This window comes from Paenibacillus sp. ATY16, assembly GCF_003399985.2.
GTDB classification, from domain to species: Bacteria; Bacillota; Bacilli; order Paenibacillales; family Paenibacillaceae; genus Pristimantibacillus; species Pristimantibacillus glycanilyticus.
Genome location: NZ_NMOK02000033.1, coordinates 115,344 through 171,942, shown reverse-complemented (window position 1 = coordinate 171,942; position 56,599 = coordinate 115,344). Strand labels below are relative to the sequence as shown.

The 56,599-nt window shown below is 50.2% G+C and carries 64 protein-coding genes (2 of these 64 only partly in view); 17 read left to right on the top strand and 47 right to left on the bottom strand.

Features of this window, described 5'->3' with window-relative positions; genetic code table 11:
• From CFI03_RS19405 to CFI03_RS19385, 5 genes are all read right to left on the bottom strand, one after another.
• On the bottom strand, positions 1–1,494 hold the 5' portion of the coding sequence (locus CFI03_RS19405) for a galactose-binding domain-containing protein (protein WP_248758750.1). It extends 2,601 nt beyond the left edge of the window; the window shows 1,494 of its 4,095 coding nt (coding positions 1–1,494); it begins with the start codon at positions 1,492–1,494; the stop codon falls past the left edge of the window.
• Positions 1,495–1,845: 351 nt separating this feature from the next.
• The gene (locus CFI03_RS19400) at positions 1,846–2,127 is read right to left on the bottom strand and encodes a lipid-A-disaccharide synthase N-terminal domain-containing protein (protein ID WP_164775392.1); all 282 of its coding nucleotides are present in this window, start codon (positions 2,125–2,127) and stop codon (positions 1,846–1,848) included.
• Between the two features lie 44 nt (positions 2,128–2,171).
• Positions 2,172–2,879 carry a glycosyltransferase family 2 protein gene (locus tag CFI03_RS19395; protein WP_248758749.1) on the bottom strand — a complete coding sequence of 236 codons (708 nt, stop codon included), beginning with the start codon at positions 2,877–2,879 and terminating at the stop codon, positions 2,172–2,174.
• Positions 2,872–3,909, bottom strand: a complete 1,038-nt coding sequence (locus CFI03_RS19390; RefSeq protein ID WP_248758747.1) for a GDP-mannose 4,6-dehydratase — start codon at positions 3,907–3,909, stop codon at positions 2,872–2,874. The genes CFI03_RS19395 and CFI03_RS19390 overlap by 8 nt, the downstream gene beginning before the upstream one ends.
• Positions 3,906–5,264 carry a UDP-glucose dehydrogenase family protein gene (locus CFI03_RS19385; RefSeq protein WP_248758746.1) on the bottom strand — a complete coding sequence of 453 codons (1,359 nt, stop codon included), beginning with the start codon at positions 5,262–5,264 and terminating at the stop codon, positions 3,906–3,908. The genes CFI03_RS19390 and CFI03_RS19385 overlap by 4 nt, the downstream gene beginning before the upstream one ends.
• A 122-nt stretch (positions 5,265–5,386) precedes the next feature.
• Between CFI03_RS19385 and CFI03_RS19380 the strand changes: the two genes are divergently transcribed.
• The gene (locus tag CFI03_RS19380) at positions 5,387–5,836 is read left to right on the top strand and encodes a MarR family winged helix-turn-helix transcriptional regulator (RefSeq protein WP_248758744.1); all 450 of its coding nucleotides are present in this window, start codon (positions 5,387–5,389) and stop codon (positions 5,834–5,836) included.
• Between the two features lie 114 nt (positions 5,837–5,950).
• Here the strand turns inward: CFI03_RS19380 and CFI03_RS31145 are convergent, their stop codons facing one another.
• Positions 5,951–7,075 (bottom strand): nucleotidyltransferase family protein, encoded by a 1,125-nt coding sequence (locus CFI03_RS31145; protein WP_349292485.1) that lies wholly within the window; start codon positions 7,073–7,075, stop codon positions 5,951–5,953.
• Between the two features lie 150 nt (positions 7,076–7,225).
• Here CFI03_RS31145 and CFI03_RS19365 point away from each other — a divergent pair, with 150 nt between their 5' ends.
• Positions 7,226–7,729, top strand: a complete 504-nt coding sequence (locus CFI03_RS19365) for a Crp/Fnr family transcriptional regulator (protein WP_248758739.1) — start codon at positions 7,226–7,228, stop codon at positions 7,727–7,729.
• Positions 7,730–7,743: 14 nt separating this feature from the next.
• On the opposite strand, the gene hmpA is transcribed toward CFI03_RS19365, so the two are convergent.
• Positions 7,744–8,982: an NO-inducible flavohemoprotein gene (gene hmpA, locus CFI03_RS19360; RefSeq protein WP_248758738.1), complete on the bottom strand. Its 1,239-nt coding sequence runs from the start codon at positions 8,980–8,982 to the stop codon at positions 7,744–7,746.
• A 112-nt stretch (positions 8,983–9,094) separates the two neighbouring features.
• Positions 9,095–9,532, bottom strand: coding sequence for a hypothetical protein (locus tag CFI03_RS19355; protein ID WP_248758734.1), 438 nt, complete (start codon positions 9,530–9,532; stop codon positions 9,095–9,097).
• Between the two features lie 205 nt (positions 9,533–9,737).
• Here CFI03_RS19355 and CFI03_RS19350 point away from each other — a divergent pair, with 205 nt between their 5' ends.
• The gene (locus CFI03_RS19350; RefSeq protein WP_248758731.1) at positions 9,738–10,796 is read left to right on the top strand and encodes an AAA family ATPase; all 1,059 of its coding nucleotides are present in this window, start codon (positions 9,738–9,740) and stop codon (positions 10,794–10,796) included.
• Between the two features lie 7 nt (positions 10,797–10,803).
• Positions 10,804–12,615 carry a vWA domain-containing protein gene (locus CFI03_RS19345; protein WP_248758729.1) on the top strand — a complete coding sequence of 604 codons (1,812 nt, stop codon included), beginning with the start codon at positions 10,804–10,806 and terminating at the stop codon, positions 12,613–12,615.
• A 44-nt stretch (positions 12,616–12,659) separates the two neighbouring features.
• On the opposite strand, the gene CFI03_RS19340 is transcribed toward CFI03_RS19345, so the two are convergent.
• Both CFI03_RS19340 and CFI03_RS19335 read right to left on the bottom strand, forming a co-directional pair.
• A complete protein-coding gene (locus CFI03_RS19340) occupies positions 12,660–13,184 on the bottom strand; it encodes a hypothetical protein (RefSeq protein WP_248758727.1) in 525 nt (174 codons plus the stop codon).
• A 22-nt stretch (positions 13,185–13,206) separates the two neighbouring features.
• The gene (locus CFI03_RS19335) at positions 13,207–13,647 is read right to left on the bottom strand and encodes a GNAT family N-acetyltransferase (protein WP_248758725.1); all 441 of its coding nucleotides are present in this window, start codon (positions 13,645–13,647) and stop codon (positions 13,207–13,209) included.
• A 147-nt stretch (positions 13,648–13,794) separates the two neighbouring features.
• Between CFI03_RS19335 and CFI03_RS19330 the strand changes: the two genes are divergently transcribed.
• Together CFI03_RS19330 and CFI03_RS19325 are read left to right on the top strand one after the other, a co-directional pair.
• Complete coding sequence (locus tag CFI03_RS19330) at positions 13,795–14,391, top strand: YdeI/OmpD-associated family protein (protein WP_248758723.1); 597 nt, start codon at positions 13,795–13,797, stop codon at positions 14,389–14,391.
• 3 nt (positions 14,392–14,394) lie between these two features.
• On the top strand, positions 14,395–15,189 hold the full coding sequence (locus tag CFI03_RS19325) for a Nif3-like dinuclear metal center hexameric protein (protein ID WP_248758720.1): 795 nt from the start codon (positions 14,395–14,397) through the stop codon (positions 15,187–15,189).
• A gap of 268 nt (positions 15,190–15,457) precedes the next feature.
• Here the strand turns inward: CFI03_RS19325 and CFI03_RS19320 are convergent, their stop codons facing one another.
• Positions 15,458–15,880, bottom strand: a complete 423-nt coding sequence (locus CFI03_RS19320) for a universal stress protein (RefSeq protein WP_248758718.1) — start codon at positions 15,878–15,880, stop codon at positions 15,458–15,460.
• Positions 15,881–16,085: 205 nt separating this feature from the next.
• On the opposite strand from CFI03_RS19320, the gene CFI03_RS19315 reads away from it, so the two are divergent.
• A complete protein-coding gene (locus tag CFI03_RS19315) occupies positions 16,086–16,550 on the top strand; it encodes a GyrI-like domain-containing protein (RefSeq protein WP_248758717.1) in 465 nt (154 codons plus the stop codon).
• Between the two features lie 59 nt (positions 16,551–16,609).
• Here CFI03_RS19315 and CFI03_RS19310 read toward each other — a convergent pair whose 3' ends face one another.
• The 21 genes from CFI03_RS19310 to CFI03_RS19210 all read right to left on the bottom strand — a co-directional run bounded on the left by CFI03_RS19310 (position 16,610) and on the right by CFI03_RS19210 (position 38,367).
• Positions 16,610–18,229, bottom strand: a complete 1,620-nt coding sequence (locus tag CFI03_RS19310; protein ID WP_201007743.1) for a DUF3502 domain-containing protein — start codon at positions 18,227–18,229, stop codon at positions 16,610–16,612.
• A 73-nt stretch (positions 18,230–18,302) separates the two neighbouring features.
• On the bottom strand, positions 18,303–19,217 hold the full coding sequence (locus CFI03_RS19305) for a carbohydrate ABC transporter permease (RefSeq protein ID WP_201007744.1): 915 nt from the start codon (positions 19,215–19,217) through the stop codon (positions 18,303–18,305).
• A gap of 11 nt (positions 19,218–19,228) precedes the next feature.
• Positions 19,229–20,194, bottom strand: a complete 966-nt coding sequence (locus tag CFI03_RS19300; protein ID WP_201007745.1) for an ABC transporter permease — start codon at positions 20,192–20,194, stop codon at positions 19,229–19,231.
• Positions 20,195–20,246: 52 nt separating this feature from the next.
• On the bottom strand, positions 20,247–23,024 hold the full coding sequence (locus CFI03_RS19295) for a beta-galactosidase (RefSeq protein WP_248758716.1): 2,778 nt from the start codon (positions 23,022–23,024) through the stop codon (positions 20,247–20,249).
• 259 nt (positions 23,025–23,283) lie between these two features.
• Positions 23,284–24,366: a LacI family DNA-binding transcriptional regulator gene (locus CFI03_RS19290; protein ID WP_248758715.1), complete on the bottom strand. Its 1,083-nt coding sequence runs from the start codon at positions 24,364–24,366 to the stop codon at positions 23,284–23,286.
• Positions 24,367–24,553: 187 nt separating this feature from the next.
• Complete coding sequence (gene nadE, locus CFI03_RS19285) at positions 24,554–25,393, bottom strand: ammonia-dependent NAD(+) synthetase (protein ID WP_248758714.1); 840 nt, start codon at positions 25,391–25,393, stop codon at positions 24,554–24,556.
• 22 nt (positions 25,394–25,415) lie between these two features.
• A complete protein-coding gene (gene nadD / locus CFI03_RS19280; RefSeq protein ID WP_248758705.1) occupies positions 25,416–26,042 on the bottom strand; it encodes a nicotinate-nucleotide adenylyltransferase in 627 nt (208 codons plus the stop codon).
• Complete coding sequence (locus CFI03_RS19275) at positions 26,039–27,538, bottom strand: nicotinate phosphoribosyltransferase (RefSeq protein ID WP_248758704.1); 1,500 nt, start codon at positions 27,536–27,538, stop codon at positions 26,039–26,041. The genes nadD and CFI03_RS19275 overlap by 4 nt, the downstream gene beginning before the upstream one ends.
• A 26-nt stretch (positions 27,539–27,564) precedes the next feature.
• The gene (locus tag CFI03_RS19270; protein WP_248758702.1) at positions 27,565–28,491 is read right to left on the bottom strand and encodes a cysteine hydrolase family protein; all 927 of its coding nucleotides are present in this window, start codon (positions 28,489–28,491) and stop codon (positions 27,565–27,567) included.
• Positions 28,492–28,572: 81 nt separating this feature from the next.
• A complete protein-coding gene (locus CFI03_RS19265; RefSeq protein ID WP_248758700.1) occupies positions 28,573–29,364 on the bottom strand; it encodes an NUDIX domain-containing protein in 792 nt (263 codons plus the stop codon).
• Positions 29,365–29,468: 104 nt separating this feature from the next.
• The gene (locus tag CFI03_RS19260) at positions 29,469–30,650 is read right to left on the bottom strand and encodes a GerAB/ArcD/ProY family transporter (protein ID WP_248758698.1); all 1,182 of its coding nucleotides are present in this window, start codon (positions 30,648–30,650) and stop codon (positions 29,469–29,471) included.
• Between the two features lie 28 nt (positions 30,651–30,678).
• The gene (locus CFI03_RS19255) at positions 30,679–30,903 is read right to left on the bottom strand and encodes a hypothetical protein (RefSeq protein ID WP_248758696.1); all 225 of its coding nucleotides are present in this window, start codon (positions 30,901–30,903) and stop codon (positions 30,679–30,681) included.
• A gap of 17 nt (positions 30,904–30,920) precedes the next feature.
• Positions 30,921–32,102 carry a Ger(x)C family spore germination protein gene (locus CFI03_RS19250; protein ID WP_248758694.1) on the bottom strand — a complete coding sequence of 394 codons (1,182 nt, stop codon included), beginning with the start codon at positions 32,100–32,102 and terminating at the stop codon, positions 30,921–30,923.
• 12 nt (positions 32,103–32,114) lie between these two features.
• Positions 32,115–33,665, bottom strand: coding sequence for a spore germination protein (locus CFI03_RS19245; RefSeq protein ID WP_248758692.1), 1,551 nt, complete (start codon positions 33,663–33,665; stop codon positions 32,115–32,117).
• Positions 33,666–33,768: 103 nt separating this feature from the next.
• Positions 33,769–34,392, bottom strand: a complete 624-nt coding sequence (locus CFI03_RS19240) for a hypothetical protein (RefSeq protein ID WP_248758690.1) — start codon at positions 34,390–34,392, stop codon at positions 33,769–33,771.
• On the bottom strand, positions 34,389–34,796 hold the full coding sequence (locus CFI03_RS19235; RefSeq protein WP_248758688.1) for a hypothetical protein: 408 nt from the start codon (positions 34,794–34,796) through the stop codon (positions 34,389–34,391). Before CFI03_RS19235 ends, CFI03_RS19240 begins: the two co-directional genes overlap by 4 nt.
• Positions 34,797–34,911: 115 nt before the next feature.
• Complete coding sequence (locus tag CFI03_RS19230; protein ID WP_127492626.1) at positions 34,912–35,286, bottom strand: VOC family protein; 375 nt, start codon at positions 35,284–35,286, stop codon at positions 34,912–34,914.
• Between the two features lie 81 nt (positions 35,287–35,367).
• Entirely contained in the window at positions 35,368–35,790 is a 423-nt protein-coding gene (locus CFI03_RS19225) for a YciI family protein (RefSeq protein WP_248758686.1), read from the bottom strand.
• The gene (locus CFI03_RS19220) at positions 35,790–37,058 is read right to left on the bottom strand and encodes an RNA polymerase sigma factor (RefSeq protein WP_248758685.1); all 1,269 of its coding nucleotides are present in this window, start codon (positions 37,056–37,058) and stop codon (positions 35,790–35,792) included. Before CFI03_RS19220 ends, CFI03_RS19225 begins: the two co-directional genes overlap by 1 nt.
• Positions 37,055–37,489 (bottom strand): YciI family protein, encoded by a 435-nt coding sequence (locus CFI03_RS19215; RefSeq protein WP_248758683.1) that lies wholly within the window; start codon positions 37,487–37,489, stop codon positions 37,055–37,057. The genes CFI03_RS19220 and CFI03_RS19215 overlap by 4 nt, the downstream gene beginning before the upstream one ends.
• Positions 37,490–37,560: 71 nt before the next feature.
• On the bottom strand, positions 37,561–38,367 hold the full coding sequence (locus CFI03_RS19210; RefSeq protein WP_248758681.1) for an alpha/beta fold hydrolase: 807 nt from the start codon (positions 38,365–38,367) through the stop codon (positions 37,561–37,563).
• 151 nt (positions 38,368–38,518) lie between these two features.
• On the opposite strand from CFI03_RS19210, the gene CFI03_RS19205 reads away from it, so the two are divergent.
• Positions 38,519–38,938: a GNAT family N-acetyltransferase gene (locus CFI03_RS19205; protein ID WP_248758679.1), complete on the top strand. Its 420-nt coding sequence runs from the start codon at positions 38,519–38,521 to the stop codon at positions 38,936–38,938.
• Positions 38,939–38,952: 14 nt separating this feature from the next.
• Here the strand turns inward: CFI03_RS19205 and ybaK are convergent, their stop codons facing one another.
• Positions 38,953–39,426, bottom strand: coding sequence for a Cys-tRNA(Pro) deacylase (gene ybaK / locus CFI03_RS19200; protein ID WP_248758677.1), 474 nt, complete (start codon positions 39,424–39,426; stop codon positions 38,953–38,955).
• Positions 39,427–39,801: 375 nt separating this feature from the next.
• On the opposite strand from ybaK, the gene CFI03_RS19195 reads away from it, so the two are divergent.
• The 3 genes from CFI03_RS19195 to CFI03_RS19185 are packed head-to-tail and all read left to right on the top strand — an operon-like array spanning position 39,802 to position 41,762.
• Positions 39,802–40,530 (top strand): hypothetical protein, encoded by a 729-nt coding sequence (locus tag CFI03_RS19195; protein ID WP_248758676.1) that lies wholly within the window; start codon positions 39,802–39,804, stop codon positions 40,528–40,530.
• Positions 40,531–40,533: 3 nt separating this feature from the next.
• Positions 40,534–41,307 carry a hypothetical protein gene (locus CFI03_RS19190; protein WP_248758675.1) on the top strand — a complete coding sequence of 258 codons (774 nt, stop codon included), beginning with the start codon at positions 40,534–40,536 and terminating at the stop codon, positions 41,305–41,307.
• Positions 41,304–41,762: a hypothetical protein gene (locus CFI03_RS19185; protein WP_248758674.1), complete on the top strand. Its 459-nt coding sequence runs from the start codon at positions 41,304–41,306 to the stop codon at positions 41,760–41,762. The genes CFI03_RS19190 and CFI03_RS19185 overlap by 4 nt, the downstream gene beginning before the upstream one ends.
• 50 nt (positions 41,763–41,812) lie before the next feature.
• Here CFI03_RS19185 and CFI03_RS19180 read toward each other — a convergent pair whose 3' ends face one another.
• On the bottom strand, positions 41,813–43,597 hold the full coding sequence (locus CFI03_RS19180) for an SgrR family transcriptional regulator (protein WP_248758673.1): 1,785 nt from the start codon (positions 43,595–43,597) through the stop codon (positions 41,813–41,815).
• Positions 43,598–43,720: 123 nt separating this feature from the next.
• On the opposite strand from CFI03_RS19180, the gene CFI03_RS19175 reads away from it, so the two are divergent.
• Positions 43,721–43,909, top strand: coding sequence for a hypothetical protein (locus CFI03_RS19175; protein WP_127492604.1), 189 nt, complete (start codon positions 43,721–43,723; stop codon positions 43,907–43,909).
• A 29-nt stretch (positions 43,910–43,938) separates the two neighbouring features.
• On the opposite strand, the gene CFI03_RS19170 is transcribed toward CFI03_RS19175, so the two are convergent.
• Both CFI03_RS19170 and CFI03_RS19165 read right to left on the bottom strand, forming a co-directional pair.
• Positions 43,939–44,646, bottom strand: coding sequence for a phosphatase PAP2 family protein (locus tag CFI03_RS19170; protein WP_248758672.1), 708 nt, complete (start codon positions 44,644–44,646; stop codon positions 43,939–43,941).
• Positions 44,647–44,755: 109 nt separating this feature from the next.
• Positions 44,756–45,151 carry a YhfM domain-containing protein gene (locus CFI03_RS19165; RefSeq protein WP_248758671.1) on the bottom strand — a complete coding sequence of 132 codons (396 nt, stop codon included), beginning with the start codon at positions 45,149–45,151 and terminating at the stop codon, positions 44,756–44,758.
• 180 nt (positions 45,152–45,331) lie between these two features.
• On the opposite strand from CFI03_RS19165, the gene CFI03_RS19160 reads away from it, so the two are divergent.
• The 3 genes from CFI03_RS19160 (at position 45,332) to CFI03_RS19150 (ending at position 46,739) form a co-directional block, all read left to right on the top strand.
• Positions 45,332–45,712, top strand: coding sequence for an ArsR/SmtB family transcription factor (locus CFI03_RS19160; RefSeq protein ID WP_248758670.1), 381 nt, complete (start codon positions 45,332–45,334; stop codon positions 45,710–45,712).
• Positions 45,709–46,224, top strand: a complete 516-nt coding sequence (locus CFI03_RS19155) for an SRPBCC domain-containing protein (RefSeq protein ID WP_201007774.1) — start codon at positions 45,709–45,711, stop codon at positions 46,222–46,224. The genes CFI03_RS19160 and CFI03_RS19155 overlap by 4 nt, the downstream gene beginning before the upstream one ends.
• A gap of 140 nt (positions 46,225–46,364) precedes the next feature.
• Entirely contained in the window at positions 46,365–46,739 is a 375-nt protein-coding gene (locus tag CFI03_RS19150; protein WP_248758649.1) for a hypothetical protein, read from the top strand.
• Between the two features lie 605 nt (positions 46,740–47,344).
• Here CFI03_RS19150 and CFI03_RS19145 read toward each other — a convergent pair.
• Positions 47,345–47,764: an organic hydroperoxide resistance protein gene (locus tag CFI03_RS19145; protein WP_248758647.1), complete on the bottom strand. Its 420-nt coding sequence runs from the start codon at positions 47,762–47,764 to the stop codon at positions 47,345–47,347.
• A gap of 143 nt (positions 47,765–47,907) precedes the next feature.
• On the opposite strand from CFI03_RS19145, the gene CFI03_RS19140 reads away from it, so the two are divergent.
• The gene (locus CFI03_RS19140) at positions 47,908–49,122 is read left to right on the top strand and encodes a low temperature requirement protein A (protein WP_248758645.1); all 1,215 of its coding nucleotides are present in this window, start codon (positions 47,908–47,910) and stop codon (positions 49,120–49,122) included.
• Positions 49,123–49,384: 262 nt separating this feature from the next.
• On the opposite strand, the gene CFI03_RS19135 is transcribed toward CFI03_RS19140, so the two are convergent.
• Positions 49,385–49,792: a hypothetical protein gene (locus CFI03_RS19135; RefSeq protein WP_248758643.1), complete on the bottom strand. Its 408-nt coding sequence runs from the start codon at positions 49,790–49,792 to the stop codon at positions 49,385–49,387.
• Between the two features lie 17 nt (positions 49,793–49,809).
• The gene (locus CFI03_RS31140; RefSeq protein ID WP_283094613.1) at positions 49,810–49,941 is read right to left on the bottom strand and encodes a hypothetical protein; all 132 of its coding nucleotides are present in this window, start codon (positions 49,939–49,941) and stop codon (positions 49,810–49,812) included.
• 196 nt (positions 49,942–50,137) lie between these two features.
• Between CFI03_RS31140 and CFI03_RS19130 the strand changes: the two genes are divergently transcribed.
• Positions 50,138–50,935 carry a hypothetical protein gene (locus CFI03_RS19130; RefSeq protein ID WP_248758636.1) on the top strand — a complete coding sequence of 266 codons (798 nt, stop codon included), beginning with the start codon at positions 50,138–50,140 and terminating at the stop codon, positions 50,933–50,935.
• Positions 50,936–50,994: 59 nt separating this feature from the next.
• Here CFI03_RS19130 and CFI03_RS31350 read toward each other — a convergent pair whose 3' ends face one another.
• The 8 genes from CFI03_RS31350 to CFI03_RS19090 form a co-directional block, all read right to left on the bottom strand.
• Positions 50,995–51,426: a YdeI/OmpD-associated family protein gene (locus CFI03_RS31350; RefSeq protein ID WP_349292487.1), complete on the bottom strand. Its 432-nt coding sequence runs from the start codon at positions 51,424–51,426 to the stop codon at positions 50,995–50,997.
• A gap of 23 nt (positions 51,427–51,449) precedes the next feature.
• Positions 51,450–51,836, bottom strand: coding sequence for a hypothetical protein (locus CFI03_RS19120; protein ID WP_248758635.1), 387 nt, complete (start codon positions 51,834–51,836; stop codon positions 51,450–51,452).
• Positions 51,837–51,979: 143 nt separating this feature from the next.
• Positions 51,980–52,213, bottom strand: coding sequence for a helix-turn-helix domain-containing protein (locus CFI03_RS19115; protein WP_201007781.1), 234 nt, complete (start codon positions 52,211–52,213; stop codon positions 51,980–51,982).
• Between the two features lie 11 nt (positions 52,214–52,224).
• Positions 52,225–52,701, bottom strand: a complete 477-nt coding sequence (locus tag CFI03_RS19110) for a DUF2975 domain-containing protein (protein WP_201007782.1) — start codon at positions 52,699–52,701, stop codon at positions 52,225–52,227.
• A 153-nt stretch (positions 52,702–52,854) separates the two neighbouring features.
• Positions 52,855–53,967 carry a WG repeat-containing protein gene (locus CFI03_RS19105; RefSeq protein ID WP_248758634.1) on the bottom strand — a complete coding sequence of 371 codons (1,113 nt, stop codon included), beginning with the start codon at positions 53,965–53,967 and terminating at the stop codon, positions 52,855–52,857.
• 123 nt (positions 53,968–54,090) lie between these two features.
• Entirely contained in the window at positions 54,091–54,291 is a 201-nt protein-coding gene (locus CFI03_RS19100; protein WP_248758924.1) for a zinc ribbon domain-containing protein, read from the bottom strand.
• Between the two features lie 281 nt (positions 54,292–54,572).
• Entirely contained in the window at positions 54,573–55,997 is a 1,425-nt protein-coding gene (locus CFI03_RS19095; protein ID WP_248758630.1) for an aldehyde dehydrogenase family protein, read from the bottom strand.
• 25 nt (positions 55,998–56,022) lie between these two features.
• A protein-coding gene (locus CFI03_RS19090) for an AraC family transcriptional regulator (RefSeq protein WP_248758626.1) crosses the window boundary here: on the bottom strand, positions 56,023–56,599 show its 3' portion. The gene runs 233 nt beyond the window's last position; the window shows 577 of its 810 coding nt (coding positions 234–810); its start codon lies off the right edge, out of view; its stop codon occupies positions 56,023–56,025.

The following is a 56,599-nucleotide window of genomic DNA, read 5'->3' as shown; positions in this document are numbered from 1 at the left end:
GGTCGTCAGGACGGAGTTGCCGTTGTCGTCGAAAAGCTGCGTAATCAGCGAGGAATAAATCTCAACCGAGCTTGGATCGGCAAAGGTATTGTATACGTAAGGCGAGCCTTTGACGAAGGTCGATTTCATTTTGTCCGTGGCATCGTCGCTTACAACCGCGTCTACCGACCAGTCGCCGTAACCCGTCACGCGCGTTTGCAGCTTGGACGTGTTAATGCTGTTTGACATGACGTACAGATCGGGATTGCCGTCGGCATTTACCGCTCTGCCGTCCGAGGACAGCCAGCCCGCTCCCGGATTGAGGATGCCAAGCCCTTGCTGGAAGTACTTCGACTTGAGCGGCAGCGTTACGAGATAATCGCCGTATGGCTTGATCAGAATCGACTGCCACCAGTCATTCGACGGGATTGGAGTCGAGATGTTCGACGTCTTGTTAGCCGGATATTTCGGCTGCGGCATACGAATATCGCCCGTCAGATAGCTGCCGGAGCCCGATTGCACGGCTGTTGGCGTTGGCAGCGCCGGAATCGAATACGTCGGCTGCGGCTGGCCGGCGATATAATCGTAAACCTCGAATTCGAGAAGAGAATAGCCGAAGCTTGTCGCGCGGCCGATCCCGTTCATCCGAACGTAACGCCCGTTCGTATATAGCGGGATTTCCTGTTTGCCTCCCGCAAAGTGAAGCTCGCGATAGACGGTTGTCCATTGCGTGCCGTTATTCGATACTTGAACGTCGTATGCCCGTCCGGCTGCCGCTTCCCAGTTCAGGACCACCCGGCCGATCTGATGGGCGGAGCCCAGATCGACATAGATCCATTCATTGTCGGTTGCGTTGGACGACCAGCGCGTAGCCGCATTGCCGTCCACCGCATTGGACGCGGCGGTCGAGCCCGGAGGCAAATAGGCGGAATTTTCAGTCGATGATACCGTTACCGGTTTGTTCAGCGCTACGTTAGGGCCGTAATCCACCGGCGGAGCCGTAGAGCCGCCAGTCCCGTATACTTCGAATTCCAGAATGGAATAACCGTAAGCCGCAAGGGCACGCTGCGTGCCTAATACCCGTACGTAGCGGCCGGTTCCCGTTAACGCAAGGTCATCGGTGCCGCCGTCTCCCGTTGTTGTGGAGTAAACGTCGTTCCAGGTCGATTCATCGCTGGATACCTGGATTTTATAAGCTTTCGCATAAGCGCCTTCCCATTGGATTTTCACGCGGTCAATCGTGGCGTTTGCGCCAAGATCGACATAAAGCCATTGCGGATCCACGCCCCACTGGCTTCCCCAGCGCGTGCCGGTTGAACCGTCCACCGCAAGATTCGCCGCGTTGCCTCCTTCCACGGAAGAGGCGTATGCCGTTTTATTTTGGGATAATAAATATGAGCCCGCCGCATGTACTTCACGGATAAATACGGACGATACAAGCGAGACCAGCATGACCGCGCATAGCGTCAAGACCAGCAGCTTTCTCGTCGCCCTTTCCCGATAAACCGTATACATTCGTCTATTTCCTCCCTAATTCGCAATAGTTGTTCATGGCCGTACTTGAGCTCTAGCCAATCGCGTGATTTGCCCCCTTCAGTCCTCCTTCCTCAATCAACGATTACTGGCAACGCTTTCATCGCCATGCACCGATTAGTATAATGCCGCAAGCGATAGGAAGAACATGCCAATATTTAGCGATTCATGCCAAGATATCTTGGGCTTGTCCAATCAATAAAGGTGATGTCCTATCTCGCTTTCCGGAGCAGGTTAAGATCCCTCAGGGACTTTAACCTGCTCCATGCCGCCAATAAAAAAGCACTCAAGGTCCCCAAAGGGCCTTAAGTGCTTCTCCATTCAAAGCTTTTACTACATATCCACCGAATTGCTGTTCGCGGCCTGCACTTCGGACTTGCGGTTTAGCATTATGTTGCGGAAATAGATAAAAACGCTGGGCAATTGGCCCAGCAGAAAGACAGGATCCTTGCGGTATATCGCATAAATAGATAAGACCGCGCTGCCCAGGATGCTGTAGACCCAGAAGGATAGCGGAATGACGGTTTTTTTCGCTTTTTCGCTCGCCAGCCATTGGGTAATGAACCGCATCGTAAACATGATCTGCCCGATAAAGCCAAAAATTATCCATCCCATGTTGCCGGCCGACACATTGCCTATAATCGAATGCCACCACATAATTAATGGCCTTTGATCTGATAGCGAATGACCCGTTTGCGGAGCCAGCCAATAACGATCGCGTCCATAAGCCCCACGAAGGCTCTGTTAAATACGCCGTATTTGGATACGCCATGCTGTCTTTCCTGATGGGATACGGCTACCTCGACAACCTTAAAGCCGTTAATCTTCGCCAGAGTCGGGAGAAAACGATGCTGGCCCTCGTACAAATAATAGCTGTCCGCCACCTCGCGCTTCATCAGCTTCATCGGGCAGCCCGTATCGTAGATCTGATCGCCGGTCAGCCAGTTGCGGACGCCGTTGCCAACTCTGGAGGATACCTTCTTCACGACGGTGTCTCTGCGCCGCACGCGCTTGCCGTTCACGAAATCCATATTCGGTATATAAGGCATCAGCTTGAAAATATCCCGCGGGTCCGTCTGCAGATCCGCGTCGATCAGCGCAACCAGCTCGCCGGCCGAGCCTTTGAGGCCAGCGTAGATCGCAGCGGTCTGACCGCAGTTTTTCTCGAAATGAATCACTCTCACGTTGGAATCCTGCTCCGCCAGCTCATCGAGCAGCATCGCGCTGCGATCCTTGCTGCCGTCATTGACGAGGACGATTTCGTAGCTCTCTACTTTATCTTTAACCGCATTCGTAATCGCCTCGTGCAGCAGCTTAATATTTTCTTCTTCGTTATAGATTGGCGCAACGACCGATAACTTAACCATGTCTATTCCCCCTGTACCATGTAACAAACTTGTGCATTCCTTCAGCAAAATCGGTCTGCGGGTTGTAGCCGAACAGCTGATTCGCCTTGGATACGTCGGCATAGGTCTGCTCCACATCTCCCGGCTGGTTGGGCAATGTACGAATAAGGGCTCTTTTGCCAAACTCCTGTTCCAAGCTGGTAATCAAATCCCGGAGCGTGATGGTTCGGTTCGTGCCCAGATTCACAACCTCATAGATATTTTCCATCCGTTCCACATACGACAAGGCGCCAAGAATACCCGCGATTATATCGCCGATATACGTGTAGTCCCGCCTCGAGGAGCCATCGCCGTACATCGTCAGCTCTTCGTCCTTGTCCAGCATCCCCGCGAATTTGTGAATGGCAAGGTCAGGCCGCTGCCGCTCTCCGTAAACCGTGAAGAAGCGCAGCATAATCGTATCGATATGGTGAAGATGATGATACGTATGTCCCAGTACCTCGCAGGCTTTCTTGGTCGCCGCATAAGGCGAAATACTGTAATCCACGACATCTTCCTCGGAAAATGGCACCTTCCTGTTATTCCCGTACACCGACGAAGAAGAGGCGCAAAGCCATTTGCGCACGCCATGCTTACGCATCACCTCCAGGATATGAAGAGTTCCCTTCACATTCACATCCTCGTACAAAAGCGGATCCTCAATCGACGGCCGAACGCCGGCCATTGCCGCCAGGTGAATAACGGCGTCGATTCTCTCGCTGGCAAATACGGCTTCAAGCTCGTCCATGCTGCGGATATCCGCCACAACCAGCCGGTAACCATCCGATTCGACAACCGCCTGAAGCTTGGCCAAATCGCCATCCTTATCCCCCGAATAGGTGAAAGGAAAATCCGACCTTGTACTATTCAGGATATTCCTGATTTTGGTTTTATAGTCGTAGACGTCATTGAAATTATCGATATTGACGACACGATGGCCTTGAGCCAGCAGCTGCTCGCAAAGATGGGAGCCGATAAAACCCGCTCCTCCGGTTACGCAATACGTCTTCATTGTGCCTCCCGCAATGGATACCCGTGCTCGCTTGCGCCCACCGGGTAGTATTTGAACCATTGAAGGACGGAAGCGTCCCCCGCAAACATATTCCGCATATCAAAAAACGCGTTCCCTCGCATGCCGCGGGCGATTTTCTCCCAATTGGCAGCGCGGAACTGCTCCCATTCGGTCATCAGCACGATCGCGTCCGCCTGCTGCGAGCATTCCGCCTCGCTGCCGCAATATTGGATGCGGCCGTTCAAATCCGTCCAATAAAGCTTCGCCTGCTTCATCCCTTGCGGGCAATAGACCTTAACGGTAGCTCCTCTGACGAGCAGTCCCTGAATAATCTCGTAGCTGGGGGAATAACGGATGTCATCCGTATCCGGCTTGAAGGTAAGCCCCCATACCGCAACGGTTCTTCCTTTCAAGGTCCCGTCAAAGGATAACGCCTCTTCGATCTTGCTCACCATCTTCGCCTTCTGCTTTTCATTGGCTGCTATGGCCGCACGCACGACGTACAGCTCCTCGCCGTTCTTCCTGCCGACATCCACGATTGCCTGCGTATCTTTCGGGAAGCAGCTGCCTCCATAACCGGGGCCTGCCTGCAGGAAATGCGGCGAAATTCTGTCATCCATGCCCATGCCCGTCGCAATGTCCTGAATTTTCGCGCCAACCTTTTCGGATAATAATGCCAATTCGTTAATAAAAGAAATTTTGACCGCCAGAAAGGAGTTTGACGCGTATTTAATCATCTCGGCAGTTTCCCGGTTCGTGAATAGAAACGGGACATCCTGCTCAAGATGAGTAGCGTAAACCTTCTTCAGCATTTGCACCGCCTCGTCGCTCTCCGCGCCGATCACAACCCGGGATGGAGACAACGAATCGCTGACGGCCTTGCCTTGTCTCAGGAATTCCGGATTAGAAGCGACGTGAGCCCGGTACGGGGTGCCTCTGAGCATACCGTCAAGATACATGGCAATGCTTCTGCTTGTTCCAACGGGCATCGTTGATTTGCTGACAATCACTTTATGACCGTTGATATGTTTGCCGATCTGCTGCACCACATCCCAGACATACGATAGGTCCGCGCTGCCGTCTTCCTTGGCGGGCGTTCCCACCGCAATGAACAGTACGTCGCTTGTCTGAACGACTTGCTGCGCGCTTGCCGTAAAGACGAGATTACCGGCGCGAAGGCCGCTTTGGAGCAGCTCTTCGAGCCCTGGCTCGTAGATTGGAGAAATGCCCTGGTTCAGACGCTCGATTTTCTGTTCGTCTACGTCCATGCAGGTAACCCGGAAACCATAACTGGATAGTACAGCACCATGGACAAGCCCAACGTAACCCGTACCCATCACTCCTACGTTAACCATCGTTCCACCCCATTATTTTGGCGTTAAATAATTAGTTTACCAACTTAACTATAATCATAATAATGAGAAGTATGATATATTTCAAGTATAAACAATTAACAACTTAGGAATTGGGAGTAGGTATGAACAAAGACAACCATCAGGAGACCATCCAACGTTTGAGGGAATCATTTACCCGTTTTGCGAAAGCCGAGTGGAGACAAAGATCGGTTAACGGTCTTAACAAGAGCGAGCTTCGCATTTTGTTCTGCATCATGATGAATACCGATGTCGATAATCCTAAAATCAGAGTATCCGAAATCAGCAGCAAGCTGCTTGTCACTACCCCCACCGTCACCCAGCTTCTCAAGAAACTGATTGCCGACGGGCTTGTCGAACGTACCGTAGATCCGGATGACAGGCGTTCCGTGGGAATTGAGCTCACTCCAAAAGGAGAGCAGATTGCGAAGGAAGCGGACGAGCAGCTGAACCAGCATCTCAGCGGCCTGGTCGAGCACCTGGGCGAGGAGCAAACGTTGCTGCTCTCCGACTTATTAACGAAAGCTTACAACTACTTTAACGAAAAAGATTGAAAAAGAGAGGGATATCCCTCTCTTAGTTACATATTATTAAGATTTTTCATAGAGTATGACTTTGATTTACATGGTGAATTTCTGCAAGAGGAATTTTCCGTGTTGTTAATGCCTTTAGGTTACATCCCAAACCCGCTCGATATGCGTGAGCGCAAGGCCATTAAAGCTAAGCTTATAAATATCCGGCATGCTCAGCTGCTGCCAGAATGCAAAGCCGTATTCCGGCTTAAAGGCCTTAATCATTAAGGCCATAAGGTTGCCGTGAGTCCCGATAGCGATTGTATCTCCCTGATAACGACGGAGTACGCTCTGTAGAGCCTGTACCCCTCTATGCTGTGCGGCAAGATTGGATTCGCCACCCGGCCAGGAGAAGGCTTCCTCTTCCCATACCTTCCGGATGGCATAATGAAAATCATCCTGCGGCCGGTCCGCCAATAACCGTTCCCGAAAGTCTTCCTCCACTTGAATAGTAAGACCTCTACGCAACGCTAACGGCTCGACCGTTTGAAGCGCCCGTTTGTACGGACTGGAGATAATCGCCGAAATCCGTTCGTCCGCCAGAAGATCGGCGACTGTTCTTGCCGCTTCCTCTCCCTGAGGAGATAACGGCCGGTACAACTCTTCGTCTGCCTTATAGACGGAGTGCGCATGCCGAACCATGTAAACCTGAGTGAGCGCAGCTTCTATCTTATTCCATCTGCTCTTCCAATTCTTCTGTAGAAGACGCTTCTCATAGATCGCCATAAGCGCTGGCGACTGCTTAAAATGCGGCGTAGGCCGGACAACGAAGCCCAGCAAATCCCGGATTCCGTGAGGTGCCGACAGCGCGACGCCGTTTTGCCCGTCCAAGGTCAGACCAAGAGCGGTAACCGTCTCCGGAAACTTGGACATGGCATCAACGGAAGATGTGTACGGCTCAATATCGTTCACCAGATGCATTCTCGCTTCGTTTTTCACCGACCAAGGCACATCCGGCATGACGTCTCTCAGCTTCTGCTCGAGCGCTTTTTCTTCCGCTTCATCCGTTTGGGAAGGATCATAGTAAATCAGATCCACATCCGGCAGCGCGAACCGCTCCGTATGACCATGCAAATAATCCCATACCTTCGACCTTACGAAGCCCGCGCATACCCACCAGTCCGGCAAGCTCAACGATCCCGCCGTATGCAGCACCTTCATCATCCATTCGTCTTCAAGCACGAGATCTATGATGTCCTGTTCATTCTCCAACTGTCGCAAGCCATCCCTCCTATCGAACGCAAGTTCTCCTATTAGGATACAAGAACTGGAAGGCAATGCAACATGAAAATTCAAACTGTCGTATAATGAAATGAAAAAAGCGAAGCCCGGCTTCAGGCTTCGCTTGTTCATATGGAGGCTTTACCGCTTATGATTTTGCATAAAGGCGAAACGTTATTTCTGCAGGGCCAGTCGGGACCTCTCTTCCATCTGCGCAGCGGACTGCTCAAAATTGTACGCGTTCACCCCGACGGCTCGCAGATTCTCGTCAATATTATCGTGCCGGACGAAATCATCCCGCATCATTCTCTCATAAGTCCGAACCCTTACTTCGGCACCGCTATCGCAATCGTCACAAGCGAAGTGGATATTCTTCCCGCAGCCGCCTGGTATGAGGAGCTGGAGCAGCATCCCGACCGGTATCGTTCAATCGGGCTGCAGCTGCAGGATAAGCTTCGCATGATGCAGCAGCGGATCGATCAGTTGACCGCGATTGCGCCTGCGGACAAGCTGCGAAAGCTTGAAGCTTGGTTCGATCAGTACATTTCTCCGGAGAAGCTGACCGATGTCCTGACCCAGGACGAGATCGGACAGTTTATCGGTCTCCGCCGGGAGACGATCAACCGATTGCTGCGGGCCAAGAAGGAAAGCTGATCGGAAGCAGCCGGTTACTTGGCAACGGGTTCTTTTTCCGCCTCATCCAGGCTGCCCTTTGGTCCAAAAAATTCGTAATGAATATCTGCCGCGGGAACTCCCCATTCGAGAAGCTGGCGGTTGATATGAGCCATAAACGGCGTTGGTCCGCAGAAGTAGTAAACGGCATCCTTGGACGGAATAACTTCCTGCAGCCACGGAAGATCGACATAACCTTCTTTGTGGTAAGTTCCCGCATCCTGCTCCGTTGGCTGCGCATAGCACCAGAAAGCTTTGGCTTGCGCTGCTTGACCGATCTTCTCCTCTACCTGCTGCTTAAGGGCATGGAGTTGCCCGTTTTGCGCCGCATGAATGAATGTGATTGGACGGTCGGAGTTCGTATCCACAAGCGTATTGAGCATGCTGACCATCGGCGTCAAGCCAACCCCGCCGCTGATCAATACCACTGGACGCGTATCCTTCAGATCAAGCGTGAAATCACCGGCCGGTGCGGACAGCCAGAGCACATCGCCTTCCTTCACCTGCTCATGCAGGTAGACCGAGACAACGCCGGCATCCTTGCCTGGCTGCGAATCCTCTCTTTTGACCGAGATCCGGTAATACGGCTTGCCTGGCGCATCCGATAAACTGTACTGACGGATATGAGTGTTCTTCTGATCGGGAATGCTCATCTTTACGCTTACGTATTGACCCGGCTCGAATGCTGCAATCGCTCCGCCGTCCTCCGGCACCAGGTAGAAGGAGGTAATCACATGGCTCTCCTGAACTTTGCGCTCGATACGGAATGCGCGGTAACCCGCCCAGCCTCCCTGCTGCTCTTCGGCTTCCTTGTACATCTCCGCTTCCACGCTGATAAACACATTCGCGATAACGCCGTAAGCTTCGGCCCATGCATTCAGAATCTCGTCGGTTGCGGCATCGCCCAGCACCTCTTTAATGGCCTGCAGCAGGTTTTGGCCGACAATCGGATATTGGTCTGCCGTAATGCCAAGGCTCCGATGTTTGTGCGCGATCTGCTTCACGGCCGGCAGAATGGTTTCAAGTTTATCGATATAGAGGGCAGCGGCATAAACGGTGTTCGCAAGCGCGGTCTGCTGTTTGCCTTGTCTTTGGTTGGCATGGTTAAATACATTCATAAGCTCGGGATGACTGGCAAACAATAATTGATAGAACCTTTTCGTAATAGCCGTCCCATGAACCTCAAGCACCGGTACAGTCGATTTAATAATGGCTATCGTTTTTTCATTCAGCATGAAGCTCTCCCCGCTTTCTTCAACTTGTTATGTTCAAAGTATACGGAAGAATGGCATCCCGTTGGTGTGATTCCAATCACACTAAATCAGAACGATATGTGAAAGGAATCACTCAGGGATAGATCGCCTTTCCGTCTTTGTCTAATCCGATGATGTCCATCGGCGCGTCGACCTGCTTGTCGTAGTAGCTGAACCACAGTCTTACGCCGCTTTCGGTTGTTACGATTTTGGCTGATTTTTCAAGCGATCCGTCCGGTTTCTTCGTGATCACCCGGGCAATATCCGGATTGGTGATAGCACCATAGAAGAAGTACAAATGCAGGTTTTCTTTATTATTCGCGCTCCAGGATAAGCCGGTTTCAGGGTTTAGATTATTTGTTTCCTGTGAAAATGGTGTCCATTTTGCGGCAGCGTCATTTTCCACAAATCCCGTGTTAAGTCCTTCGCCATTGCGATAAAAAACCTGGTAACCGTCCTTCACGACTTCCACATGAACGATCTCGTCAGCCTTCACCTTAGCCTTATCCATGCTGCGCTTAATATCATCCATTAACGAAGAATCTCCCGATCCCCCTTTTGAGCATCCGCTTAACAGCATGAATGATACGGCTAGTAAAACAATGATTCCTCTCAACTTCTAATTAACCTCCTTATTGGCATTAAATAACATACAAGTATAACTGTTTCTTCTCTTATGGGTACAACCCCTCTTTGCTATAATCGGTTTAGAAAATAAACGCTGCAAGGAGTTGTCTATGTATATTGCCTCACCCGTAACTGCAACGCAGTTGATGGATGTTTTGCTTAATGTCTCCGTTATCCGTCCCGTCTTTATCTGGGGAGCACCCGGTATCGGAAAATCCTCGCTTGTCGAAAAATTCGCAAAGCAAGTGGGTCTCCCCTGCGTATCCCTTCTTGGTTCGCAGCTGGCGCCTGAAGATATTATCGGCGTTCCTCAAATTAGAGACGGCAAAAGCCAATTTTGTCCTCCGGCCATGATTGCCCGCGATGAACCCTATTGCTTGTTCCTCGATGAACTTAACGCCTGCTCGCAGGAAGTGCAAAAAGCCTTCTACAGCCTGATCCACGAACGCCGGATTGGAGATTACCATTTGCCCGCAGGCTCGATCGTAATCGGTGCAGGCAACCGCGCCCAGGACAGCGCCATTGTCAAACCGATGAGCTCCGCCCTGATTAACCGGATGTTCCATGTTCAGTTAAATGTCTCGTTCAAAGATTGGATCGGCTGGGCTTACGAAGCATCCCTGCATCCGACCGTGATCGAGTACTTGGAGACGAGACCCGATCATTTATGGAGCGCTCCGCCTAAGAGCGAAGAGACCTTCTCGACACCACGCTCCTGGCATATGCTCTCGGATGCGCTGCATGAATTCGGAGATGCGATTACGCCCGAGCTTGTCGGCATTTTGGCTAGCGGTGCGCTTACTCCCGCACACGCCGTACAGTTTAAAGCCTTTTACAAAAATCGGAGCAGCAAATATCAGCTGAATCAGATTATAGAAGGAAAAGTAGGTTTCCCTGCTGATCCGGAGGACCGAGACGTTCTCTATTTCCTTGCCCAGGCATTCCGCTCCCAGATCGTCAAAGAGCTGCCGGCTCATAAAGAGCAAATTCGAGAGTCTCATCGTCAATTTGCGCATAACGCCAAAAAGCTGATCAAGGATTTGAGCATGATCTCATTTGAAATTGCCCAAATGGTCGTAGCCAAGCATGAGCAGGAGGACAATATTCCGGATTGGCTGATGGTTGAGATCGTCCGGGACTTGCCTAGACTTGCAGTGAAGGACCGGTGATTGCCCGATGCCCAAAAAAACAAAAATAGCAGATCCGGCCACAAAACAGGTAAACGAGGCTATTCAGTACATATCCGATCATCCGATTTTCTCGCCGCTCTCTTCCCGCGTCCGCATCATCCGGCAAGAAAGCTCCCCTTACCCTGAAGCAGGATGGGCTAAAGTTACGCTCCGCGGAACGATCTACCTTCATCCCAAAAGACGCGGAGAAACATCCGAGTGGATCTATGTGCTCGCCCATTGTCTTTTGCATCTCGGGCTGGGGCATTTCAAGGTCAAACACGAAAAGCCGCATTATTGGAATGGCGCCTGCGATGTTTATGTAGCCCGCTTTCTTCAAGATTTGAAAATAGGAACTCCGCCTGCCGATATGGAAACAAGGTTCGATCTTCCGGTACGGGATGAGCAGCAGCTGTACTCCTATTTCATGGAGCGCGGATTGCCTCCGGCGCTAAACTTCGTTGGCATGGCCGGCCCTTCCGTAAGCGATATGGAGTATAACGATAAAGAATATTATCCTTATCATTACTCCGGCAAGGAACCGGATTGGGAAGCTTATTTGGCAAAAGGTTTGGCAAACGCCGTGACGAGAGCGGTCAGCGTGGCCGGCGGACACCTGGACTCGATCACCTCGGAATCGGCTTCGCTTACCGCCGCAGCCAGAGCCAAGCGCTGGTTTATCGATCACTATCCGCTGCTTGGGGCGCTTGCCGCCGGTTTTAAGCTTATTGAGGATGTACAGATTTGCCAGCGGCTCCAAATCTCTATTGCCGCGATTAATGTCGTTGACCAAGTCATTTACATGAATACGGCTGCCGGACTTACCGATGATGAGACGCTTTTCGTCATGGCGCATGAGCTTCTGCACGCCGGACTCCAGCATCATGAGCGCTGCATGGGGCGCGACCATTATTTATGGAATATCGCCTGCGATTATGTTATTAATCTCTGGCTTGTCGAGATGAAGATCGGGGAATATCCGCGCGTAGGTTTAATGCTGGATCCCGAGCTGAAGGGGCTTAGCGCCGAATCGATCTATGACCGGATGGTCGCCGACATACGGGTTTACCGCAAGCTGGCGACGCTGCGCGGAAACGGATTAGGCGATATTTTAGATAACGGGTCGCCCGGATTCCGGGATGCCCGCGAAGGACAACGTCTGGACGATTTCTGCCGCAATGCGATGCAGCAAGGCCTGATCTATCACGAAGAACAGAGCCGCGGTTATCTTCCTTCCGGTCTGGTGGAGGAGATCCGCGCCTTAGGCCAGCCCCCGATCAAATGGGATGTTGAGCTCGCCAGATGGTTTGACCACTATTTCACGCCGCTCGAGAAGAAGCGGACCTACTCCCGCGTCTCGAGGCGCCAGTCTTCCACGCCGGATATTCCAAGGCCGCTATGGGTCGACTCGGGCAGCGCCGAGGACGGGCGGACGTTTGGTGTTATTTTGGATACATCGGGCTCCATGGATAAAAAGCTGCTTGCCAAATGCCTTGGCGCCATTGCCAGTTATTCCGCAGCCCGCGACGTGCCGATGGCCCGCATTATCTTTTGCGATGCCGCCCCGTATGACGCCGGTTATATGTCTCCGGATCTGATCAGCGACAGGGTGAAGGTAAAGGGACGCGGAGGCACCATTCTGCAGCCGGCTATCGATCTTCTGGAGCGTGCCGAGGATTTTCCGAAAAACGGCCCGATCTTGATCATCACCGACGGCGAATGCGACCGGCTGCGCGTTAAGCGGGATCATGCTTATCTGCTGCCGAAAGGCAAGCATCTGCCCTTTTATCCGAAAGGCCCCGTGTTCCGGATTGATTAACGTTAGCTTACTTCTCTCTAAACCTTACGTAGCTTGGTATAAGCTTAGCGGTTGTTATCAAACCATCTCGTAACCGTAAGCTTTTTCGTAAACCCCAGATACTTATATTTAACCGTAACGCTGTGGACCAACCCCTCTTCAGCGGAAAAACGAATTCCGTAAAGAATGGGCGTATGGGCTTTTTTCATAATAGCCTTCTTTAACTCGTCACCGGCAAGAGCCGGGTAAATGGATGAATCGTGTATTCCCATAAATTCGATTTCCGGAACAGGCTCAGGCATCACCTGCACAAACTGTCCGGAATCATAAGTAATGCCTAACTGCACGGGGACGGATGGGGAAGCTCCGTTAATCGTTACGCTAACGATGTCGATTTTCCGGAGACCCTTGTTCACCAGACCAACAACATACTCCGGAGGTTTTCCGTCAGGGGGCGTAAAGGTGGACAGCCCGTCGGTATTAAGCGGCTCCGTTTGCCGATACCATATGCCTGCTGCGGCGGCAATTCCGATTATGATGATCAGGCAGCCATACACGATCATGCTCGTTAATCGTTTAGCGGGTTTCAATTTAACCCTCCTAACCTTCCGGTTACGGCTTCGCGATAAATCCCGTTTTGATTCCTTTTACAAAACCGGCCTTTTCGTAAAAAGAGAGGGTACCCTCTTGTTTGGAGCTTGTCAGCAGCATCACCTTGTAGCAATTTTGCTTCCAGGCGATAGCAAGCGCCTCCCGCAATACGTCGGTTCCGTAGCCCTTCCTGCGGAAATCGGAATGGGTAACCACGTTTTCGATCAGTCCGTATGGCCTTGCCCCTCTTGTTAAATTCGGAATAATAATCAGCACGCAGGCTGCCGCTATCCGACCGTCCGCTTCTACAACCAGATAATGCATGTTGCGATCCTCCCGGATCCGACTCCACAATTCTTGAACATCCGAAGCCTGGAGCTCCGGATCGTTCGGGATCAAATGACGGTATAAATCCAGAAGCTCCTGCAGTTCATGCTCCCGAATAGCTCTAACTTGGCTCATTGGTCCGCTCCCCGCTTTCGCTCATCCCCGCCGTATACGCGGGTGGTACCCTCATTTTATAGGAAAAGTTTGTAAACTCAAGACTTATACGGTTGCTTCAGCAATGCTATAATATTGGAAGGAACCGGCATAAAGGAGTTTTGTACAATGAGCACAAAAGAGCTGCCTATTCTCCACTTCCCGGACCAGCCGGCTTTCGAGCGATGGCTCGCCGAGCAATACGATCAGTCACCCGGCATCTGGCTGCAGATTTCGAAAAAAAATGCGTCCCTCCCCTCGGTTACTTACCATGAAGCGCTGGACGTTGCCTTATGCTACGGCTGGATCGACAGCCATAAAAGAAAGCATGACGAAGAAAGCTGGATTCAGCGTTTTTCGCCAAGAGGTGCAAAAAGCATTTGGTCGCAGATCAATAAAGATAAAGTCGAAGTCCTTATCGCCGCGGGAAAAATGCAGCCAAGCGGCCTTAAGGCCATCGAAATAGCCAAGCAGAACGGCTTATGGGATAAAGCGTACGAGTCGCAGTCTAACGCTGCCGTTCCGGAGGATTTCGCCCTTGAGCTGGCGCGCAACGAGAAGGCCGGGCAGTTTTTCGAGACGTTGGACAAGCAGAACAGGTACGCGATATTGTTCCGCATTCACAATGTCAAAAAGCAGGAAACGCGGGTGAAGAAAATTCAGCAATTTATCGAGATGCTCGAGAAGGGCGAGAAAATCTATCCAAGCAAAAAGGAAGGAAAGTAATTTATGCCGATAAAGGTTCAGACCGTAATAGACGCCTTGCGATCATCGGTTCCCCCGATTCCTGACACGGTGGATGTTCTGATGGCCGGCAGGCCCGATGCCGAAGTAACCGGTATTGCCGTGTCCTTCATGCCAACCCAACAGGTGATTGAACAAGCAGCCGAGGCGGGAGCTAATCTTCTGATCACGCATGAACCTCTCTCCTACAATCACCGGCATGATGAACAGCTGATCGGGAACGATCCGGTTTTTGCGCAAAAGCTGCAGCTTATTGATGAGAGCGGAATCGCGATTTTCCGATACCATGATTACTGTCACCGTAAGCAGCCGGACATTATTATGACAGGCTTATTGTCCGCGTTGGAATGGGAATCAAGCTTGGCGGAAATGCTGCCGATCGCCGCCATTCTTGAGCTTCCGTCGACTACGGTCGCGGAGGTTGCCGCGCATGTGAAGCAAAAGCTTGGCATGCCTTTCCTCCGGATAACGGGCGAAATCTCCACTCCTGTCAGCCGTGCGGGTATACTGGTTGGTTACCGGGGAGGCGCTTCAACCGCTATTCCGTTTATGCGCGACCATAACCTCGATCTGCTTATCGTCGGGGAAGGTCCGGAATGGGAAACGCCGGAATATATCCGGGATGCCGCGCATCAAGGCCGGGCAAAAGCGTTGCTCACTCTGGGCCACGCGGAAAGCGAAGAGCCGGGCATGCGCGCGTTAAGCGAGGAATTGAAGCTGCGGTATCCGGAAGTCCCGGTGGAGTTTTTCCCGATCCAGCCGATTTTCAGGATTGTGTAGGGGAGACTAGTGCTTCGCGATGTGCCACATCGTTAACGACTGACTGCTGCTACTTTTTCGGCGTCTTAACGATGCGGCACATCGTTAAGAGCGCTGCTTTTGCACGATATGGTGCGAATTCGGTCTGTTTCCGACGCCTTGGCGATGTGCCATATCGTTAAGCATCAACGAAAGCTCATCTTCCGATCTCTTAACGATGTGCCACATCGTAAAGGGACCAAATACGAAAAAAGGCTGCCCGCGGGCAGCCTTTTTAGCTTAACATCTATTATTTTACAAGCAGGACCGGACAGTGAGCATGCTGGGATACTCCGTGGCTGACGCTGCCAAGCAGAATTTCCGAGACAAGTCCCACGCCGCGGCTGCCCATAACGATCAGGTCGCAGTTCCGTTCCTTCGCGGTATTGCAAATCAGAGTGGACGGATCGCCGTCCGCTCTAAGCAGCGTGTAATCTACTCCGGAGTCTCTGAGCTGAGCAGCGGCCGCGGAAAGCACTTCATTCTCTTCCTTCTCCAGCATCTCCCCCACATCCACATAAACAAAAGCCTGACTCATTGCGACGCGTCCCGTAACGTGGATAACAGACAGCCGTACCGGCGCATTGATCGCCTTCACCAAATGGATCGCGTGATCAAGAGCTTTGCTGGCCTGCTGCGAACCGTCGACGGGAACAAGGATATGATTGTACATAAGAGATGCCTCCTTCAAAATGTAATCCCTAACTTTTTAATACCCACTTCCAAGCTTGTTCAAACCTTCCTTCTATAATTAGCATACTCCTCTATAATATTAACGTCAACGTAAACGTTACGATCAAAACTAACCCTTTACAAGCGAACGTATATTCGTTATCCTAATTATGGTTATATTTACCATGTATGGGGAGGTAAACATTTTGCGTACTTATCAGGTCGACAGGATTTATCAGAAAGAGCTCAAGCTGGTTGGCTATTCCATTAGGGAAAGCCTTAACAACGTTCTGCAGTCGCGAATTGTTGGCGTATTACGCGAGCAGCTGGCGGAACGCAGGAATGAGCTGCCGAATCGGAATAAGGAAGGCATTTATTTGATTCAGATCTATAACCAGGATGGCCAATGGACGCATGACACTCCCTACCAGCATGTGGTTGCTTTCGAAGTAAACGCTTTTGAGAATATTCCCGCCGACATGACCACTTATACTTTACCTTCAGGACAATATACGAAGATCATTCATGAAGGCCCGGAATCTGAGATTGGCGATACGTATGATTATATTAATAACACGCTTGGTGCTAGGCCTATCGATATCGAGTATTGGAAAGACATCTATTCCTTGGACCGGCAGGATTCCCGTATCGATATCCTTATTCCGGGCTAAGCAAAGTTAAAAAAACCGGGATCCGACGCTTGGCGTCGAATCCCGGTTTCCTATACCGCTTATTGACCGGATTCCATTTTTGCTTTGAATGCATCCATTTGTTTTTGCAGCTCGGCAAGAACTTTATCGTAGCCTGCTGTTTTCAACTTGCTGCGGAATTGTTCAACCGCTTTGACTGGATCGCCTGCTTTACCGTAAGCGATAGCTGGACCCATCTCGCCCGTTACTTGCGTAATCGCTGTCAGCTCGGCTTCAACCGGCGTTTTGTCGAATACGAATTGGCCGTAAGGGTAAGGTTTTTTGATTTTGTCATACTCAGCATAATAGGTTTCTTCGAGTTGATCCCATGTCGTTACGCTAGGAATCTCGAATTTGTCGACACGGCCGCCCCAGAAGTCGGAGTAGAAGCCGTCTTTTGTCTCGTCATAACCAGCTGGTTGTTGACGTTTGCCGTCTTTGACTTCGTACTGTACGCCTTCAATACCGTAGTTGAGCAGGTGGTAAATTTGCTCGTCGTTGCGGATCAGGTCGTAAGCCATCAAAGCGCGCTCAGGGTTTTTGCTGTGTGCGCCAACGGAAGTACCGCCGTGAGTGATGGACAGCTCAAGCAGGTTGTTGCCGCCTTGGCGGGCAAACGGGAACATTTGCAGATCGGAACCCGGTTGGTCTTTATCCATTTGAACGCGGAGACCGCCAAAGGTTTGCGTATGATGCTGATCCAAACCTGTCAGGCCGGCACGCAGCGATGCACGAGTATCGTTTTTGTTGTTCAGTACGTCTTCACGCCAGAAGCCTTTGTCTGCCCATTCTTTCATCATGGTTGCGTATTTCACCATGGTATCTTCGAAGACAGGGCTGTTAACGGTATATTTCTCGTCATACGATTTGGTCGTGAATACCGGCAGGTAACCTGTCGAGATTGGCAGTTCAAGGTTATCCGTGTAGGAAGTATCAAATCCGCCGAATGTGCTTGTTCCGGAAACCGCATCCCAAGGGATTACGTCAGGCTTGTTGTCTTTAATGTATTGAAGATATTTGCCAATGCCTTCCCAGTCTTTAATCGGCTCTGTAATGCCTGCTTCTTTTGCCCAGTCACCGCGGTAGAAGAAGCCATGGTTAACCCATTGCGTATATTGATCTTCAGGAATGAGGACGATTTTACCGTTGTATTTGGACTCCGCCCAATCTTCTTGCGGAATCGAATTATAGGTCTGAGGCGCATATTTAGGAAGCAGATCATCCAGGTTCATGAAGGCGCCGCGTTGAGCGTTGCCCCATGTATCAAGCCAGTCGGTACCGATCGTAATCAGGTCGATTGGTTCGCCGGAAGCAAGCGCAAGGTTGTATTTCGTCTGCCAGTCCGTCCATTCGATCCATTTCCATTCCAGCTCGGCATTGATTTTTTCCTTCATGATTTTATTCACTTCGGCAAGAACTTTTTCGAATTGGCCGTTTGTCGGCTTGTTGCCAAGCACCATATAAGTGATTTTAACGAACTTTGAAGTGTCAACCGCGGCATCGCCGCCTGTGTTTGTTGATCCTTCCGTGTTGGTGCTTGCGTTGTTGCTTGGTTTAGCGGAGTCTGCTGGTTTATTATCTTTGTTGTTATTACCGGAGCAGGCTGCCAAGCTGGAAGCCATCAAAATAGAGAGCAAGATTGCGGAACTTTTCTTAAACATGCACGTCTCCCCTTTGTTTATAATAATTTGGGCTTTGCCCGTTATGTGAAGAGGCCCTGTGGCCTTCGGCACATCAACCTTTAACTGCGCCTACCGTAATACCTTTAATGAAGTAGCGTTGCACGAAAGGATAGAACAGGATAACAGGTCCGGTTGCAACAACGGCCGTTGCCATCTTCATGGACTCGAGCGGCACATCCCGAAGCGAGACGTTGGAGGCTGCCGCGGAGTTGCGAACAAAGTCGGCGCTGGTAACAACGTTATATAAGAAGAGCTGGAGCGGACGGTATTCCATGTTCGGCGACAGGAACAGCATCGAGTTATACCATTCATTCCAGTAACCAAGCGCGATAAACAAACCGATTGTCGCAAGGGCCGGAGTCGTCATCGGCAAGATCAGCCGCAGGAAAATCGTAAAGTCCCCTGCTCCGTCGATTTTGGCCGATTCCGTAATGGCATGCGGGATGGAGCGAACGAAGCTTTTCATCATAATGATCAGGAACGGGCTAAGAAGCCCCGGCAGCAAGACGGCTAAATAATTATCCTTCAGGCTCAAATACTGAGTTACCAGCAGGTAGAACGGAACAAGACCGCCGGAGAACAAAGTCGTGAAGTAAATAAAGAACGAGATTCCGTTCCGGTAGCCAAAGTCCGGACGCTGCAGCGCGTAACCGGTCATCGCTACAAGGAACAAGCCAATAGCCGTACCGGCCACGGTAAGCAGAATCGTTACAATGTAAGAACCTACGATGATGTCAGGATTCTCGAATACGATTTTGTAAGCAAAGGTACTGAATTCCTTCGGCCAGAAGTTAAAGCCGAATTTCTTGATCGCCGACTCCGTGGTAAACGAAGTTCCCAGAATGAGAAGGAACGGCAGCAAGCAGCAAAGCGCAAAGATGGAAATCACGACGTAACCAAACGTTCTGACAATGACTTCGCTCGCATCTGTCCGAATGCTTCTGGATTCTACGATATTCTCTTCCATGTCAGCACCCCCTAGAATAACGAGTTTTCTGGCGACGTCTTTTTAACGAGCCAGTTGGCCGTTATAACGATCACGAAGCCGAATACCGATTGATATAAGCTAACCGCACTGCCGATAGAGAAGTTGAAGTTCGTCATAAGCGAACGGAATACGTAAGTTTCGATAATATCCGTCGACGAGTACAAGGCCGTATTGTTTGCCCCAACCAAGTTGTAGAACAAACCGAAGTTGCCTTTCATAATGCCGCCGAGCGAGAACAGCAGCAAGATGATGAACGTTGGCTTAAGCCATGGAATAACGATGTAAATGATCCGTTGGAAAGCGTTTGCACCATCGATTTCGGAAGCTTCGATGATCTCGTTATCAAGACCCATAATAGCTGCGAAGTACACGATGGAACCGTAACCTGTTGACTGCCATAAGTAGGTTATTACGATAATGAACGGCCATACGTGAGAATTGGAGTACACTTTGACCGGATCCATGCCGAGAGATGCAAGTACATGGTTCAGCAAGCCGTAATCATAGCTGAGAATGTTGTAAGCGATCAGACCGATCAGAACGGCCGAGATAAAGTGCGGGAGGAACAATAACGTTTGAGCTACTTTCTTAAACCATTTGCGGCGCAGCTCGTTTAGCAGGATAGCTACGAATATTTGCAGCAAATTTCCCAGCAAGATAAATGCGAGGTTATACGCTACGGTATTAAAAGTCAGCCGCCACAGGTCGCCATTCATAACGAGGAAGCGGAAGTTGTCGAAGGCGACAAACGGACTTTTGAATATGCCGTCCGCGTAATTGTACTGAATGAACGCCAGATACACGCCTGGCATCGGCAGATAAGCAAATACAATAAAGAATGCAATTGCCGGCAAACACATCAGAAGCAAAGTTTTATTGTTCCAAAATCGTCTCAGCCTGCCTGAGCTTTCCGTACGCGGCTTGCTCTGGATGGCTGGTTGTATAACCTTTTCCATGTGAAGACCTCCTTACCCATTACCAATTAATTTCCAGACCTATATCTTCCTGCTAGACCTGTTGAAGCCTTATGGCATCCAGCCTGCAAGGCGCTGCTAGATCTACGGCTTCCAAGAGGATGACAAGCTCGCCTTCCTTCTTGTTAAACCAAACGCCCGGCAAGTAAACCGACTGCGGATTGCCGCCGGTAATAACCGGCCGGTCCTCTCCACCGGATGTCCAAATCCGTCCAACGATTCGTCCTTCGAGAAACACCGTCAGCTTAATTCCCGATCCGGAAACCGCTGCGCGCCAACCCTTGCCGTTATCCGAATTCGGAATGGTGCTGTACAGCCATGCCGTCTGACCTGCCTCGAGCTGCACGGGAAGCTCCGTTGCCTGCGACTGTGAACGAGCTGCATTCGCATGGGCCGATAGCTCGGGCTCCTCCGCCCCGCTGATCACCCAGTTCACTGCCTTGACTCCTTCATACATGACCGCTCTTCTTCCCGCGGGAAGACCAATTACTCTCTCGAGGAAGATGGCAAGCTCTGCTGGCTGCCCGGCTGTGAGATAACCGGAAAGATCAAGATAAGGATCAAATGGTCCTACATCACCAGCCTGCTTCCCATCGACAAACACCTTCGCCGTCGACTGCATCCCTTCGAAGTGAAGGATCCAGCTGTCTGCTTGTTCTCCGGGAATAAAGCTTTTCCTGTAATATTCGAAGGCGGGATGATCCGGCGATAGCCAGCCGCCCAGGTTTACAACCGGCCACAGCTTCCGGTCAGCTTCTGCCGTAAGTTCCGGCCGAATTGTTCGGTCCGTTGCGCGATACACGCTCCAATTACGGCTCATTTCATGCTGCCTTGTTACTAGCGTCATGCCTGTGAGGCCTTTTAAAGCGTTAAGCTTTAAGCCCGGCAGCCTGGAATCATCGAAGTTGGAATGTCCCCAGATTTCCGTTCGGACAACCAGCTTGCCTTGCGTCAGCCCTTCTTTTAACGGGAGGTAGCTGCTGCTGCCGCCGGGAACCGTAGTTCCAACGTAATGGCCATCCGCGTAAAGCGAAATGACGTCGCTGCCGTTTTGGATCAGCACACCCTCTGCTTTATCCGCTCGGTCAGCCGGAACAGCTGCTTCGTACCAGCCATACCCTCGATAAATTTCGTTTTGTTCCAGATATGCGGCTTCCGTTCTCGATTGCCTTGACTCTGGCAGGGTCATCGGCTCCGCTCCATTCAAGGAGCTAAGCTGCCAATTGCTGACCTCCGTTTGCTCTTTATCAGCAGATTGAACTTCTGATGAACAGGTGTGCAATAACCCTTCTTCATCCATATCATCCATATAAAGCGCTTTTACTTTATCATGGATCGCAATTGTCAAAATGTCTCCGCTCCGGGTATTGATCCGGCATACAGCATCCGATGTTCCGTCAAACTTGATGTTTAACCGTCCATCCTGCATGTCTGTCGCGCAGTTCTCCGATTCAACGGCAGCTATCTCCTCGCTGCTGAGCCGAATTTCACCGGCGCTTTCGGTATGGAAAGCGAGAATCCCCTTACCTGCCGTCTGCTTCGCGTAATAAAGCTCCGCTGTCGATAGCTCCAATGTCCCTTCCAATCCCCAGCCTGCTAACGAAACCTGATACGGCAGAGCCAGCGATCGGCCTCCCCGCAATATAAACGAATCCGAACCGGCAATTGCAAGTTCCTTATCCTCGTCATCCAGATTCGTCACGAACAACAGTTGGCCGCCGTCCTTCAGGTCGAGCGCATACGGGCCGGCGATGTTATTCCATTGACCAGCGAGAATGAGATTCTCATCCGCTGCTCCGGTTGCTTTCGCTTCTGCCAGCTTGCTTCCGTAAGCTTCGATTAGTCTGCCGAGCAGCCTGCCTTCGTAAGCTTCCTCCCGGATATGCCCTTCCGGCGAGATCATCCCGCCGAAATCATAATCCGATGTCATAAAAGCAAGCGGCTTACCCCAATTGTTCGTAGCGTTCGTAAAGCCAAAATCCGTACCCGATACCTGAAGGTAAGGTCCCAGCAGCTTAGCGCCGCAGCCGAGCAATCGGCGAAGCAGATAATGCGCGCGGTTTGTCTCGGTTACGAGGAGAGGATAACCAAGCTCCTCCATAAGCCCGCCGTAATGGAGCACCTTCTGCTCGAACTCGGGATCCCGGTTATCCGGATAAAAGTTGCAGGTTGGGGCTACTCCCTCTGCAATTCCTGCGGCTTGGAGCAATCCGCCTTGACCGGCGCAGGCGAACAGCGGAACCGAAATCCCATGCGCCAATACCAAATCTCTTAATGCGCCGATATACCCTTTCGGATCCTTGCAATCATAGAAATCGAGCTCGTTATCCAGCTGCACCGCGATAACCGTTCCGCCTTCGTCTGCTTGGTAGGCTTTCAGAAGAGGGATGATCCAGTCGAACCAGGCAGCTACCCGGGATAGAAATACGGGATCATTCTGCCGAATCTCGACGCCTTGCGCCAGCAGATAAGCAGGAAGCGCGCCTCCGTCCCATTCGGAACAAATGTAAGGCCCCGGTCTTGCGATCACCCATAACCCCGCATCTCTTGCCGCTTCGAGGAAGGCTTCGACATCGCGCTCGCCGCTGAAGTCCCATTCGCCTTCCCGCTGTTCATGATAATTCCAAGGGAAGTAAACATCGATACTGTTGTAGCCATAAGCTTTCAGCTGCTCCATCCGTTCCTTCCACAGCAGCCTCGGAATCCGGAAGTAAAAGAGCGAGGCGCTTAAGAGCAGCTTGGGTTCTCCGTGTATACGTACTGCATCTGCCTCGAACTGAACTGCCGATATCGCCTGTGTATCCAAACCCATTCTAGACGACCCCCGATCGATAACATGTATCCCGTTTCATGAAACCCGTTTCATTTTTTGATAAAAATAAAATACACATTCGATCCGAAACAACATGAACTGTCATATTTACGGTATTCTTACGTGCATTTCATGGGAAAATATGATGATAGCCGATTGCATTGAAACGGGTTTCATTTTTGTTCGAACCGTGCATTGCTTTGACACCTTGATAATAAATCAGACATGAAAGCGTTGTCAAGAAAGTTTTTTGAAATATTTATCTAAATATTCCATTTGGCCCATGTAGGCTTGAGCCTATTGGGGGAGCCGTTGATTCCCGAATGACCAACTCCGGTCTCAGCTTTGTCCTCCTGCTTACCTTGCTTTTGGCAATCATCTTATGCAGCTGCTCGGCCGCGTATTTCCCGATGTCATAACACTTAAGGGACACCGTCGTCAGCTCCGGAATACTGTTGGATGCGTACGGAACATCGTCAAAACCGACCAAAGACAGATCCTCCGGTACCCGCAAGCCGGCATTATAGGCAGCTTTAAGAGCACCAATGGCGATCAGATCATTCGCGCAAAACACAGCCGTTGGCCTCTCCGGCAAGCTAAGCAAATAATTCATGAACAGCTTGCCCTTCTCCACCGTAAAGCCGCCGTCCAGCAGCCATTCCTTCCGTACTTTAAGCCCGTTTTTCTGCATCGTCTTCACAAAGCCCTGGACACGCTGAAGCGTATTGGCCATGCTCTGGTAGCCGCCGGCAAAGGCGATATCCCGGTGTCCGAGATCGATCAGATGCTGCGTGGCAAGCTCGGCCCCCTCCCGCTCGTCAACGCAAACGGAATGAATGTTTTGCCCGGGCAAATGGCCGTTGATCAGCAAAGTTGGCACGCGCTTGCTGATATCGACAACCTCATTGACCATAGCTTCGCTAGGCTTGGCCAGGTTAATCCGGCCGCCAATCATCACGATGCCGTCTACCTGCTTCTCCATCAACAGGCTGAGATACTGCGACTCGCGCTCGTATTGCTCTTTCGAATCCCCGTTTGTCGAAACGGTATCGCATAGAAAGAACGTATAGCCTTTGTTTCTCGCCTCTTGCTCAAACCCGGCCAGTACGGACGGAAAGAACGGATTGGTAATGTCCGGCAATATAATCCCGATCATCCCCGTCTCCTTCTTGGACAGGCTTCGAGCTAATGCATTAGGCTGAAACTGGTACTTGTTCATCAATTCTACGATGCGATCTCTCGTTGACTTTTTTACGGGGGCCGTATTGTTCAAAACCCGCGATACCGTTGCAACCGATACATTCGCTTCCTTCGCAATATCATATACTGTAACCGGTTTCAAAAGTTATCACTCCCCAATCCATTAGCTGATCACCAGTAGAATAGCAGATTTTTTCGAAAATAAAAACAATCTCTTGCAATTATTTGGATTTAGTATTAACGACCTATACCTTTAACGCCGCTCAGCATGACAAAAAACCTACCCGCCACTCTCGCGAATGCCGGATAGGCTTCGTGCCTTCAAGCTCTTATTTTCCGTCAACCTTTTTCCACCAACGGTCGAATACGGTCACCGGCTGCTCCCGTTTATGAATCGTCCGGATATACCAGTTTTCGATTTTTTGCCGCTCGTCTTCGCCAATTTCCTTGCCTTCCAGGTAGTTGTCGATATCGTCGTAAGTCACGCCCAGAGCCACTTCGTCGGCAAGCTGCGGCTTATCCTCTTCAAGGTCTGCGGTAGGGGTTTTCAAGTACAGATGCTCCGGGCAGTTAAGCTCCTTCAGAATCTGTCTTCCCTGCCGCTTGTTGAGACGGTATAACGGAGTCAGATCCGCCGCGCCGTCGCCGAATTTCGTATAAAAGCCCGTGATTGCCTCGGCCGCATGATCCGTTCCGACGACCAGCCCATTCTCCTCCGCCGCAATCTCGAACTGGGCGATCATCCGCTCTCTAGCCTTCCGGTTGCCTTTCGTGAAATCGCTCAGCTTCTTCCCTGTCCGGGCTTCGTATTCCGCTGCTCCGGCGTCAACGGCTGCCTTGATATTAATCGTGATGAAGCCCTCGGCCCCGATAAAAGCGATCGCATCCTGCGCATCCTGCTCATCCTTTTGGTTGCCGTAAGGCAGCCGGACGGGGATAAAACGATAGGTCTTTACTCCCTCTTCGTCGTTTAATTCATCCATCGCCATTTGGCAAAGCTTGCCGGCAAGGGTCGAATCCTGTCCGCCCGAAATACCGAGAACCAAGGCGGTTTTTCGAGCAAAGGTTACGTAATCTTTAATAAAATCCACCGTTCTCCGGATTTCCTCCTGCGCGTCAATCTGCGGTTTTACTCCCAATTTCTCAATAATTTGCTGCTGCAAGGTCATCCCCAAGCGCCTCCTTTAATCGTTAAATGCGGTACAAGCTGTTTTGCTTAATATAGTCATAACACGAATCCGGCAGCAAATATCTCGGCTCCCCGCCCCGGCTGAATTCATCCCGGATGTACGTCGAGCTGATCTCCATGGCCAGCCCTTTGCTCATCAGCTGGAACCGTCCGTCGTCATGATTGCGGAGAATCGGCGAACGGGAGATCGCTTCCGTCATGTCGATTCCATTACGTGCCATTATGATAAACTTATTTTCCTCAATCAATTCCTTCTCATGCGACCATTTGCCGTCTGCGATATCGACTAGAAGATCCGCGCCCATAATAAAATACAGCTCATCCTCCGGATATTGCTCGCGGAAATGCCTCATCGTATGGAATGTGTATTGCATGCCCGCAAGCACCGTAAGCTCGTAAGGATCAAAAACAAACTTCGGATTATCCTGAATCGCAAGCTTAATCATATTCACCCGATGCTCGTCGCTAGTGTTCGTTTTCTTGTCATGGCGCATGCTGGAGGAAGGCAGAAAGATCACTAAATCCAGGTTTTTACGGTGCGCCACCGTCGAAGCCGTCCATAAATGCACATTCGTGATCGGGTCGAAAGAAGATCCGTAGATGCCGATTTTCCGAGGTTTTGTCTTCATGTCTCCTTGGCCACTCCTTCCGCTTTCTCCTTCATCGCATGGATGAGATTCATTTTGTTGTCCCAGCAGCGCTGGCTTAAATCAACCGGATAATCCTCCGGATTCTGGTTCCGCTTGTATTCGTCCCAGAGCAGCTCCAGATTTCCTTTGGCAAAAGTCTGCACCTCATAAAGCCCGGGCATCTCGTAAACCAGCTTTCCGTCTACGAAAATATCCGCATGAAGCTCTCTCGCTTCGTAATTCGTTACGAATTTGCTGATGTAGGTGTACACCGGATGGAACATCTTGAGGCGTCCTTCCTCCTGCGGCTTCTCCTCTTCCAGCGCGATATAGTCGCCCTCCGAGCGGTGATTCACCAGATTAATGATCCGGTACAGCTTTTTCCTTCCTGGAGTAGTCACTTTCTCGGGATTGCCCGAAATTTTGATCGTATCGACCATTTTTCCATGATCATCTTCTATCGCCACAATTTTATAGACTGCGCCTAAAGCCGGCTGATCATACGCCGTAATGAGCTTTGTTCCGATACCCCATGCATCGATAACCGCTCCCTGCGACTTCAAATTCAGGACCGTATATTCATCGAGATCATTCGAAGCGTATATTCTGGTCTCTTTAAAACCCGCTTTGTTCAGCAGCTTGCGCACTTCCTTCGACAGATAGGCCAGGTCGCCCGAATCAAGCCGGACTCCTTCGAACAGATCCTTGATGCCAAGCTCCTTCACGACTCTGATCGCGTTATGAATGCCCGATTTGAGCGTATCATACGTATCGATCAGGAAGACGCATTTGCGGTTCATCTGCTTCTGCCGCTTCGCGTAACGGAGGAACGCTTCGTATTCGTCCAGCATCGCCTGCACCATCGCGTGAGCATGCGTGCCCGATACCTTTGCGCCAAACCGTTTGCCGCATCGCACGTTCGAAGTCGCATCGCAGCCGCCGATAATGGCAGCCCGCGAGCCCCAGAGCGCTGCATCCATTTCTTGGGCTCGGCGCGTGCCGAACTCGAGAAGCGGAGCATCTCCAACGGCATTGCGGATTCTTGAGGCTTTTGTCGCGATCAGCGTCTGGTAGTTTACGATATTAAGCAACGCGGTCTCGATAAATTGGGCTTCGGCCAGCGTGCCTTCCACCCGGAGGATCGCTTCATTGCCGAAGACCAGCTCTCCTTCGCGCATGGCGGTAATTTTGCCGGTGAAGCGAAGCTGCTTCAGGTAAGCGAGGAAATCCTCTTCATAACCAAGCTCTTCATGCAGGTAGGCCAGGTCCGAATCGGTGAATCCGAAGCTTTGCACATACTCGATAATCCGTTCCAGCCCCGCAAAGATCGCATAACCGTTACCGAAAGGCAGCTTGCGGAAAAAGAGTTCGAAAACCGCTCGGCGCTCGCTCATTCCTTCCGCCCAATAAGTCTCCACCATATTAACCTGGTATAAGTCCGTGTGCAGCGCAAGGCTGTCGTCCGCGTATTTGTTGATTTGCTGTACGTTGTCCATGTCCCATTACCTCCGTAGGCTTATGCTTATATCGTCAGGCCTTCCGCTGTCGCAAGCTGAATGCCGTATCGCTTAATTAGCTCCTCAATCGCCGTATCCGTTAAAGCTTCCGTACCCGGAATCGGGCTCGAGCAATCCGTCAGCAAATGAATGCTTTCGGTTAATGCCCGGTTCTCGGCATGATGCTCCAAAATATGCTTCAGCGTATCGAGTACGCAATGCGAGAGTGCCTGACCCGCGATATAAATTTTGTGATAATCCGTGAGGCTGTCCAGAAAAGCCCGGTTAGCATCGCTCGCCACGCCATCCTCCCGATAGAACGCGCCGTACATTTCGCTTAACGGATCCTGCCCTTTCTCCAAAATAACCGGCGTGCTTCTTCTTGCCATCGTGTGGAAGTAGACGAGATTCATGAATTGGCTCTCGAACTCCACGCCGTTTGTTCCTTCCAGGCAGTGGTAAGGCCAGATCCGGAGCTCTCGCTTCCCTCCCGCCTTAAGCTCATGAAGATACGCAAGGCTTCTCGCCGGCGAATAGACCGGCGTCCACTCCCCGTTTATAACGGACTCTGCCGTAATGACCGTTTCAACGGGTGCGGGATGCTTGCCATTCCGGTCTATCCACCAGCAAGGATGAAAAATCTGCAGCGGCATATGGACGTCTTTGGTCAAAGCGATTTGTGTGATTTTATGCAAATTTCGATACATAAATTCTCCAAGCCGGACGGTATCCTGAACCGACCCGGGAACCCCAAGATCCCCGCCTTCGATGAAACTGTTCTGCTGGTCGATGACCAGCAGAAGCATTTTCTCTTGATCCGCTTCAGCCGGCTGAAGCTGCTCTTTTGCCGCATCTGCCAGCACAACATTAATAGTGGCGCTGCTTTTTCCGCCAATTTCGGCCTCCCGGAACAAACGATTAAACGAGGTAACAAGCTCATTATTCGTAGTCATTGCTAGCCATCTCCTCTTATTCCTTATTTCATGTTTTATGAAATATTAAAGTTAAAAAGAACAGGTATTGTGACAATACCTTTAGAAGTAGATCGACTCCAGAGGTTCTCCCTCTTTGAAACGGTACAAAATCGATGGTCGCTTGGAGTTTCTTGATGTGGTTTTGGCTTCGCCGTCGATTCGAACGACTTCGATAAACGGGAGGCGTTCGGCACGGTTCCGGAATGTCGAATACTTCGCTACCTTCGGGCTGTCCGTAACGGTTAAGAGCACGCTTTGCAGCTCGCTTAGCGTAAATTCCTGCGGCAGGAAGCTGCGCGCAACCGTCGAGAGCAGCATATCCTTTCGGATCATTTCGTAAGCATCCGCTATCACTTCGCGATGGTCAAAGGCAAGCTCCAGCTCTTTAATCTCCTCGATCGTAAAGAGCGCAACCTCCTCCGCATCGTCGGCCGCCTTGCGTTTCTCGAGATAATCCTCCGGCACAATCGCGTAATGGGCATTGGAGATGATCCATCCCCGCTTATCCCGGCCCAGCTTGTCATAGACCCCGTAATGCCGGATATGAATCCCCTCTACGCCGGTCTCTTCGGACAATTCGCGCTTCGCCGCTTCGTAGGCATCCTCCTCCGGGTCGATAAAACCTCCCGGCAGTGCCCACTTCCCGCCTTCAATATTCGGACTTCCTTCATGGTCATGCCGTGCCCGGCGGATCAGCATCAGCTTCATCGTCCGCTTCGGCGGCTTATTAGGCGCGATTGGCTCGCTAATGATCGTAAATACCGCTATATCGCTCGTATAACCATCCGGTGTCCGGTATTTCTTCGGATCGTAATGGGCGAGGACTTCTTCTTCGGAGTTGTAACGGGCCATTCCTGTCACCTCAATAATATTTCATATTTCATGTTTTATTATTTATATTGTCATATTAGCATGATCCCGCGGAAGGAACAAGTGTTTTTTGGAAAATCATTCGCCTAATTTTTCTGCGGCTGTTGCGGCTGTTGTTGATTTTGTTGGCCCTGCGGCTGCTGCCCTTGCGGCTGCTGTCCCTGCACCTTCGGCGGCTTCTGCTTGATAGCCATCATAAGAAATAGCATGATGAGCGGCAGAACAAGGAAAAAGGTCAAATCAAACCAAGGGTAATAATTAATCAAAATCTGATTGTAGGTTGTAATGTTTGGCGTACCCACCACCGTGCAGACAAGCAGAATCATGCCAAGTGGAATGGTCAGCATCTTGCTCTCTTTCAACTGAAATACCTGCGCCAGGCCCGTCGTAAGAGTAAAGAAATGAATCAGCGTTTTGTAGAATACCGTGATGATCCATAAAAAGGCCATAACCGCCTCAATCCGCTCGAAGAAATGGCCAATCATAATTTTCTGGGCAAGCACAAAGGTCGGATAATATTTCGTTTCCATAAGCGCCGGCCCTAACACGAGTACGCTAAGGAGAACAATAAGAAACAGGACGATGCCACCAAATATAAATCCTTTCAGTATATGTTTCGTGAGCTTGCCGTTGCCTTCAACGTAAGGAACAAGCATAAGAAGCACAGCCATTTCGACAAATCCCGTACAATACGCGGGAAGCGCCCCGTTGATAATCGGCAAGAACCCACTCGCCATAATAGGAAGCATATTGGGCCATTTAATCTGCGGCATCAGCAGAACGACAAGAAGCACAAACAGTCCCATCATGACCGGAAACAGTATTTCTCCCATTCTCGCATAAGCCTCAATGCCATAGCGGTAAGCGATAATAATGACAGCCCCAAAAAACAAAATAATCGCGTTAACCGGCGTTTCCGGCATTAATTGCAGAGTCATGAATTGGCTCATCTCGCTAAGCAGCGTCAAGATGCACATAAATGAGGAAAAGATAAACAGAAGAAAAAAGAAGCCTCCGAACCATAAGCCTAATCGTTGCCGGATGGCTTCATACAAGCTTATCCGCTGCAGCCTGTTGGCAATAGCCGCGAATAACGCTCCCGTGATAATACCGGCAAAAAAGGCAAGCAGCATCGAGAGCCATGCATCTTGTTTGGAGGAGGCGGCCGTAATCGTGGGCATGATCAGAATCGAGTCGCCAACGGTACCGATCATAATCAAAATCGTGAACTGTCTAACCGATATTTTCGCATTCGAGTAAATCGACATTTCGAACCTCCTCCTCCCTTCTTTTACTCTAGAATGATTTTGCAGTCCCCATCCAGCGGAACATCCATTTGACAAGCATAAACGGGTTAGGGAGCGAAAGTTGAAGCATCAAAAGACTGTACAAAACCGTTCCGATCAGCAGAAGGACAAGGAATACAAAAAGCTCCCGGAATTGCTGACCGCGAATAAGCCCTGGAGCCTCCAACCAAAAAGCGCCTGCCGCCAAAGCCAGAACCGCCAATACGGATGTCATTCGATCCCCTTCCTTCCTTATCTGATCGTGCTGTTCTCTATCGTGCCGGTATCCCGGATAAACATCTTAATCTTGTACGTTACCTTAAGCTGCGGGAAATACTCTTCGCGCCACTGATCCTTTACTTGATTCCAGTAGGCGGGATGCTCCTTCTCCAGCTCGGTGCCAAAGCCGAAAATATCCGACTTTAATTCCTTGGCCCGCTGGACGGCGGCTTCCACATTTTCATGGATGGCTTGCTTGGTCTGTCCTTCCAGCTTCTTGATGGTGGCGGGATCGGATAGATCAACGTCCGTACACGTTCTTTCGACGATATTTCCTTCCGTTCGAATCAATACTTCGACCTCCGGGTTTCCGTTTACAACCTTGGTTTTGATTTTGGAATCCGAGGACGTCACTTCTACGCCTAAATATCGCTGTTCCCCGCATGGTACAGCGATCGAAGTACTATCCAGATTATTCGTAATATCGGTATAGCCCCTGCTCTCCTTCTCGTTCAGCCAGCCAATCAGCTTATCGTCCCTAAAAGCAGCAATGCCCGAATATCGGAAGCGGCTGGGCGGCAAAAACTTTTCTACGTTTTGTTTCGTTTCCCCGATTGCGGGGCTGCCGATGACCCGTATGCCGGTTAACGCAATCTCGCTTCCTTGCGAAGAAAGCTTGTTTATCGCTTCGTCCAGCGTTACGGCAATCGTAGGCGCCCAGTTTTTCTCCGAGGTCTGCAGCGACTGCTGCATGCTGTAGCTCGGCAGCTTCTCTACGGGCGTATAAAGTTTAAGAACATCTTCTGCTTTTGTTCCTTTGGCCACGATAATGTTAAAATCCATTCTTGCTTCGTTATCGCGGGCAACATTGTCAATGATTTCGTTTATGCCTCTTCTTGCCGCTTCTTCTCCAATGACATAAATCTGTAAATGCCCGGCATATACTTTGCGCGGCGCTTCCGCCGTAACCGCTCTTGCCGCTTCGAACAGCGTTTTCCCTCTCCCTTGAAACAAAGTACTTGGAGGTCGGTCGCCTCTTTTTTGCTGATTGGAGATTTCGCTCGGGTTAACGACTTGAAACGACACGAGATAATGTCCGTCCTCCCAATCCACTCCAACGCCAAGCACAATCAGAAGTTCGTTCAGCTCCCGCCTGCTCCAGCAGCCGGTTAGCATAAGAAGGCATAACATCGAAATGGCAAATTTGTAGAGCATGATGTCGGCCTCCTAATTCTTTCGAATTCTGCTCGAGTCGGTTTTAAGAGAGGTTTCCGGTCTTTTGAACATAAGCCATCTAGGCAAGCGGAATAAGGCATCCTGCATATCCGTTTTTATAAATGGCGACAACGGGGCCATAAACGGCTCTCCGAAGGAACGCAGCGCGCACAGATGCAGCATAAGGACAAAAAAGCCCATTATGATGCCAAAGAGTCCAAAGCTTGCCGCCACGCCCATAAAGGCAAACCGGAGAATGCGCACAGGTATCGACATGCTGTAGGCCGGAAGCGTAAACGTGGAGATCGCCGTAATAGACACCACGATAACCATTGCCGCGGACACGATTCCTGCCTCTACCGCCGCCTGACCGATTACAAGCGTACCCACGACAGATACGGCTTGACCAATCGCGCGAGGCATTCGAAGACCCGCTTCCCGCAGAATTTCGAACGTAATTTCCATAATCAGCGCTTCGAAAAAGGCCGGAAACGGTACGCCCTCCCGTTGCGCCGCTAGAGAAATAAGAAGCGACGCGGGCAGCATATCCCGGTGAAACGTCGTAATGGCGATATACAGAGACGGGAAAAGAAGCGAGATAAAGACGCTTCCGAACCGCAAGATACGCAATAAGCTGGCATAGAAGGTACGCTGGTAATAGTCCTCCGTCGATTGAAAAAAAGTAACCATCTGGGAAGGCGCAATCAGAACGTTAGGCGTCCCCTCTACAAGAATGGCTACTCTCCCTTCCAACAGCTGGCCCGCCACATTATCCGGCAGCTCGGTATTAAATATCGTAGGGAACAAGGACCATTTGTTATCCTCAATTAATTCCTCGATATACCCGCTGTCGAGAATGCCGTCGATTTTGATTGCACGCAGCCGATCGCGAACCAACTGAAGCACATCCGGCTTCGCAAGCCCATTTATATACATAAGAGTCACATCGGTTTTCGTCATACGGCCAATGGTGACCGTCTCCATCCATAAACGCGGATCCTTGATTTTCCGCCGAATGAGTGACGTATTCGTTCGGAGCGTCTCGGTAAAGCTTTCCCGGGGACCTCGGATAGACGTCTGGTTTGTGGATTCCGTAACGTCACGGCCCTTCCACTCCCGGATATCCGCACAGTAAGCATACTGATGCCCTCGCAGCATTATAATGGCTTGGCCGGACAACAAATTTTTGTAAAGGGAGCCAAGGTCGGTTACGGTTCGGACTGGCCCCATGCCGTTCAGCAGCTTTTTCGCAAGAGAGCCCGCATCCAGCTTCATCATGTCCTCCCCGTCATAGCGGGGCAAGGAATAGTCCAGCACATCGAATATGTATTGATTAATCGCCATCGCGTTAGACAGTCCGTCGATATAGACGACTGCCGCAGCCGCCGTATTTATTCCCTCATTGTGGATCTGTCGCATAATGAGATCATCGCTGCCGCCCATATCGCGCTTAATACGCAATAAATTATTTTCAACCGAAGGATCAATCGGAATATCGGCATACTCGGGCAGCATTTGGTTGTCATTGGAGCTCGAACGATTCGTGAACTGTTGCCGTTGCATAAGCGAGCTACCTCCAGGATGAAAGTCTGTTCTTCCCATTATGACCATCCGCGGAGGGTGGTTAAACTTGGATGCGGGCAGAAAAAAAGAGCAGGAAAAGCGATCAGCTTTTCTTGCTCCAACTATTTCTATACAGTCCCGTGACCGTCAGCTCTACCGTCCCGGTCTCCTGGAAAGAGATATCCTTACCGTAAGCTTCGGAAGGAAAAATGTAGAATCCAAAGTCGTCTCCGTCTTTATAATTAAGGCCGCTTATGGCAAACTGGGAACTCGTATAATTTTTGTTGTTATACGCAGCAGCCATCTTAGCCGACATGATCGTTGTAAAGGAATGCTCATCAACCGTTTTATGCCAGACACCCGATACTAGAGAGGCGCCATGATGAGAATAAGTCCCTTTCGATCTGAAGCCGATCCGATAACCTCCCGACCTCGCGCTGCCCGTGTTATCTAATGATGATACATAGATCTTATAAGTGCCGTCGTCATACAGCTCTTTCCCGATATTGCTGTCTAAATCAGATAAATCGATAGATATCTTGTAGGCTTCGGGCAATACGTAGCCGTTCTGATCGGTATAATCCTCCGTGTTGTTTGCTATGGCAGCCATGCCTTCCGTTGTTAGAAACCACAAGCCTGATGGCTTAAACGCCAGATAAAAAACAGCAAGCAACAAAGCGAGCAAAACTATTTTCCGTTTGGTAATCAAAGGCGTCTCCCTACTCATTTAGAACTGCTTCCTCCCAATATCTCTTCCACGGGTACGGCTTTGACGTATTGACCGGGCCTCATCTCAACGGCAATGCCGGACTCTACGGGAACCCCCGTAATCCGATAGAGCGCGGTCCCTTCCTTGTAATAGTTGGAGGATTCGCCTGGCTCATCAAACTTTTCTTCAGTCAGATAATGTTTAATTTCTCCCAACTTCCCGTCTACCGACTCTACCTTCTCTTCCGTGCCGACATATATGCCTTCCTGAATTTTTATCATCCGGTCCGTCACCCAGCTAGCCGAGCTTACCGTTTTCTCTTCCGGAGGAGTACTCCCTCTATTGTTTCCGTTTCCGTTTCCGTTCCCGCAGCCCCCTAGCAATAAAACAACCGCCAGCATAAGAGTTAAGCCTAATTTCACTGGAAATCCCCCCCTTATCCACTTATACCTACAACGTGACCAGGGGTTGAGAAGTTGCTTATTCCCGCAAAATAAAAGCCCTGATGATCGAAGACCACCAAGGCGGGCATATCGTTTATTTCCGTTCCATTACCGCAAAATAATTGTCTTCTTCATCCGCGAAGTTAAATACCCGGCCGAAAGGCAGTTCAACAAGCTCGCCTACCGTTACATTCTTGTTCTTGAATTCGCTGTACAGCTCATCCAGCTTGTCGGAGAAGAACATTAACGATGGCGTGCCAAGGTTTACTCCAAGCGACATTTTGGCAACTACTTCTTTATCATGCAGAATAATGGAGGTCTGCGCGCCTTCCGGAGCAAGCTCAATCCACTTCTGGCCCATGGCTTCTTCCTCTGCTATTACTTTAAAACCAGCTTTTTCCGTCCAAAACACCCGCGCTTTTTCCTGATCGTTCACGTACAGCATCACTTGTCCAAGCTGATTAATCATTCATTCTACACTCCTTAGATTAGAGTAATTGCCAAGCCTTATATTACCATAAACGACGGTCCGCTAACATGCCGGCAGGTCCTACAGCTGCAAGTAATTTTTCAGTTCCAGCTCCATGGCGGCCTGTCTTGCATCGCGAGATTGCTCTATCCGCTCTTCAAGCCTGCGAAGCTCAATGCCATAGGCGCCTTGCCCCGCCGGAACCGGCATGCGCAGCGCCCACTGCAGAGCCTCTTCTTCCGTATGGACATCCATTAAGATAAACCCCGCAAGAAGACCCTGGTCTATTGAAAAAGGACCCGGCCAGACCTCCGCCTCGCCGCCGCCCGTCGGATAGTCGACTCTTAAACCGGCCGAGCTTGGCTGCAGCTCTTCATGAGCAAGAAATACGCCGGCTTGTTTAAGCTCGTGCCGGTATGACCGCATTTTTGCCGCGTATTCCCTGCTTGTACCAATACCCGCTTCGGTAAACCCGGACGCCTTCACCATCATTAAATAACGCATTATGCCTGCCCTCCTTCCTGCCTGCATGCTGCCGCCCGCTTCAGCAATAACGCCTGCTCCTTTTCATTGCGGGTCATCGCGGCCGCGCGTTCAAACTCAGCCGCGGCTTCTTCATAACGGCCAAGCTTCTCGAGCAGATCCCCCCGAACGCTAGGCAGCAAGTGGTATCCCGCTAGCGAAGGCTCGGCGTAAAGGGCATCTACAAGCTGCAGGCCATAGGACGGGCCAAAAGCCATTCCGATCGCAACGGCGCGGTTCAATTCCACAATTGGAGACGGCATCTGTCTCGAGAGCGCTTCGTAAAGCGCGGCAATCCGAATCCAATTGGTATCCTCCGGAGTACGCGCCACCGCATGACAAGCCGAGATAGACGCCTGGAGCGCATACGGTCCTAACGTCCGCCCCAGCTTTTGCCCCCGTTCCAGGGCAGCAAGCCCGCGGCGGATTAGCAGCTGATCCCATAACGCTCGGTTCTGATCCATCAGAAGAATGGGCTCGCCTTGCGCATTCACGCGGGTTTTGAGTCTTGAGGATTGAAGCTCCATCAAGGCGACCAGCCCATGGCCCTCCGGTTCTCCCGGTACAATGGCGGCAAGTATTCTTCCGAGCCTAAGCGCTTCCTGGCATAAAAGCGGGCGCGTCCAGTTCTGTCCGGAGGTAGCCGAATACCCCTCGTTAAACATGAGGTAGATGACTTCAAGAACAGCGGATAACCGCTCTTCAAGCTCTTTGCCGACCGGTACCTCGAACGGGACCTTCTCCGCATTAAGCGTACGCTTCGCCCGGACGATCCGCTGGGCAACCGTAGGCTCCGCGATAAGAAAGGAACGGGCAATTTCATCGGTTGTGAGGCCGCATAATAAACGCAGCGTCAGCGCGACTCTTGCGTCCTGCGATAATACCGGATGGCAGGTCATAAAGATGAGCCTCAGCAGATCGTCTTCGATCTCCCCGTCCAGAGCCCGATCAACATCATCCTCGGTAAAGAGTTCTATTTCCCGGGCTATTTCGACGTATTTCTGATCCTGCAGCTTGTTGCGCCGCAGCAGATCCAATGCCCGGCGTTTCGCCGTAGTCATGAGCCAGGCACCCGGTTTCTCCGGAATGCCCGTTTCGGGCCAGCGATCGAGCGCGATGACAAGCGCATCCTGGGCAATATCCTCGGCTAGCCCGACGTCGCGAACGATCCGCGTTACGCCTGCGATTATCTTAGGCGACTCCATTCGCCATATCGTTTCGATGGCGCGATGCGTTTGGGAGACGCTCACGCGTTTTTGGACTCCCCGATCTGCTTGCGGAGCGCTTCCTCTCTGGCAATCGATTCCGGATCCTCCATCAGCTCTTCAAACTCAAATACTTGGCGAAGCTCAATCTCTCCTTGGCCGTAGCCATGCGGATCCGGCATGCGGAGTGCCCACTCGATCGCTTCTTCTCTTGATTTCACTTCGATCAGCGTATAACCGGCGATCATTTCTTTTGCCTCCGTAAAAGGACCGTCGACTACCTTCGGTTTGCCTCCTGGCTCCGGATACGAAATCCGGACAGCGTTGGAACTGGCATGCAGACCGTCGGCGGCGAGCAATACGCCTGCTTTTACAAGCTCCTCGTTGTACTTTTGCATAGCGTCAATCAGCTCCTGGCTTGGCAGAACGCCTGCTTCCGAATCCGTGGTTGCTTTTACGATCATCATAAATCTCATGGTAATTCCCTCCTGGTATTGGTATTGTTCTTATCTCTTCTCTTGCCTTATTGCCATTACCTGCCTGAAAACTAAACCGCAAAGAAAGAAGTAAGCTCTTGCGCGATTTTGTCCGTGTGCAGCTTTTTCGTATGTCCAAGACCTTTCTTGCTGATCAGCTTCGCGTTAGGCAATACCTCTGCCGTCTGCTGAGCGGCATGCCGCAGGGATACCGGGCTTTCCGTGCCTTCCAACACGACAGTGGGAACGGCAACGCCTCTCCATTTGTCCCTCGGCAGCGATTGGCCGTTCATGTAGCTTTTGAGCAATGCCGCATCATAAGGAAGCGTGTGCGCTACCGCCATCAGCCTCGACCATACGCCGGGCATCATTCTCATCATCGGGATAACGAAGGAAGGGGCTCCCATGCCTTTGGTCATAAAATATTTGATCGCTTCCGCGCGCCGATCGGCTTTAATCAGCTTGCCAACCTGCTCGGTAAAATCGCTTGGCGGCTTCCGGTCCTCCGCTTTCACGATAAACGGCGGTTCATGCAGCGCCAGCCTTGTAATGCTGGAACCGCTTGCTGCCGCTTCGAGCGCAAGCACCGCTCCTGAGGATAATCCCCATACATAAGCGGAACCGCCTGCTGCTTCAATAATCGCGTTCAGATCCTCGATCTCCCGTTCGATCGCATAAGAGGAAGCATCTCCGCTGTCGCCGCGGCCGCGCCGGTCATAATTGTAGACGGTGTAACGGCCGGACAACGCATTCGCAAGCTCCACCTGCCCCGGGAACTTCCGGTAACTAAACGCCCCCGCTACCAATACGAGCGCCGGGCCGCGCCCTGTTTTATCGTAAGCAATTCTGGTGCCGTCCTTCGAGATCACTGTGTTCATGTCATTCTCTCCTAACCATTGTTTTTGTGCTTCTTACTAAAACGACGAACGCCAGACGGGATAATCGACATCGGTTATAAAAAAATTTGAAAAAGTTTTTCGGCAGGGAAATTGAGGCGGTTAACGAATGGTTCTCATGGGGTGATTGGGGATGAGCGAATTAACAATACGGATAGGCTGTGAAGCGGATTTGGAGCTGCTTGCCGGACTGAACAAACAGCTTATCGAAGATGAACGTCATGATAATGCCATGACCTTGAGCGAGCTGAGAGAGCGAATGAAGCATTTCGTGGGGACTGCATACAAGGCTTATCTGTTTGAGCAGGGTAATGCGCTTGTCGGTTATGCTCTAGTTGACCATACACGGCGGCCCTTGTATGTACGGCAGTTCTTTATCTGCCGGGACCAGAGGCGGAACGGCTTTGGGAAATTGGCGTTCGGGAAGCTGGCCGCTCTATTAGACGCGGACCAGCTTGATATAGAAGTGATGTACGGGAACGAAGCCGCTTATGCGTTCTGGCGGTCGCTTGGCTTCAAGGAGAGAAGCATCTATATGAGGCTGGAGCGTTAGCTCTCCCACCCGCCTTAATGCGCGATATCAACCAGCTTGCCTTCGGAAGCTGCGGCCAGATCGGCACCGCTGAGGAAGATCTGTAATCCGCGTTTTCCCGCGCTAATACTAATGAGCTCCATACCCATCACGGTTTCGTGCAAATAAACCGGGTAGCTCTTCTTCATTCCAAGCGGAGAAACGCCGCCTCGGATATACCCCGTTAGGCCTTGAATCTCTTTTACGGCGACCATCTCTACTTTCTTATTGCCGCTGGCCTGCGCCAGGCTTTTCAAATTCAGCTCCTTATCGCCCGGAATGCAGGCCGCAATAACGCCGGTCTTATCTCCCCTCAGCACGAGGGTCTTGTAAAGCTGGTTAGAAGGAAGACCAACCTTGTCCGCAACGGTATCGACGTCCAGATGCTCCTCATCCCACTCGTATTCGTGCAGCGTGTATTTAATATGTAAAGCGTCCAGCTTACGGCAGGCATTAGTTTTGTTAGACATGATAAAAAACCTCAATTTCTTCATATAGTCATAGATTGACTATACCAAGGAATTGAGGCAGAAACCAATACGAGTATTCCGCACGTTCGCGTACTTTTCCTATGCCCGATATGACCCTGCCGGGGTCTTGCACTGAACATGATAAGAACGATAACCAGTACCAAAGATATTATCAATGGAATAAATCAGAACAAAATTGGAAAAATAATTCCAGCCCCTACATTCTGCCAACCCGGAGATGATTTTATTCCATCGTTTATCCCGTATTTGCTCCTTATTATTGCTAGTTTACTGTTTATCGCGCTCTCCTGGTTCAGAACAAAAAGCTTAAAGATTATTCCCTTCTATATTTGCATAGCCGGGGCGGTCTACATCTTGGAGCTTGTCATCTTTGTACTTCTTAACAGCTACAGCTATAAGCCCGGGATACTGAGTAATTCGTTCTATGACAGCGCGATAGGCGCTATTGTATCGAACGGGTTTATCGTGCCTTCAACCTGCACCTTGATTGCCGTTTTCGGCATTCGCTTTCTGTGGGTTTTGCTTATTGCCGTGGGGTTTATGGGAATTGAACAAACCTTTATCTATTTAGGGGTTTTCGAGCATCATTGGTGGAAAATCATTTATACGGGAATAGGTTTAATTTTGCTGCCCATTATGGGGAAATGGCTCTGGAAAAGACTATGCCAAGGGAATCAGCCCTACCTGTTCCGTCTGATTATGCTTTATATCATTAATGTATCCCTGCAAGGATCATTCATGTCCGGCTTTCTGCTTCTTTTTCACCAAATTGGCTTCAGGCCCGGATGGTTTGAGGATCCCGCAAGAGATAACCTGGCTTTCGCTACCTTAATTGTCCATATCGATTCCGTCTTGTTCGCCCTGTTAATTTCCTTGCGGAGCCATTGGATCTGGAAAGCAATCGTCATTGGTTTGCTCGGCTGCGGCTACTGGTGGCTTAGCCGGCGGGAAATTTTATATACATCCGGCATGGGACTAGTTGTCCTTATGCTCATGCTGCAAATTCTAGTTATTCAGCTGCTTGGCGGACTTCACCGGATTATTGCCGAGAAATCCTCCATGCGATTGCGAAGGGAGAACTGATCATTGAACCCCTCACGTAGGCCAATTGCCAAGCTAAGCCCGTTTGGCATTACTTCCATACATTCCTGCAATCCCTATATGGTCTGGTGGTGGTCGGCGGCTTTCCCCGGCTTCGGACATTTTTTGCTGAACCAATATTTAAGAGGAACCTTCCTCACGTTATCGGAAGTGATATTCAACACGCTTGGCCATGTCAACGATGCCATCGTCTATACGTTATGCGGGAATTTCGCGGAGGCTTCGGCGGTTCTGGAACCAAGGTATGTGATTGGGTATATTATTATTTATTTCGTCTCCATGTGGGACTGCTATTGCTCCGCGGTCTATCAGAACAAGCTCTACCGGATTGCCAAGCTAAAAGACGCGCCTCTGCCAAGCATGAAGCTGTTTACGTCCGAGGTTCAATATATCCAGCCTAAAAGTCCGTTAGCCGCAGCCGTCATTTCCCTGCTCTTTCCCGGCATGGGCCAGCTATATAATCATCGGATTGGCCTGGCTTTCTATGCGATGTTCTGGTGGTGGCTTTATGTTGTTTTGTCCCACGCGCATGAATCGCTAGTCTACCTCCTGACCGGCAGGCTTTCGGAGTCTATCTCCGTTTTGCGGGCGCACTGGCTGTTGTTTATGCCTTCCGTTATTGGCGGTTCCGTCTATCATGCCTTTATAAAAGCTAAAGAGCATAATAAGCTTTTCAGCCTGGAGCAGCGCCAGCATCTGGCAGAACGTTACCGCTCCTCCGCTGTACAATTTTTTGGCAAGCCAGGTGAAACCAGATGATTATTATTGGCACCTTCAAGCATTCCATCGAGCTTGAGCATGCACTGACCAAACTGGAGAGTATCGGCATTGCCAGAGAAAGGCTCTTGGTCGTATGCATGGACAAAGAATCCAAGACCTATCGATCCGAACAGCAGAGCCAAGCAAGTTCCCTTTCCACGGGGGTCGAGATTGGCTTGGCCTTTGCTACGGGGTTGTCCGTTATTGGCACCAGCCTTGGATTTATATGGACATGGGGGCCGGTTATATGGGGACTAATCTTCGCCTTTATTGGCTTCTTCCTGGGGTTCGGCATCAATGCCGTATTCGCGAAAAAACACCAAGAACACAATAGGCACAAAGCGGAGGTTACCGTCATCGTGCAATGCCAAGCCGCGCAAGCGGATGAGGTTCAACAGGTGATGTGGACGAACCGGGCTTTAACGGTTGGCCTTACGCAAGCCTCACCCGAATAGTACGCGCAAAAAACAGCCTGCCGGTGGCAGACCGTCAATCGCGTTAATAATCAGGTACGGAAAATATCCTTGAAATCGATCCATCCAAGCGAATTGATCCGGACTCCTTTTAACGAAGGATGATAATCGGTATGAAATTTCATATGAAGGACAAAATGCACCTGTGCTTCGCTTTTAAGTCTCTCCTCAATAGCCGTGTAAATCGCCTTTCGGCTTGCCGGATCTTCGCTTGCCAGCGCCTGATCGAAGCTTTCCATCGTCCAGATCGACAGCTCCGGGCTCATCAGCTCCTTCAGAAAGCTTCCCTCCTGCTCGCAGCCCTCAATGAGACTTACATCCTCCTCCGGAAATACAAGCGCATGGAACAGCAGATCAATCTCATCCAGGACATGATGAATCGTATAAGGCGCCTCAATACGGACCTCGACGGGAATACCCGCGCGGCGGCAGCGATCCGCAATCCAATTCACATCCTCGGCATGACCCGGATGAGAGCATAAGGACATCCGCTCTCCGGCATACCCTGCTTCAAGCAGCAGCCTGCTGGCTTCCTCCGGCTCCAGACTATCCTTATCCGGTTCATAAGCCGTCATTAGCTCGGGGAAAAATCCTCTTGCCGGAAAATCCCTATAACCGGACAATTCCCGGATCATGGCATGGCGGTCAATAAGCCGGTTAACGATACGGCGGAAGGTCTCGGACCTCTGCGGACCAGCCTTCTTCATATTCCAGCTTAACAGACTGGTGCATAAGCTCCTCGATTCGATTTGAATCCAGCCGTTCTCCGCCGTTACATCCCTAAGAGTCGGGTCGCAGATCAACTGCTGCCAGCTGGTCATTCCGGCTTTTATAGCTTCCGTCTGCGGTACATGAACGATCTCTACCTGATCCAGATGGGCACGGGATTGATAATAATGCGGGTTTGCTCCCAGCAGCAGCCTGCCGTCCTTCCACTCGTCAATCTGGAACGGTCCGGTACCGGAAGGCAGCTTCCAGAACTGCTCTTCGCTTAACCCCAGCAAGCCCGCTGGCAGTATCGCCATCACATTCGAAGACGCGTATTTCAGAAACAGCCAATTTGGCCGAACCAGACGAAACCTTACTATCCGCTCCGATACGGCTTCCACCTGCTCCAGGGAACGCATAATCCAGCTGTTGCGCTTGCCTCCGTTCCTCAGACGCTCCGCCGTAAATACAACATCCTCCGCCGTAAGCTCATGTCCGCCATGAAAAAGGATGCCCTTCCGCAGATGGAAGGTCCATACGGTTGCGTCTTCATTATGCTCCCAATAATGTGCGATAGCGGGCTTAATCTGTCCGGTCGATTCATCCAGCAGGACAAGCCGGTCGAAAATCTGCTGAATCATATGCGAGCATAAGGAATAGACGAAATCGGCCGGATCAAGCGTCATAATCGTCTTGAAAATCGGGAGACGGAGCACATCCGCTTCCTTCCCCGGCTGCCTTCGGAAGCCAAAGCTGCCGCTCATCCATTCCATGAACTTCTCGTTCGCTCCTGTCCCTTCTCCATAGGATTGGAGGAGATGGAACGCCTTATTGTATTCGCCGTCCTCCGCATACCGCCTCGACAGGTCAAGGAGCAGCTTCTCCCGATCTTCCCGAAACGTAATTTGCGAACGGTTGCCTCGGCCCCGTCCCGCCTGCCAATCGATCAGTCCTTCTTCCGTCAGCTTCCGGATTACCAGCTTGGCATTACGCTCCGTGCAAAATAAAGCTTCCGCCACCTGCTCCAGGGACGCCTCTGCCGTAGCGCCTGCTCCGGGCGAGCCGGCAAACCGGTTGTATAGGGTCAAATAACGTTCCAATGCCAGCACTATTCCTCACCTCGCTAAAAGGGGAAATCTATTGCAAATATTCTACACTTTTTACCTCTTTGTTTCACCTGCATAATGAAAACAAGAAAGCAAATACTTCAACCGTTTAAAGGGGATGTTGAAATGCCTTACAATTACAACGATTATCACACCGTCGACCAGCTGCATAAAATGCGCCAGGCCGAGCTCGACCACGCCATTCGCTCCGGACGTTACGTCAAATACGACAGCGATTTGAAAAAAGACCGCCGCAAAGGCTTCCTTACTCCGCTGCTGCATGTGATGAAGCCGCTCACATGGAGGAAAAGATGATTCTCTGCCGCAAATGAAAAAGGACCATCCTATACCGAGGAGGGTCCTTCACTTTTGCCGCCGCCAAGCCGAAACTTCCGGGAGAGCCATCGCTGCTCCAGAAATCGCTCGTATAACCCGATACTCATCATCAGCCACGCCGCGCTGACCAAATAACCGCCAACCACATCGCTTGGATAATGTACCCCAAGATAAATTCTGCTGGTCCCGATCATGGCTATAATCACGATTCCAACCAAGATCACAACCGCCCGCATCCATCCATACTTCAAATGCTTCCACAGGAAATAAATCGTAATGCCGTATAACGTAAAAGCCGACATGGAATGCCCGCTTGGAAAGCTGAAGCCCGACGCCTCAATAATCCGGTTAATGTCCGGTCGTGCACGATGAAAGATCGTCTTGAGCACCAGATTCAGCAATGCCGAGCTCACGATCACGCCTAAATAGAAGATAAGCTCTCTCCGGTAGCCGATAAACGCAAATAGCGTTGAAAAGGCAATTACAATAAGGATGACCAGATATTCCGACCCGAGCTCGGTAAATACTCTCATAACGACCGTCATGGCATCGGAACGCACGCTTCGAATGGCGTCCGTCATTTTATTATCAAAAGCAGCAATCCTCTGTCCGCTCACAAGCTGCGCGACCCATCCGAACACGAACAGAATCAGAACCGTGAATATAAAGGACCTCAATAGTACCTTGTTCTGCTCCTTAATTGAACTTGAACTCATCCCAATCGCTCTGCTCCCTTCCCTTTTATTCCCTAGTATACCCCTTATACGTCAGGATCAAGTGCCGGGTAGCGCGGTAAACCGTAAAAGTATGCCGGTCCATTAGGTATCAGGGAGATTCCAGAATAGGCAGCAGTTTTTTCGTATCCTCCTTTGTCATTTTTCCGTATTTGGACTGCCCTTCAATTACTGCTTCTAAGCGGTCCTTCTGCGGGGAAATCCATAGCGCGTATGTAGCTTGCTCGTAACTGACGGTTGGATCCCTATTAATGGTTCGAATTTTGTAATCCGGCAGCCGGGACATGGATACTTCCGCGTTTTCCCAATCGACTTGAGATAAAAGATCCATCACCATCGTTACCGTTTCTTTATCTACGATTTTCTTATAAAGCGGATAGTCTTTTCCTGCCGATTTGCTGAGATGAAGAATCAGGTCAGGCTCTGCCGGCGCCTCCGTTACTTCTTTGTCCTGGCAAGCAGCTAAGATCGCCGTTACGAACAACAAGGCAGCAAACAACAGCTTTTTAGCTTAACCTCCCTCTCGATGATGTTGACGGAGTCATCCGGAATAATGTAGCAGAACTTATTTCGAAAAAACCATTAAATATTCCTTTACAGGAATATTCCTTTTAGTGTATATTTAAATCAACAACCGGAGAGACTGACGCATAAAGAGGTGAAAGGCATGTCAGGACATAATCCGGGCTTGGATATGACGACGTTAAGCGCATTAGCTGAACCAAATCGGAAGCTTATTGTCGAGCTGCTGCGTGACGGTCCCCTGACAGTAGGAGAAATCGCCGACAAGCTGAGGATCAGGCAGCCTCAAGCTTCGAAGCATCTGAAAGTGCTTAGCGAACACGGCATTGTAGAAGTGAAGGCGGAGGCAAACCGCAGGTTTTACAAGCTCCGGCCAGAGCCCTTCCACTCGCTCGATTCATGGGTGAACTCCTTCCGCCGGATCTGGGAAGAGCGTTACGATAACCTGGAGAACTACCTGCGGGAGCTGCAAAGCAAAGAACAGTTACCAAGTCCCAACAACCATAATGAGGAGGAATTAAAATGACAAATGCAATCGTATCAAGAGTAGAGAATGAAAATGTACTGGTGCTTGAGCGCGTATTCACAGCACCGCGCGAGCTGGTGTTCAAGATGTTCAAGGAACCGGAGCATCTGAAGCGCTGGTGGGGACCACGCGGCTGGGAAGTGCCTGTATGTACAATCGATTTCCGTCCGGGCGGCATTTGGCATTATTGCATGAAGTGCATGGATCAAAGCCAAGGCGATTTCTACGGCATGGAATCGTGGGGCAAAGGCGTATACAAAGAAATCGATGAGCCGAACAGCTTCAGCTACACGGATTATTTCTCCGATGCGGAAGGCAATATTAATGAAGAATTGCCTGCTACAGATATCGTTTTGGAATTTGTTGATCTGGGAGACGGCACAACAAAGCTGATCAACCGTGCCGTGTATGCTTCGGGCGACGCCCTGAAGACGGTTATGGACATGGGGATGCTGCAAGGCATTTCGGAAACTTGGGATCGTCTGGAAGAAGCATTGCAAGCAGCGAAATAAGCCGTATAGAGGAAAACGCGTTGAACCGTTGGTTCAACGCGTTTTCGTTTTGGCTGAATGCCGCCCATACCCCGCCCTCCCCTTCTGCATAGGCTAATATCGGGGACGTCATAAAGAGCTTGGGCGAGGTGAGATAATTCATGGGGAGCAACAACGGTCAAAGGAGAAACAACGGAAACGGTAAAAGCAAAAGTAAGGGCAAAGGCAATAGTAATAGCAATAACAAAAGTACAAGCAATAACAATAACAACAATAACACCGATAGTAATAGCAATCCATCTAGTGACTACGTGGATCTTATCGCCGCCCGGCTTGGCTATATTGGCGCCATTATCGCAACCATTGGAGACGGTGTAGCCGCAATAGCAGCCGGCATTGCCCTTCGGAAGATGGAAGAGGCAAGCCTCGCCGAATCACGTTCCGAGGTTGATCAGTTCAGACAGACCGAAAACATACAGCAGCAGGTTGATTTTTATATCAATGAATTGATTCAGATTCGGAAAATGATTAAATGATATCCTAACGATCCGTCTTCGATTTAATCTCTTCCTTTATGCGTCCGGGCTCATCGGCCCTGAATATAATCGTTGTGACATATTTACTTCTGCCATAGGAGGCTTTCATTAGCACCGGCTCTTTCGGAATGCCCAATCCCCTATCCGTCGCTTTCTTCAGTGTCATAATGTTCGAAAGCTCAATCTAACCGAATTATAGAGACCTGTCATATAGAGCAGCGCGTACAAATTTAAGATGGTAAAAATCCATGCCGCAGCCTCATTCCACTGCGCAAGAAGGAAATGTACAAACAACCCCTCTGCGAGGATAAGGATGGAGAACACGATATTAAAGGTTTTGATTTGGGAGGTTTTATGATAAGAAAAGCCCCCCTGCCGTTCTTCATCTGGCTTCCGGAACCATACCAGCACGGAATAGTACAAGACGTTGAGTTCAGCCATGACGATTTCCAGAAGCATATTCACGAAAAAAACAGGGACAACCTATGTCCCTGCTTCCATAAACATCTATGATGGTTAATCATTCATGCCGTTTACGAAAATTCCTTTTCGAAAAGGCCCGTCCGATATTATGATCGGATGGGCCCTTCGTCATCAAAGCAAGGTCAAATCACGTTGAGTTGAACATTAATATTGCCGCGGGTTGCTCTCGAATACGGACACACTTGATGCGCCGCTTCGGCAAGCTCCTGAGCCTGGACGCGTTCCACGCCAGCCAAGGTAATATCGAGCGCAACCGCAAGCTCGAAATTGTCCTGCGCATCCTTGCCCAACGTCACATGCGCCGTTACGGATGTGCTGTCCGGCTTGATTTTTCTTTCCCGGCACACCAGATTCAGCGCACTCTCGAAGCATGCGGCATAACCGCCCGCAAACAGCTGCTCCGGATTGGTTGCGCCTCCCGGTCCTCCGAGCTCCTTCGGATGAAGCACGTTGACGGCCAGCAGACCATCATCCGATTCAAGCCGGCCGTTACGGCCTCCAACCGCTTTTACGCTAGTTTTGTACAGCTCTTTTGATATCATTCGTATTCCCTCCTATCCATGCGGTAGTATTGCCTATTCAGAACAAATTTACCCAATTTCTTCATCGTTGTATCAAGACTTTTCAAGCCTACCGTGATACAATCTACGAAAACTATGGAACTACAGGACAAAGGAGAGAACGAATGAAGAGGTTGGCAGCAGATTCGATGCTGTTCCGAAGCAGGGGCAGTATTGATTCCGGGAAAGTATCTTTTATCGAATTGTTTTTTGACTTGATTTTTGTCTTCGCCGTTACCCAGTTATCCCATTCCTTTCTGAAAAATTTCACTCTGGAAGGAGCCATTCATCTCGGTATTCTGACAATGGCGATCTGGTGGGTCTGGATTTTTACCGCTTGGGTCTTGAACTGGCTTAATCCGGAAACGAAACGCGTCCGGTTTATGCTTATTGCGCTTATGCTGGTGGGACTTATTATGTCGTCATCGCTGCCGGAAGCTTTTGAGGAAACGGGAATTTATTTTGCATGTGCCTATACCTTGTTCCAGGTGGGAAGAACCGCTTATACCGTCTGGGTTCTCCGGCATGGCTCAACCGAGCTTCGGATTAATTTTATCCGGATATTCAGCTGGCTGGCTTTTTCGGGAATTTTCTGGGTTGCCGGAGGAATTGCGCATGAAGAGAACCGTCTGGTTTTGTGGTGCATCGCGTTATTCATTGAATATCTTTCTCCTTCGATGGGCTTCTGGACGCCGAAGCTTGGCAAAACGCCTACTACCGTCTGGGATGTGGAAGGCTCCCATATGGCCGAGCGATGCGGATTGTTTATTATTATCGCGCTTGGCGAATCCATTCTGGTTACGGGGGCAACCTTCGCCGAGCTCGAATGGGATATGCTCACGCTGGGGTCTTTTGCCGCCGCTTTTGTCAGCACGGTTACGATGTGGTGGATCTATTTCAACATGACGTCTAAGACCGGCCATCATTTTATTTCGCATTCCGAGGACCCGGGCAGAGTTGCCCGTTCGGCTTATACGTATACCCATCTGCTTCTGGTTGCGGGCATCATCCTGTCGGCCGTTGCCGACGAATTGGTGCTCGCGCATCCGACGGGACATATCGAGCTTAAGACAGCGCTTGTTATTATGGCGGGTCCCGCTCTCTATTTGCTTGGCAATATGCTGTTCATGCGGATCGCAGCCGGTGTTGTATCGGCATCGTATACGGTTGGAATCATCGTACTCGTTGCTTTGTTCCTGCTCTACAGCTTCATTCCACCGTTGTTCTTATCTGTCCTTGCAACGCTTACGCTTGTTGGCGTCGCTGTATGGGGCTCCATCTTTACCAACCGGCTTTGCCAGGCGCCGCTTCCTGTACAGCATAAGAACGGGACGCGTTAAAACCCTAACGAAACTAAATCACTTTAATTGCCCGAATTCGATGCGATTAAAAATGTAACGAATCCTTATATCGCTATTTGCTGCTTTGAAGCTAGTTTTAGCCTTGATATCGCTAAATAACGTTACCAGGTTTCGTTAGCCTTTAGAATCAGCGAATTATCGCGAAATAAGAATACTGCGTTTCGTTAGCGAAACAGCCGTCGGCAAACACAAAAAAAGGCCGCCCTATCGTCATTTCGATGACTCATGGGGCGGCCCTTTCTTAATGGGGAGGCGATATTTGCTCTTTATAATACCGGAAAGAGCCAGCGGTCCAGCGGTCGCCCGACTTTGTCATCACCACTTCTACTGTTGAAGCGTAGTAGTCGCGAGTATCATTCCATTCCGAATTATAGCGGGCTGTATATTGATTTATCCCGTTCCAGGTTACATACTCGTTCACGAAAAACCAGTCCGTCTCCTTCAGAAACTGCTTTCTTTCCTTCTTCCCTGCGACTGCACCGGCCGCTATTTTCAAAGCCTCGACATTTTTCAAAGGGGCGGTCTGAACAAGGAAATGCGCCGAAGAGGCCTGCAAATAATTGTTCTCCCATAGGATGGTATCCTGCTCAAAGAAAGTCTCGTTAAACTCCCTGAACTGAACGTAAACCCGATTATTAAACAGCTTCACAAACGGGCCTACCTTTGCTACGAATACTGTTCCGTCCTTCTCCACCGTTGCGGTTTGCGTCTTCTGATTCCAGCCAATCTAGCTGTAGGGTTAAGCAACAGACTGATTCCCGCCAATCCGGCTAGAATCTTGATTTTAGTTTTTTTCATAGCGCCTCCTAATGCAGGTTTAATTAAGAGTTTAATCCAATCAGTATATCTATTTTCTATTACCCGAACAATGGAGCAAGGAATTCATCATTTTACCTGTTGAAATATTTTTTAAATTCATTTCAGTTCCATTTAAGGTACCGTGTCCATAATGGGTCCTGTAAGACAACCTACAAGCCCTAAGGAGGCAATGGAAATGTACAAATACTTAAAGACAATCGGGATTACAGCTACATTGGCGGTCATGGTTCCGCTAAGCGCATTTGCAGCATCATCGGGCACAACGTCGACCACAAGTCCTTCAAATACCGCGCAAGTTCAAATGGATACCACTAAGCAAATGGAGGGCAAACATGGCCGCGGCGGTTTCGGAGGTAACTTCGTCTCCGACACCGTACTTACTCTGCTTAAGCTTGATCGTGACACGCTTAATGAGAAGCTTGCTGCAGGCAGCACGCTTGCGGATATCGCCAAAGAGCAGGGCGTTTCCAATGATGATTTGAAAGCAGCGCTGACAACCGCCTTTGAACAACGCCAGTCGGACGAAAAATCCCAGTTCACCGCAAACCTGGACAACCTGATTAACTCCGATCAACTTGCTCAAGGACGCGAAGGCCGCAGAGGAGGACGCGGTTTGGGACAGAACCTGGATACCGTTGCTACGGCATTAAATATGACGGAGGATGAACTGAAAACAGAGCTGCAGGCAGGCAAAACAATCGCCGATATCGCTGAAGCGAAAGGAGTTAGCACGGATTCCGTAGTTAACGCGCTCGAAACCGCGATTAATGCTCAAATCGATCAAGCCGTCACCGACGGTAAGCTGACGGCAGATGAAGCCGCAACAAAGAAAGAAAATACTCCCGCGCAGGCTCAAAGCATCGTAAACGGCGAGTTCCAGCCTAAAGGCGATGGCGGTCACCGCGGAGGTGCAGCAAAACCGAAGGATCAAGCAAGTACGGACAGCGCGACAACTTCGGATACCAACGCTTAATGAGCAAAAAGCCCCGCTATCATCGTAGATGATAACGGGGCTTTCACGTTATTAACTTTTTATTGAATTCGCCCTTCGCTCAACAAGCTAATGGCTTTGTCCATGCGTCGCTGCCTCGTTTCAGCGGTCTTTGCTTCCTCAATGTTAAGAATGAAACGCCGCCTATTGCTGTAAGACAATCCCTCAAAAAACCGCCTCGCTTCTAGCTGCTGTTCGAGTGCCCCGGAGAAATCCTCCGGAACAACAAGCTTTCTGGGCGCGTTATCCAACTCTATGTTCACTTCAACCTCTTCGCCTGCCGCACTTCCAGCTGCTGCTCTCACTTCTGCGCTGACCGGTATCATATATTTTCCGCCCATGGATCCCACCGTTGTACGGTAGGTATACTCGCCGAGCGTAACGCAAACAGCCGGACGCTTGCTTGAACCAAGACTCTCTATAACTTCTGCGGGAACTTCAATGCCCGTGGCTGTCTTTTTGCTTAACTCGATCGTAGCGCGAAACTTTATGCTTTCTATTCCTCCTCGCCCTTCTTAACGACGTCCAAATCCTTAGCCACAATCCAACCATTCATCCCGTAAGAGGAGTAAAGATTAAAATATTTATATCCGCTCTCAGTCAGCTTTTGCTCCAGCTCGTCTAATGTTTCATAAGCAGTTGGCCAACCGTGATCCTTGCCATTCTGCAGGATTTCAATGTTCCCTGCTATAAAACTGGAAATGTTAGATACGGTCATGGCAAGAACAATACTGCCTTTCAACTGATGCTCAAAATGATGGCAACTTACTTCTTTTAATACAATATCAACTTCCTTTAAGGATGACTGGTCTCTTGTATGAATCACTATTTGTTCATTCTGCAGATCTACCGTATACGATAAAATGACATTGTCATGAATCAATAGATTCTCCTCCTTAAAACGGAAATTTACTTATCTATTTCTTCCATTCCTATAACGTTTAATCCTCCTGCTGGTTGCATTACTTTTCGGGAGAACAACAAAAAAGCCGCCTCAATCCCGGCAGCTCAACTTCTTACTGTATCCTATTCCTCTTTATCTTCCGTGTCGTCTTCACTCATTCTATATTCCAGAACATCACCCGGCTGGCAATCCAGCGCCTTGCAAATGGCATTTAAGGTTGAAATCCGAATGGCTTTAGCCTTGCCGTTCTTCAGAATCGACAGGTTCGCCATCGTTATTCCAACCCGCTCCGAGAGCTCTGTCACGCTCATCTTCCTTTTGGCCAGCATTACGTCAACGTTAATTATGATCGCCATGTTATTCCACCTCAGATCGTTAAATCATTTTCTGATTTTATATCGATGGCATTTTTGAGAAGCTTCTGAAGAACAGCCGCAAAGACTGCAATTACGAGAGACGCGAAGATAATAACCAAACCGATAACGATCAGACCGGGAGCGTCGTCCATATCTGCAATGAGATAAACGAAAGGTTCAGCTGCCGCATACAAAATGCTAATCGCAATCGCGCAGTACTTAATATTTTTCAACGCCTTCACGGATAATTCGGAGAATGCCTGGTTCTTATCGATATAGCCGAGCAGCTTAAATGCCTGATACAAAGCCATATAAAAAGGTATCGCCGAAAGATACATCGCGATGATAATTGGATATACCCAACTGTCCGGCCAAGCTTCCCTAGCCTCTTTCATTATTGCAGGCAACCCTAAAATACACAATGCAAGAACCGGAAGCCCCATCAGAAACACGGTCACCTTCAAAAAGAGCGTTGTTCCCCGTTCCACAAACATGCACCTCACTTCATTATTGTCGTTCTGAATGTAACACATCATTTATCGTTTTACAATATATTTTACTCGTTTTGAAGAAAGTCATCATGCTTGCTTAGTGAGTTTCCTCACAAAAAAGCAGCCATCGGATTGATGGCCGCCCATATATCACTTGCTTGGCTTCCAGACATATTTGCCTTGTTTGTTAATATAGCCATTACGGTAACTGGCATTTGCATAATTATCGGAGCCATCGTTAATTTGGACACTAGCTAATCCATTATGAAATGGCTCCGCATAATCAAATTGCGGTTTAACGACAAGCTTCCCCTGACTGTCGATAAATCCCCACTTGCCGCTGTAGCCTGCTTCTACCTCAATAGCTGCCAGACCCTCGGCAAAAGGTTCCGCATCGGTGTATTCAGCGGGAATAACTAGCCTCCCCTCTTTATTGACAAAACCCCATAGCGACTCCCCGTTCACCTCTTGCATCACGGGGGCAAGACCGTCATGGAACGAATTTGCTTCTGCGAACTGCGGCTGAATGACATACTTGCCAGTCGTATCAATAAATCCCCATTTACCATTCTCATCTTCAACCGCTGCGAGGCCCTCTTGAAACTGAAATGCCGTGTTAAAACGATAATTTATTTTTACATTTCCGTTCTTGTCAATAAAACCATAGGTTTCGTCTTTATTAACGGCCGCCAAGCCTTCTTGAAAGTACGACATGCCATCCGAGAAGTTATATTCGTACTGAGGTTGAACTGTAAATTTCCCCTCAGTGTCAATAAAGCCCAAACGCGGTTTTTCTTTGCCGAAACCAATATAGTTGGTGATAACAGCCGCTCTTCCCTCTGTAAAGCCATACGATAAAAAATCGCCAATGGAAAATAACTGTTTACCGGATTTATCAATGTATGAAGTATCAATGACGTCGTTCCCTTTGTATGTAACAACAGCTGCCTTCCCCTCAAGATAGTCCATTGCATAATCGTATTTTATCGGCACCACGACTTGGCCTTGAGTATTAATATAGCCGAATTTTGTTTGTCCTCCCTCTCCTTTCCTTACTAGCGCGCGGCCTTCAGAAAAGTTATGCGCATCATCGAACCGCGGCTTAATTTTAACCTTACCGTTTATGTCCATATACCCGAATTTTCCGTTTTGCTCGATTAAAAACAATGGCTCGTTCTTAAAAGGAAAAGCAGCTGCCGTCAAAAAGGAAGTACAGCAGATTAGGCTTACACCTACTACTAATAAAGAAAAACTTTTCCTCACGTATACACGCTCCTGTCCATTAGTTACTCCAACACTAATTCGGGGACAGGTATTATTTTCCTGCAATTGAAAAACAGACTGTCCAATTAAGGACAGCCCGTCGATTATTTTTCCGCTAATCCTCTACCCAAAAAACAAATCCAAAATGTTGGAGCCGGCTGAGGATTCCTTATTGTAAAATTCGGAGTATCCGCAATTTGCGCAGTACACAACGAGAAACTGGTTATGCTGGATATCGAACATTTTTGATAAGCCGGTCCCGGTCATGGCTACTTCCTTCGTTCTTGCATTTTTGCTTCCGCATTTGACGCAACCTTTTTCAATCTAGATCCTAACGAAACTACATATCGCTATTTGCTTCAAAATAGTCACCTTTGGATTTGTAACGAAACATATCGCTATTCCCCGTATTTCCCCATCTTTTCGCCTCGAAACAACCAAATAACGATACGACGTTTCATTAGATTTTCAAATAGGTCTTTTCCGCTAAATAAGCATACACAGGTTCGTTAGAGCAGTAGCAGTAGCAATAGCAAGAGCCGGACAGACAAAAAAAGACGCCGCCCTCCATCGAGAGGACAGCGCCTGCCAACACCAACCAACCGTTAACTGCGATTGAAGACGATCAGCTTCAGCTCGGTCATATCTTCAATGGCATACTTAATGCCTTCGCGGCCAAGGCCGCTTTGCTTAATGCCGCCATACGGCATTTGGTCAACACGGAACGTTGGGATATCGTTAATCATCACTCCGCCTACCTGCAGCTGCTCGGACAGATCTAGCGCCGTCTTCAGATCATTCGTATAGAGGCCGGCCTGCAGCCCGAATTCGGAATCGTTCACCTTCTCGACCGCTTCCACCAGGGTATTCACTTTATTCACTATGACTACCGGTGCGAACACTTCCTTGCAGGATACCTGCGCATGGGGAGGGACGTTCAACAATACGGTCGGCAGCACGATGCCGCCTTCCGCCTTACCGCCGCAAGCGACGGTTGCGCCAAGCTCACGCGCCTCCTCCATCCACTCGAGCGCCCGCGTGACATCCCGCTGCGAGATCAATGCCGATACGTCGGTTGCCGGATCGAGCGGATCGCCGACTTGAAGCTTCCGAACCTCTGCCGTAAAACGTTCCACGAATTCTTCGAATACTTCTGCTAGCACGTAGACTCGCTGAAGCGAAATACATACCTGTCCCTGGTAGGAGAATGCGCCAACTGCGGCGCGCGCGGCTGCGGCCTCGATAGGAACGCCCTTATCGATAATAACCGCGGAGTTCGAACCAAGCTCAAGCGTTACGCGCTTGATGCCAGCCATTGCGCGAATGCTTGCACCAACCGCCGCGCTTCCCGTAAAGGTAACCATGTTCACCCTGGGATCCTTCACGATAGCTTCGCCTAGCAGACGGCCATCGCCGGTAATCACGTTAAGCGCTCCTTCCGGCAGACCCGCCTGCTCAAGCAGCTCCGCGATAAAATACGCGGACAGCGGCGTTTGCGGCGCGGGCTTCAGCACGATCGTATTTCCTGACGCAATCGCCGGCCCAAGCTTGTGGGCAACCAGATTGAGAGGAAAGTTGAATGGCGTTATGGCGCCAACGACCCCTATAGGCTCGCGAACGGTATACCCAAAGCGGCCTTCGCCGCCCGGCACCGCATCCATAGGAATCGTCTCTCCATGTATGCGCTTCGCTTCTTCGGCAGCGATTTGATAAGTCTGAATCGTGCGGTCAACCTCCGCATATGCAGCCTTAAGCGGCTTGGCCGCCTCCAGCGCGACAAGCCGCGCCGCCTCTTCCCGGCGCTCGGCCAGCAGCCGCGCAAGCTTTTCCAGAATAGCGGCACGCTTGTGGGACGGCATTTTACGCATAACTGCCTTGGCCTCTACCGCAGCTTCAATAGCCAGATTCGCCTCCGCCAATCCGGCGTCCGCAATCTCGGCGATCGCCTCCTTAGAATAAGGCGCATAAAGCGTCGTATAGGTTGCCGTCTCGATCTCTCGTCCGCCGATAAGCAGCTTTTGTCTCCTCATTGCCAGCACTCCTTTGCTCTAAACCTTACAGAATAACATTCGATAAATATTGCTCGGGTGATCGGCCTATCACGGCTTTGAAGTCTTTGCTGAAATGCGCCTGATCGTGATAACCCAATTCTACCGATAACCCGGCCAAATCCTGGGCTTGCCCAAGGTCCATCGCTTCAGCGGCATTTTGCAGCCGGAACAACCGGATCACCGACTTCGGATTTACTCCGACGTACTTGGCGAACAATCGCTGAAGCTTCCGGATGTTTATGTCAAAAAACTCGCAGACCTGCTCTACCTTGGTTATACCCTGGTTGCCGGCCGCATAATCGATAATCTGATTGACTAGCGTAATTTGCTCATCATAAGGCGGAAGCCTCTTTGTCAGAAGCCGCTCGACCACTTGAATCATCCGCTGGTCATGATTCTGCTCGGCGAGTACAAGCTCTTCAAGCTCCGATCCTTGTATCCCGAGCACGGTCTCCACCTCTATGGGTCTTCCCGTCAACTCGGACAGCTCTCTATTCACAAACGGATAAAGTCCGCCCGGCCGGAACTTCACGCCAAAAACAATTCCGCTTCCGCTCAGCAGATAAGAGAACTTCTCTTTG

Coding starts and splice junctions, on each gene's coding strand:
- CFI03_RS19400 (WP_164775392.1), bottom strand. CDS start 2,127: ATGGGATGGATAATTTTTGGCTTTATCGGGCAGATCATGTTTACGATG.
- CFI03_RS19395 (WP_248758749.1), bottom strand. CDS start 2,879: ATGGTTAAGTTATCGGTCGTTGCGCCAATCTATAACGAAGAAGAAAAT.
- CFI03_RS19390 (WP_248758747.1), bottom strand. CDS start 3,909: ATGAAGACGTATTGCGTAACCGGAGGAGCGGGTTTTATCGGCTCCCAT.
- CFI03_RS19385 (WP_248758746.1), bottom strand. CDS start 5,264: ATGGTTAACGTAGGAGTGATGGGTACGGGTTACGTTGGGCTTGTCCAT.
- CFI03_RS19380 (WP_248758744.1), top strand. CDS start 5,387: ATGAACAAAGACAACCATCAGGAGACCATCCAACGTTTGAGGGAATCA.
- CFI03_RS19365 (WP_248758739.1), top strand. CDS start 7,226: ATGATTTTGCATAAAGGCGAAACGTTATTTCTGCAGGGCCAGTCGGGA.
- hmpA (WP_248758738.1), bottom strand. CDS start 8,982: ATGCTGAATGAAAAAACGATAGCCATTATTAAATCGACTGTACCGGTG.
- CFI03_RS19355 (WP_248758734.1), bottom strand. CDS start 9,532: ATGGATGATATTAAGCGCAGCATGGATAAGGCTAAGGTGAAGGCTGAC.
- CFI03_RS19350 (WP_248758731.1), top strand. CDS start 9,738: ATGTATATTGCCTCACCCGTAACTGCAACGCAGTTGATGGATGTTTTG.
- CFI03_RS19345 (WP_248758729.1), top strand. CDS start 10,804: ATGCCCAAAAAAACAAAAATAGCAGATCCGGCCACAAAACAGGTAAAC.
- CFI03_RS19335 (WP_248758725.1), bottom strand. CDS start 13,647: ATGAGCCAAGTTAGAGCTATTCGGGAGCATGAACTGCAGGAGCTTCTG.
- CFI03_RS19330 (WP_248758723.1), top strand. CDS start 13,795: ATGAGCACAAAAGAGCTGCCTATTCTCCACTTCCCGGACCAGCCGGCT.
- CFI03_RS19325 (WP_248758720.1), top strand. CDS start 14,395: ATGCCGATAAAGGTTCAGACCGTAATAGACGCCTTGCGATCATCGGTT.
- CFI03_RS19320 (WP_248758718.1), bottom strand. CDS start 15,880: ATGTACAATCATATCCTTGTTCCCGTCGACGGTTCGCAGCAGGCCAGC.
- CFI03_RS19310 (WP_201007743.1), bottom strand. CDS start 18,229: ATGTTTAAGAAAAGTTCCGCAATCTTGCTCTCTATTTTGATGGCTTCC.
- CFI03_RS19305 (WP_201007744.1), bottom strand. CDS start 19,217: ATGGAAGAGAATATCGTAGAATCCAGAAGCATTCGGACAGATGCGAGC.
- CFI03_RS19300 (WP_201007745.1), bottom strand. CDS start 20,194: ATGGAAAAGGTTATACAACCAGCCATCCAGAGCAAGCCGCGTACGGAA.
- CFI03_RS19295 (WP_248758716.1), bottom strand. CDS start 23,024: ATGGGTTTGGATACACAGGCGATATCGGCAGTTCAGTTCGAGGCAGAT.
- nadE (WP_248758714.1), bottom strand. CDS start 25,393: ATGACCTTGCAGCAGCAAATTATTGAGAAATTGGGAGTAAAACCGCAG.
- nadD (WP_248758705.1), bottom strand. CDS start 26,042: ATGAAGACAAAACCTCGGAAAATCGGCATCTACGGATCTTCTTTCGAC.
- CFI03_RS19275 (WP_248758704.1), bottom strand. CDS start 27,538: ATGGACAACGTACAGCAAATCAACAAATACGCGGACGACAGCCTTGCG.
- CFI03_RS19270 (WP_248758702.1), bottom strand. CDS start 28,491: ATGACTACGAATAATGAGCTTGTTACCTCGTTTAATCGTTTGTTCCGG.
- CFI03_RS19265 (WP_248758700.1), bottom strand. CDS start 29,364: ATGGCCCGTTACAACTCCGAAGAAGAAGTCCTCGCCCATTACGATCCG.
- CFI03_RS19260 (WP_248758698.1), bottom strand. CDS start 30,650: ATGTCGATTTACTCGAATGCGAAAATATCGGTTAGACAGTTCACGATT.
- CFI03_RS19255 (WP_248758696.1), bottom strand. CDS start 30,903: ATGACATCCGTATTGGCGGTTCTGGCTTTGGCGGCAGGCGCTTTTTGG.
- CFI03_RS19250 (WP_248758694.1), bottom strand. CDS start 32,102: ATGCTCTACAAATTTGCCATTTCGATGTTATGCCTTCTTATGCTAACC.
- CFI03_RS19245 (WP_248758692.1), bottom strand. CDS start 33,665: ATGCAACGGCAACAGTTCACGAATCGTTCGAGCTCCAATGACAACCAA.
- CFI03_RS19240 (WP_248758690.1), bottom strand. CDS start 34,392: ATGAGTAGGGAGACGCCTTTGATTACCAAACGGAAAATAGTTTTGCTC.
- CFI03_RS19230 (WP_127492626.1), bottom strand. CDS start 35,286: ATGATTAATCAGCTTGGACAAGTGATGCTGTACGTGAACGATCAGGAA.
- CFI03_RS19225 (WP_248758686.1), bottom strand. CDS start 35,790: ATGCGTTATTTAATGATGGTGAAGGCGTCCGGGTTTACCGAAGCGGGT.
- CFI03_RS19215 (WP_248758683.1), bottom strand. CDS start 37,489: ATGAGATTTATGATGATCGTAAAAGCAACCACGGATTCGGAAGCAGGC.
- CFI03_RS19210 (WP_248758681.1), bottom strand. CDS start 38,367: ATGAACACAGTGATCTCGAAGGACGGCACCAGAATTGCTTACGATAAA.
- CFI03_RS19205 (WP_248758679.1), top strand. CDS start 38,519: ATGAGCGAATTAACAATACGGATAGGCTGTGAAGCGGATTTGGAGCTG.
- ybaK (WP_248758677.1), bottom strand. CDS start 39,426: ATGTCTAACAAAACTAATGCCTGCCGTAAGCTGGACGCTTTACATATT.
- CFI03_RS19185 (WP_248758674.1), top strand. CDS start 41,304: ATGATTATTATTGGCACCTTCAAGCATTCCATCGAGCTTGAGCATGCA.
- CFI03_RS19175 (WP_127492604.1), top strand. CDS start 43,721: ATGCCTTACAATTACAACGATTATCACACCGTCGACCAGCTGCATAAA.
- CFI03_RS19170 (WP_248758672.1), bottom strand. CDS start 44,646: ATGAGTTCAAGTTCAATTAAGGAGCAGAACAAGGTACTATTGAGGTCC.
- CFI03_RS19160 (WP_248758670.1), top strand. CDS start 45,332: ATGTCAGGACATAATCCGGGCTTGGATATGACGACGTTAAGCGCATTA.
- CFI03_RS19155 (WP_201007774.1), top strand. CDS start 45,709: ATGACAAATGCAATCGTATCAAGAGTAGAGAATGAAAATGTACTGGTG.
- CFI03_RS19150 (WP_248758649.1), top strand. CDS start 46,365: ATGGGGAGCAACAACGGTCAAAGGAGAAACAACGGAAACGGTAAAAGC.
- CFI03_RS19145 (WP_248758647.1), bottom strand. CDS start 47,764: ATGATATCAAAAGAGCTGTACAAAACTAGCGTAAAAGCGGTTGGAGGC.
- CFI03_RS19140 (WP_248758645.1), top strand. CDS start 47,908: ATGAAGAGGTTGGCAGCAGATTCGATGCTGTTCCGAAGCAGGGGCAGT.
- CFI03_RS31140 (WP_283094613.1), bottom strand. CDS start 49,941: ATGAAAAAAACTAAAATCAAGATTCTAGCCGGATTGGCGGGAATCAGT.
- CFI03_RS19130 (WP_248758636.1), top strand. CDS start 50,138: ATGTACAAATACTTAAAGACAATCGGGATTACAGCTACATTGGCGGTC.
- CFI03_RS19115 (WP_201007781.1), bottom strand. CDS start 52,213: ATGGCGATCATAATTAACGTTGACGTAATGCTGGCCAAAAGGAAGATG.
- CFI03_RS19095 (WP_248758630.1), bottom strand. CDS start 55,997: ATGAGGAGACAAAAGCTGCTTATCGGCGGACGAGAGATCGAGACGGCA.